This window comes from Kaistella jeonii (genome assembly GCF_000812865.1).
Lineage (GTDB): Bacteria > Bacteroidota > Bacteroidia > Flavobacteriales > Weeksellaceae > Kaistella > Kaistella jeonii.
Genome location: NZ_JSYL01000015.1, coordinates 1 through 56,940, shown reverse-complemented (window position 1 = coordinate 56,940; position 56,940 = coordinate 1). Strand labels below are relative to the sequence as shown.

Below are 56,940 nucleotides of genomic sequence, written 5' to 3'. Positions count from 1 at the left end.
CGAAAGATGGATTAGAGCTTTATCTGGGAATACAAAAATGGTTATTGAGATATCACAACAGAAGTCATCAAGGAATACAGCTTAAAAAACCACTGGAAAAGTATAAATCAGCAGCATAAAAAACAATTAAGAAACAGCTAATTGTGGTCTAGAGAAATGAGGGTAGAATATTGATTCCATCGTTTGCAATTGCGTAATTATATAATTGCTCTTTAATAGATAATAATTCTGGTATTACAGTATAGTATTTTTTAATCTTATCAACGTCAAATGGCATTTTTGCATATTTTTCACAAAATGTTTTCATAATAGCAAAAGGTATAAACTGATAGGTATTCGGCAATTGTTTCCGAACGCCATATAAAGTATATTTTGTACTGAAAGATAATTTATCCAATTTTGAAAAATTAGTTTGTAATTGTTTTTCAATAATGAATTGTTCCCTTCTGTACCATCCTTGGCTAATGTATTTTTCTTTTGTTTTTTCGAATTTTTTCAAAGCTTCGGAATTGCTTTCTCCAAATTCCGTAAACTCATCCAAATATCGTTTTTCATCAGTTGTTTCACTGTAGCCACCTCCAATATCGGAATGAACTCCCGGCATCGTAACTTTATAAGGGAATTGATCTTGTCTGATTTTACTTTTCTCCTGACAAGCCAAGAAAAAAAATGACAATAAATATGGAAATAGAATTTTCTTCAATTAATTAATTTTTACCCGCCCCAAATATTTTCAATCTTATATTTTGAAAGCGGAACAATTTCATCCTCACATTTTACGGATAGTTTAAAATCATTGTACATAAAAGTGGGAACAACTAAAATGTCCATCGGTTTACCGGGATGTTTGTTTTGGAGGTCATCAAATACGGAAAGCATTTCCTTATCATTAAAAGTTATTTCAGTTTTGAATTTTAAGAAAGTAAAATAAACATGTGATGGTATTGAGGCAGAAAGATATCCATTTTTATCTACATCCTCTTTATATAAAATGGTTGCTTCCCCATTAAAATATTGATGGGACTGGAAAGTAAATTTGTCTTTTTCATCATAGGGTTTAAAAAGAAATCGGTAATTATATTTCTTCCGATACGAGTCCCAAAGACCAAAGGGAAGACCTTTTTCTGTAATTTTTGTTTGAATGCTGTCGGGAACTGTAATTTTAAATAATGAATCAAAAAATTGCTGCTGATCATCTCCATCTGGATTATCATAGAAATCATTTACATTAACAAAAACTTCATTTGCCTGTAGCCGGCAGATTTCTATACGATGATGCATCTGAGATAGCCAGATAACAATAACTCCACCAGGTGCTGTTCCAATTGTAAAAGTATCATAAGTACTATGAAACATTTGATTATCCTGCTTTGCACCAGGAGATTCCATAAGAGTGAAACCTTTTCGAAAGGTTTCTAGAATTTTAGCTTTTGGTAATGCTGCCTGAACTCTGTAAAACTTCTTTTCAGCGTATGCTACATAAGTGAGATCTATAAATGACGGAATAACTGAGCCACTTTGACCACCTGCGCTTCCATCATTTTTCCATCCACCTTGGGTCATCCCCGTTTTAGGCACTCCACAAATCAGTTGCTTTTTTTCATCTGAAAGAAAGCCGATATGTACTTCTACGGGATATCCTTCCGGAGCACTTACAGTAACTTCATAAGGGAATTGATCTTGTCTAATTTTACTTTTCTCCTGACAAGCCAGAAAAAATATTGAAAATAAAAATGGAAATAGAATTTTCTTCAATTAATTAATTCTTACCCGCCCCAAATTCCTTTTACCTTAAAATTTGTTAGTGGTACAATTTCGTCCTCACACTTCACTGAGAGTTTAAAATCATTATACATAAAAGTGGGCACAACTAAAATATCCATGGGTTTACCCGGATGTTTACTTTGCAATTCATCAAAAACATTGAACATTTCTGTATCGTTGAATTCTATTTCTGTAAAATACTTTTTAAAGTAAAACTTGATATTATATGGAATACTTAAATTTTTATATTCTTTTTTAGCAATTTCTTCAGGTTGCAAAAATGTGGTAACTTCTCCATTATAATAATGGTCTGTTTCCGTAACAATTACATCATTATCATCATATGGCTGGAATGTAAAGCGATAATTATATTTTTTAAGATATTGATCCCATAAACCATAAGGAATCCCATTTTGTTCTATTTGAGTTTTAATACTGTCAGAAACTGAAATTCTAAATAATTCATCAAAGAAACCCTGTTGTGTTCTTTCGTGAGGATTATCATAAAAATCGTTTCTATCAACGAAAATTTCTTTAGCTTGTAAACGGCAAATTTCTGTCCGGCTACTTCCCCCTAAAAAAACTACCACTACACCGCCCGGAGCCAATGCAACTGTAAATTTGTCGTACGTTGAATGCACAAGATCTATTTTTTCACTTCCAGACATTACTTTTTCTACTAAAAATCCTTTTTGAAATGCAGCCCGAATTTTATCCGCTGGTAGATCTGCTTCTACACTATAGAATTTTTTCTCTGCGTAGGCAACATAAGTAAGATTAATATGGTATGGAATAGAAAAACCTCCTTGTGCTGCTGCAGCGCCATCAAATTGAAATCCACCTTTTGCCATACCGGCTTTGGGGATTCCGCAGATCATTTTTCTATCTTTATCTAAAAGCCAACCTTCATGTACTTCTACAGGATACTCTTCTGGTGCACTTACCGTCACCGAATAGGAGAAATTATCTTTTTTAATTATGTTTTTTTCCTGACAAGCCAGAAATAAAAATAATAGTAATGTGATGATAGTAGATCTTTTCATTAAAATATTCTTACCCGCCCCAAACGCCTTTCACCTTATATTTTGTCAGGGGGACAATTTCGTCTTCACACTTTACAGAGAGTTTAAAATCATTATACATAAAAGTGGGCACAACTAAAATATCCATCGGTTTCCCGGGATGTTTATTCTGAAGTTCATCAAAAACATTGAGCATTTCTGTATCGTTGAATTCTATTTCTGTGAAATACTTTTTAAAGTAAAACTTGATATTATAGGGGATACTTAAATTTTTATATTCTTTTTTGGCGATTTCTTCAGGTTGGAGAAAACCAGTTACTTCGCCATTGTAATAACGGTCTGTTTCTGTAACAATCACATCATTTTCATCATAAGGCTGAAATGTGAAGCGGTAATTGTATCTTTTAAGATATTGATCCCATAAACTATATGGAATACCATTTTGTTTGATCTGAGTTTGAATATTGTCCGCAATTGCAATTTTAAACCAAGAATTAAAAAATTGTTCCTCATTTTCATTATCAGCATTTTGGTAAAAATCATCTACTTTTACATAGGTTTCTTTTGCCTGTAACCGGCAAATTTCTATGCGGTCACTGCCGCCTAAAAAAACCACCACTACTCCTCCTGGAGCTAATGCCACCGTAAATTTATCGTAAGTTGAATGTATAAGATCTATTTTTTCAATTCCAGATGTTACTTTTTCTACTAAAAAACCTTTTCGAAATGCAGCCCGTATTTTATCCGCTGGTAGATCTGCTTCTACACTATAGAATTTTTTTTCTGCGTAGGCAACATAAGTTAGATTAATATGGTACGGAATGGAAGAACCTCCTTGTCCTGCTGCAGCGCCATCAAATTGAAATCCACCTTTTGCCATACCGGCTTTGGGCATTCCGCAGATCATTTTTTTATCTTTATCTAAAAGCCAACCTTCATGTACTTCGACAGGATATTCTTCTGGTGCAGAAACAGTGACGGAGTAGGGGAATTCTTCAGATTGATTATTCATATTATTTTCTTTACTATTACAGCTTATCTGCAGAAATAAGCAGAATAAAACTATTATATTTACTTTAATGTACATCTCTTTTTCTTTTTCCGTTAACAATGTTAGGTTTATCCTTACCTGAAAGAAATGTGCCCGCACCTTTTTTGGGATCGCCATAGGATGAATTCCAATGCAGATAATGATTTCGTAAAAATTTTATACTTTCATTTTTTTTATCCGCTTCTGCATTCATTCTTGCCTGACCATCTATTTGCCGTTGATTTCTTTCTGCGATATACACTGATGCCATAGGACTATTACTACCATAAATTATGGGCGGTTCTATATATTTTTTCGGTTCAGAAAAAATAATGCGTGAACCTCCATTAAAACTGTAATCCCATAGTTTTGTTTTAATTCCTTTTAAAAATTCTACGTTTCCGATAATCCCGTTTTTTGTAGAATTTTCTTTAAAGTTATATGCTTTTTGTACTGCCACTTTATTGATGGGTGCATTTTTTAAGGTACAAAACTGCGCCATAATGTGAAGTGGAATAAAACTGTACTGGTTACTAAGATGAGCGCGCTTGCCTTCCAAACGATAAAACTTACCTGCAATTCCCGCTAATAAAATACCTGTAGCATAAAAATGAGCAGAAAGTTCATTTTCTTTAAACCATCCCTGACTAATTAATTCACTTTTTAAAGAAGCAAATCCGCTTTCACTCCGCCCAACATCAATCCTTGGCGGATTATCTCCGTCGCCTTCCACATATGAACCTCCTACATCACAATGTACACCAGGAAAAGACAATTCTATACCGCCTTTTTTTCCGGAACCAGGTGAGGTTTTCGCTACGCTGGAAATATCTACCAGATCAAAATTGGCGCGGTGTTCGTCGCCGGCGGTAATATGTACTACATAATTTGCTTTATTTACATTATTTAAACCTAAATCTTTGGCGTCATTGCTTTGGAAAAGACCATGGTGCGGTACGGTATCATAGATTCCCACAAATCGGATCTCTATAGTGGTGGAGGGACTTAGCAAATTAGCTTCTTCTAAAAGTTGCCCCAAATAGCCGAATGCAGGCATTGATTTTGTGGCGTATTCTGTTCCTAAGGAATAGCCAAATTGATCTTTAACTCTAACACTTTCTTTATTATAATTGACTTTTGGCTTATAGGCACCGCAAGTAATAACATGTACAAAATGGCGCGCGGCAGCAGCACCGCGGCTGAATCCGAAAACATCGAATGTAATTTTTCCGGCACTGTCCTTTCCAATTTTTAATTTTTGATTTTTTATCATTGTTACGGTATCCCGAATACTTTTCCGAACCCTGTCTGTAATTCCTGCGCTTCCCATTCCAAACCCTGGACCTTCAGCCAAATCATCTCCCTTATAATCTTTTTCGCTAAGTTCAGTCCCCTGTGCTTTCGGAGCAGAATTTGTTCCGATGCCTTCAGTATATATTTTAAAAATTTTTGAACTTGGATTCTCGTCGTAATTTTTAAAAAGAATTGCAGGATTTGAAAGATCATTTTCATAACTGCTGTCTTTTAATTTTGGACTGCCATGGTCGTCATAAATGCCGGCTGCATTTACATTTGCTTTGAGTCCTGTAGTTTTAGTTTGTTGCTTGCCTTTTAATTTATAATATAATTCTGTATTATACATATTATTCAGCGTACCATCTATAAAAATTCCAAATGTAAAATTAACGGGATTTGTGGGAGTTTTTACTGTAGTTTCCACTTTAGCCACTACCACAGGCTTATTTGTAATTTGCGGTTTATCTAATGACTTGCTAAGTTCATTATGAACGGTAAGTTGAATTTTTTCTTCAGTTTGCGAGATATGATTTCTGTATTCTATTTTTACATAATATTCGTGTTCACTTTCATCGATCCAATCTTTATCATTTAATTTTGTTTGATATAAACTGAGATGATTAAAATAAAGGTATGCAAATCCATTTTCATTTACGGCACTGGTATCATAAGTTCCCATTGGTCTGTCTCCAGTGGTATCATCTTCAAATACAGAAACTTTTAAGGAATCTCCAACGGGAATATTAGTTGTTTTTACTGCAAGTTTAACTTTGTCTAAATATTTGACAGTTCTGTTTCCTATGGGTTTACCTTTAGAATCCTGCCATTGTAAAGAAATTACTTTCGGTTTTCCAGCAAGGATTGTTAGAAAGGTACTGTAAGCAATTTCTTTTTTATTTTGAATGGTAATTGCAATAATTTTTACAGTCTTTCCCGCAAGGTTTTGATGAAATTTAAAACTTCCTATGACATTCGTACTTAAAGTTTTTCCATTATACTCTATTTTCCACAATTTCACAGAGACCTTTCCTTTAATATTAGTTAAGGTATAGGAATATTGCGTATTTGCAAATGGACGTATATTACCAGTGATATTCATAGGGATTCTTTTAAAGTTTTACCAAATCATCTTCAGCCAATTCCTCTTCTTCCTCCCCCAAATCAACGAACGGCATCAACTCCGCCAACACCTCCTTATCCGCATTCTCCACATTTTGCTGAGAAACTTCTGAAATTTGGCCGTGGTTATCGATTTTAATGCAATCAGGTCCACCAATCGGGCAGGTTGCTTTGCTGTCTTCCAGCAGCGCTTTTCCATTATTGTCTTGCAAGGTAATTTTCTCGTAAAAACCAGTCCAGGTAGTGACGATTATTTGGCAGGGTTTATAACCACCTCCCGGAATCGGTTGCATTTTGCAGGGACCAAAAGTGTTTTTTTCGAAAGTAGCAGCTCCAATATCCATATTAGTCGCCATCAATTTGGTGCTTCCATCTTTATCATTGATGAAGCGCTTTGATTGCGTGAGCACTTTTAACTTGTCGGGAACAGTACCGAAATTGCAACTGCAAATGGCGCCTTGGCATACTAAATGTTTTTCACTCATTTTGTGTTTTTTAGAGATTCCTAAATTTACTAAGAATATTCCAATTCATACAATTGAAAAATAATCTTATATTCCACATTTTTTTCAAATGCGGAAATAAAACCAATTATCGAAAAGATTTCATGCGTTTCTTTGTGAAATTTGTAAACTAAATCTAATTTTCCCTTCTCTCTATCTTTATTAAAAATATTTTCCTCTTCGTATCCGGTGATGTTTAAAGCAATTTTATCACCTGTCGTATATTCTTTTTCTAAGTTGTATTTTGTCTTAAACGTGATGTCTTCCTTAAGATTTGCAAAATAAATTGATTTGAAATCTTCTTTCAGGACGTTTGAATAATTTTGATAGACGTTCAGAAAAAAAAGTTTGAAAAAAATATTTCTATTCAATAATTCCAGCTTTGTATCTAAATCAGAAAAAGCTACATCCAATTTCTGGAAAATTTTATCTGCGGTATCAGATTGGTAATATTCCCTTAATTTAGGTTCACAATCCTTTTTCCAATTGTCGGCAATTGTTTTACTATTTAAAATATGATCTAACCGTCCGCTTTGGTCTGTCGAAATCTGCATGGGGTACAAAGCCTGTTCTGCTTTCTCAAAAAGCTGCTCAACAGTCTGATCAATTTCCTGATCATTAACATAGGTTTTTTCTTTGGTAATCTCTACAAATTCCGAATTATGCTTTACATTAACCTGATAATGAATTTGCAGTTCTTTTGGTAAGTATTTAATGAGAACACCATATTTTTTAACCGTAACATTTTTTGGTAAATTGAGGGTGGTACTTTTCAGAAGTCTCACCTCTCGAACCTGAAAATTTTGGGCTGGTAAATAAACATACTCGACATGTTTTGGCAGAGAAATGGGTAATAATTCTGCAATGGAACAAAATCTATTATGAAAGGTCACCAATTCTAAACTGGTGAGATTATATTCAGAGGCTACCTGCTGAAGATTAAAAACACCTTCAATTTTTAGTTTGATAAATCCTAAATCATCTTTCTTCATTCCTACATTTTTAATTAAATAATTAATTTAACACTTATAAATTCTAATTTTAAATTCCAGCCATCAAATTAAATTTAAAAGAAAAAAATAAACATATAAAATGGGATACACTCCGAAGAAATATATCCCATATATTAAATTGTAAAATTTTACACTTATTCCTGCTGGTATTCAGATTCCCATTCGTTACCATCATCACCTTTGTGACCATCAAGTTTTATAACAAAACTTTTGGTCGGAAAGTAAGGAGTCATTCTAATATCTAACCAAACTCTGTCTTTATTTACTTTGTCCTGTTCAAAACGCACAATTTTAAATTTCTCGATTAATTTATCGGCACCTTTGATACCGTCGAGGAAAGTAACGATCTGTTTTCTAAGATCATCCTCATTTTTCGGCGTCCAGTTTTCAAAAGCTCTTCTATTTAAGAAATCTAAAAGCACTTTAGTCACATAGTCAAAAACACGCACTACAGAATAGGTCTGTAAACCGATATTATCACCTGTAAATAATGTTTTCGCAGAGAATGCCATGATTTTTCCGTACTCGCTTACCATAGGAACCAAGCCCATTTTTTCAAGTTGAGAAATTTCACTTTTTTTCAAATCAAATTTTACAGCATCTACTTCATTAATGTTACCGTGCTTCTTACCTGCTGCGACCTGCGACATCAAAGTTCTGTGAATTTTTCCGGCCAAAGAGGTTGAAGGTGGAAGATCTACATTTTCCTCTTCGCCAACTTCTTCTGCTCTGCCTCTTCCAACCAGCCAGTTTGTGGTCATGATGACATTACTCCTGTGCAGTTCGCCACCTGTAAGATTTGCAGAATGAAAAAGATCTACAACATCATCAGGTTTATCAAGATTAGCAAAATCGGTGACCATCATCACCTTATTCTCATTACATATTTTTGCCCACTTCTCCACTACTTTATTAGATCCTAAATATCCTGGTAAAGCCAGAATAGAATAACTGTCACGAAGATCTAAACGGTCATAATTTTGTTTAAATTCGTCCCCAATTGCTTCTATAAAAAGTGGATTATCTAGATCTGTCAGTTGATCCATGGAGGCATTTACGATGCTTACATTGTCAACTTTATCGAGTTCTGTATTTTTGTAAAACTGGGCAACCGTTCTGTAGTTGGTTTCCATTTCACGAACACTGTCTAAGGTGTTTTTAAGATTACTTTTCAGATTTTTTTCTGCAGATAATGCTTTATCTTTGCAAGCTTCTGCCATAACATCAGCAGAATCTCCACTTTCGAGGAGGGAAATCCATAAGTTCAGTTTTTGTAATAAATCTTTTCGCTCTGTTCCTTTATTATTGTCGTTAAGAAAAATTTCTTTCCGCGCTTTTCGGGTTGGATTCATATTGGCAACGCCATCTACAACTGTTTCAATAAAATTAAAACCACCAACTTTATTTAATTCATCCAGTGAACTTTGCTTGTGTTGCGGTTTCCCTTGCTGTTGACCTTGTTCTTTTTGACTTTCCTGTTGTTTACTATTTTCCATCTGTACTTAGTTATCGTTTTTCAATTCTCCTGCCACGTCTTTTAAAACATCTACCAGTGCGTTTCTGGTAGCATCATCTGTCAAAATCTTTTTCAAAATTTTGTTATTTTTTAGTTGTCTTAAAATCTTATTATATTGCTCCTGCTCAACACTCAATTTTTTTAGATATTCTGAATTTTGAGTTAAACTTTTTGGTGTAAAATCACCTACAGTATTAAATCTAAACTCTTCATCTACAATAGTTCCATCTTCAGTTTCATGCTGTACACCAACTGAAGGTTTAAAATGTCTGAAGACATCTTCTACCGTTTTTAAGCCCTTCACTATTTCTGGCGCAAAAGGCTCTTCTTCTGTAAGTTTACTTACGATCAAAGATCTATTTTCCTGAATATGTGTTATTGCTTCGTTAGCGTCAACTTTTACTTCGTTACCACCAACGCCATAATCAAACATTGCCATAATCTTATTTTTTTTAATGTTACTACTTAAAGTTTAAAGATAAATATTTTTTTTAAATAATGGCAAATTTTAATTTAAAATAAATAATATAAAATTCGGAAGTAGAATATTGTAAATTGTGAATATAATTTTCTTTAAAGACAAGATTTAATTATTTAAAGAAACCTGATTATTTTAGTCCCCGTTTTTAAGATCAGGGAGTAAATTGGGGATTGTTTAAAGTGTTTTAGGAATATATAGTGGTTCACACCGTAAGGTTTATTGTTTATTAAATTCACATAAATCTTTTGAAAAGCGTTCTATATAATTTTCCAGAATTATTGTTTTCACCCTTCAAGTCTCTTAATATTTCGTTTGACATTGATTCAATTTTAATTTCGTTGTCTCTCGTATTTTTAATCGAAAATGCTAAAAACAAAGTTTGTAAAATTTGATTTTAAAAAGCTTCCCGAATAGCTTTTAAAGCTTTTGTCATGTGTACTTCAATCGTTTTTGTAGAAATATTAAGTTTCTCCGCAATTTCTTTATACTTTAACCCTTCTACTTTGCTCAGGATAAAAACCTCGCGGCATTTTGGGGGAAGTTTATCAATTTCACGACGTATTTTTTCTAAAAGAATCTCATTGTCATTCTCATCACTTATTTCGTCGATGGCTTCTATTACGACATCTTCAATATTCGGAAATTTACTTTTTTTCCGTAAATACATTAAATATTCGTGGTAAGACATCTTATACAAATAAGATTTGAGAGAGGTTGTTAAAACTATTTTATCCCGCTGTTCCCAGACTTTAACCATGGTTTGCTGCACCACTTCTTCTGCAAGATCACTGTCTTGCGACATTCTGGTAATAAACTGGGTGAGTTTGGCAAAATATTCCTCGTAAACTACTTTAAAAGCAATTTCCGAATTATTCTTAATGGAATCAAATAACTTCTTATCATCGACTATACCAAACAAAATGAAAAATTTTTAAAATAAAATTAATAAATATGAAAAATGAGTAGGGGATTTATAAATGCTATGCATCATACTAATAAGCAAATGTAAAACTAATGAGCGAAAATTTAGAAATTATAAAGATTATTACTGATTATTTTTCAGGAGAGATCTCTGAAATTAATCAACAAATATTAGATGAATGGTTGAAAATCCCCGCCAACAAAAAAGAATTTAAAGTTTACGCAAAAGCTAATTATCTCTACACCATACAACCAAATTATAAAGAGTTAGTAAAACCGAAAGATATCGGTTTGTTTAATCGTAATTATATGATGATTGCTGCAGTGATGTTGCTTTTGATTTCGGTTGGCTTTATTTGGAAATTTAATACACAAAGCATTTCTACTCCAAGTGCAGACCATATTAGTGTTGCCATAAACGGTGATTACAAAACTTTCAATGCTTCCAAAAATGTTCAGTTTTTATCTGATGAAAAGGAAGTTCAGTTGGCAAAGTATGAGAATGGGACTTTAAGAATGCTCAATAATACGGGTTCGAGCAATTTGACCATTAATGTTCCGAACGGGAAAAACCTAAAAGTTCTGTTAATAGATGGAACTCAAATTTTACTGAATGCAGGAACTCAGATCGCTTTTGAGTCCGACTTCGTAAAAAGCAATTCCCGAAAAGTTAATTTAAAAGGACAGGCTTTCTTTGAAGTTGCGAAAGATGCGGCTCATCCTTTCTATGTAGAAACAGAGCAGTTTACAACGAAAGTTTTGGGTACAAAATTTAATATTTCCTCTTATAAAACTGAAAGCGAAGCTTTCGTAAATCTCGTGGAAGGAAAAATTGAAGTCAGCGGAAAATTAATTGCGGCGAAAAAAATCCTTGTTCCGGGACAAAAAATAAATTTCGGTCCAGAAGTTAAAACCTTAATGGTAGAAAAAGCAACGCCGAAACAGGATATGGATTGGCTGAATAAAGAGATTTCTTTCGAAGATAACACCACAGATGAAGTTTTGAGCAAAATAGAGCGGGTTTACGGACTTCAAATCATCCGCAATCAATTAGAAGCGAACGATTTTCACTTCTCCGGAACTTATAAAATAGAAAATCTTGATCAGATCACCAATACACTTCAAATCTTGCTGAACTGCAAAATTCAGAGAGACGGAAGTAAACTCATTCTTATTTCAAAAAATTAATAAAATAGATTCGTTTAAAATCATGAAGAAAACATACCACAGCAGGTTACGACTTCCGAACGTTCGTTTGGGTATTGCCGCCAGTTTTTTATTGTTTGGTCTTACGCAGGCACAAATTTCAACCTCAGAAGATTCCGTTACCATTGAAAACGCTTTTAAAACCATTGAAAAGAAAACAGGTTACAGCATTTTTTATAAAAAGGAACTTTTCAATGCAGACGCAAAAATTAATCTTGAGAATCAGGATGATAACATACAGGCTTATCTTTCTGAACTGACCAGAAAAACAGGATTAAAATTCACGGTAGTTGGAAAGCAGATCATCGTAAGTGAAATTACAGAAATGCAGGTTTCAGGGAAGATCTCTGAAACCGGTAATGTTGCTTCTGCGAATGCTCAGGTTTCAAATTTATTTACTTCGAGATCTACTGTTGCAGATGAGAACGGAAACTTTACTATTCCAGCAAAACTTGGAGACATTCTTTTGATTACAAGAGGTACGCTTTCAGAAAGAGTAAAAGTGAATGGTAATATTTTAGATTTTGTTTTGGAACCGCTTCTTTCGGAATCTGCGAATGAAACAGCGATAGAAGGCGTTCTGATCACGGGTTATCAAAGAGTTGATCCCAATAAAGCCGCTGCTTCTTACACCACGGTGAACATGCAAAATTTTCAGCGTCGTGGAAATCCAGATATTGTAAGTTCTTTGGAAGGTCTAACTCCCGCGCTTTTGGTTTATTCAGATCCTTCAAATCCTGGTTCTAAATTATTCAATTTAAGAGGAGTTGCAACCCTTTCTGGAAATACAAAACCTTTAATTGTGGTAGATGGTTTTCAGTATGATGGCGATATCAACAGTATTAATCCTTACGAAGTTGAAAGCATTACCTTATTAAAAGATGCTGCTTCAGCTTCAATTTACGGTGCTAAATCAAGCAATGGGGTGATTGTGATCACGACAAAAAAAGGAAAAAAAGGTGAGACGGTTTTCCGTTATACGACGAATTATTCTATCAGTGATAAAGTAGATTTAAATTATGCGATGAATCGTGTAAATTCTTCTCAGCTCGTAGATATACAAAGCATTTCTCCTAAATCGGTTATCGGATCCGGCGGTTTGCTTTACGATTATGAAAGCGAATTCAATGATCCTTACAATTATCTGGGGAACACTTTTTCAAATTCTACCAACGAAGTTTATCTTCTTTATGCAGATCTTCAACAGGGAAGAATTACGCAGGACCAGTTAGATTTGAGACTGAGCGTTCTTCGAAGCAGAGATAATACCAACGATTTGCGAAGATTATATCTTCAGACGCCGATGATTTCTCAGCACAACATTTCTGCTTCCGGTGGCGGTGATTCATTTAAGTACAGAACTTCTTTGAATTATACCAAAGAGTACGGAAATATTCAGGGGTCCGAAAACAATAAAGGTATTTTTGATTTCGTGATGGACGCTAAATTATCACCGAAATTATCATTAGACTTGCAAACTAATTTTACGCTGAGAAATGATAAATTGACACCGGTTGATTTTTACAGCGATAATCCGAATGATCTGAGTAATGTTTTCAGAATAAGTTCTTATCAGAAATTTTATGGACCAAATGGAGAAGCACTTCCTGTTTATAAACCATTAAACTATGATACAACCAATAGTTATGGTGGTAAAACTCCTTACGAAATCCTGCGATTAAAAGAATTGGGTCTTTATGACGAAACTTATTATCCGGTCAATGATTTCAATAAATATACGAACACTACAGACAGTTTTATTTCGCGGGTTCAGGGAATGTTTACTTACAAATTGACTTCTGACATAAATTTAAAATTTGGCGGCCAGTTTTCTAAAAGCAGCAGCACGAACGAAAGAATTGCAGACGGTGATTCAAACGAAATGTTTTCCCTGCTCAATAATACGACTCAGCTTCTTGAAACAACTGGAAACATCAAGAAAACCTTATTACCACTTGGTGGAAGAAAGATTGAGAATAAAACTGATGTAACCAACTATTTACTGCGACTTCAGGCAGATTATGATAAAAAATTCGGCGATCATTACATCAATGCAATTATTGGAGGTGAAGTTCAAAGAAATCATACTGTAGGAACAGTGAGCGACTTTTTTGGATACAACAGAAACAGCAATACTTTTGTACAGACCGACAAACTCTTTGCAAATTCCCTGTTGTTTGATGTTTATAATCCAGGGGGATTCTTAGAAAGAGTTAACTTTTTTGATCAGTTGGTTGATCTTGATGACCGTTTTGTTTCGATGTACACGAACGCCAATTATTCCTTCAAAAATAAATATGTTTTAACAGGAAGTGCGCGGATCGATCAGTCTAACTTTTTCGGAACAGATCCTCAGTACCGTTTCAAACCATTCTGGTCTGTTGCAGGAAAATGGAGAGCAGGAGCTGAAGAATTTTTGGGTGCTAATAAAAACACCATCGATTTGAGAGCTTCTTATGGAGTTAATGGAAATATTGCCAATAAATACGGTCCTTATGATGTGGGCAAAATTGTTCAGGGTTACGTCACCGATTATAATGCAGGACTTTCTATAGAGAATTACAAAGTTTCAGATTTGAGATGGGAACGCACGAATATTTTGAATTTAGGTACCGATCTTTCCTTCCTTAAAAAACGCGTGACTTTAGCGTTGGATTATTACAAAAAAGATTCTCATGATCTGCTTTCTATTATTGCAGCCGATCCTACTTTGGGAGCTCCGACTTTAATTAAAAACAGTGCTTCGATCATTAATAATGGTTATGAAGTTTCTCTTACTTCCCAGAATATTCAAAATGAAAAATTCAGCTGGAGCACGCAAGCGAATTTCCGTTACAATAAAGGGAAAGTTACTGAATCTTATTCTGACCAAAGTTCAGTAAGACAGATTTTAGGACAGGTTCAGAATATTGAAGGATTTGAACCAAACTCTATTTTAGTTTTAGATTACGCCGGAGTTGATAATCAAGGTTACGGTTTGATCAGAAAAAAAGACGGAAGTTTAGTTCAGTTGACTGATGATTCTTTCGGTGTTAAATTCTCTCAGGACGATCTTGTTTCTGGTGGAACTACTTTACCAAAATATACCGCATCGTTGAATAACACCATTAATTATGAAGGTTTTGGTTTATCATTCATGTTTGTTTATCAGGGAGGATTTTCTTTATTGAAAGACAGTTATAATGGAGAATCATTGTATGATGAGATCTCATTGGTGAACGCAGATGCTGCACATGCATGGCAAAATCCAGGTGATGAATTATCTACCAACATCCCAAGAATCAACAGTACGCAACCGTATTCTTTCGCAAAATATTCTACGAAAAACATTATCGACGGCGATTTTATCAGACTGCGTGATGTGATCTTAAGTTACACCATTCCTGCAGGGTTAAGTAAAAGCTTTGGCTTCAGTGAATTCACTTTGAATCTTAGAGCGAACAATCTTTTCCTTTGGACGAAAAATAAAGAAGGAATCGATCCGGAATCTCACGGTTTGGGTTACAGATATTACAAAACTCCAAAAACCTTCAGTTTAGGACTTAATGTTAGCTTTTAATAAAATTTAATTTAAAGAAAATGAAAAAATATATGTTACTGTTGGTAGGAAGTTTACTGCTCTTTTCCTGCCGCGATTATTTAGATGTGGTGCCAAAAGGCTATGTAATCCCAACAACAGTTGCCGATTATGGCTTATTACTTATCGGCGGAGATTCCGGTCCCAATGTTACGGGTAACGAACAGGTTCTTCACTACTCGAACGACAATTTTTATCTCTCTTCCACAGAAGTTGGAAACGTGAACAATCCTTTGAATACCAACTTTGCATTGTATTCATGGAGCGATTATCGTTACGCTGATCCTACCGTTGCCAATTCTGCGTGGAATGATGCCTACAGAAATATCTACACCTTCAATAAAATTATCGAAGAAGTAGACGGTGCCACTTTAGCAGCGGGAGATACCGAAGAATTGAGAAGAAAAATAAAAGCACAGGCTTATTATGGCAGAGCTTATGAATATTTATTCTTAGTTAATACTTTCTCAAAGCAATATACTGCAAGTTCTGCAGGTACCGATTTGGGAGTTCCTTTGGTTTTAAAAGCTGATGTTACCCAAAAATTACCTTCCCGTGGAACCGTAGCTTTCGTTTATACCCAGATCATTAACGATTTAAATATCGCAATTAAAAATTTACCTGATAATTCAGATATCAAATTGTTACCGACAGTTGCGGCAGGTTACGCGCTTTTGGCAAGAACAAATATTTATAAAAGTGATTATGAAAATGCAAAGAAGTATGCAGAAATGGCTTTGGCAAAAAATTCTACACTCGTCGATTATACGCAACCCAGTTTTTCAAATGACAATCTTTCTATCAAACTTAATGAGCAGTACGCAACTCACAGCATGAACCAGCCTGGAAATGGTTATTTGAGTGAGGATGCTGTATCTATATTTCCACAAGACGGTAGTGACATCCGATTAACCGAGCAGTTTATCGAAAATCCTGTCATCATCAATGGTGAAACGGTTATTAAATATATCATGGGAAGTTATGACTATAACTTTAAAGGAACGACTTCTGTTTCTGTTCCGGAAATGTACATTACGCTTGCAGAAGCCGAAGCACGTTTAGGAAACGCCGATACTGCAATAAATTTATTGAATTCTTTGCGCGACAAAAGAGTTTTGGATAATGTGCAACTCTCAACAGATGATTTTCCAACTGCGACTGCTTTGACTAAATTTTGTTTAGAAGAACGCCGTCGTGAAATGATCTACACCAACACGCGACTTTTTGATCTAAAACGGGAAAATCTAGAATCTGCATTTGCTAAAACCGCCATCCATAAAGTTCAGGGTAACAATAATATTACGATTACGGCAGAAGCCAATTCCAGAAAACTGATCATGCCAATTCCGGCGCAAGTTTTAAAGTTTAATCCTGATATGCCTCAAAACTAGAATTAAAAAATTATATAAATAAAAATAGGAGATCACCATTAACAAAAATCAAAAACGAAACATGTTGATTGGTGATTCCACAGGACAATAAAAAAAATAAGAAATTACATATGAAAAAATTAGTAGAAAGTTTTCTTCTCTCATTAGTCTTCGCCGCAACTGCGGTTTCGTGTTCCAAAGAAAAATCTGAGTATCAGGTGACGGTTAAATTACCCGCCGAATTTAAAGCAGATTCACTTTATCTTTTAGACTATAAAAATGAAAAAATAGTAGGTGTTACACCAGACAAAGACGGTAATTTCGTTTTTAAAGGAAAGGCTGCAGAAGCTGCACCAGCAGGTGTCAGTAATGATAAATTGCATCTTTACATTCCTTTCATTCTGGAAAATGATAATATCAATATCAATATTAAAGACCGTGATATGAATACTTACATCACAGGTGGAAAAATTCAGAGTATCGTTTATGGCTATGAGAAAGATCCCAATTATGCTAAATTAAATCTAGAAAGAAGAAAGGTTTCGAAAGAGCAGTTCACCAATCTTGACATGAATGATGAGGCTAAAGTGGAAGAAGCACGTAAAATCGTCAACAAAGTAGGTGATCAGGTGTATAAAATTAAAAACAATTATTTGAAAGAAGTTGTTGCGAAAGATAATCCACCAATGGCAAAAGCGATCGCTTCTACGATGATCAGCGACAAAGATTACACTGCAGAAAAAATCCTGGCAAGACTTGATAAGTACAAAAAAGAAGTTGGAAAAAGTGATTACATCACGTACTATGAAAAGATGATGAACGAATTCAAAACGATGGGCGACAATGCGAAAACGGTCACAGTTGGCAGCATGTACAAAAATGTATCCGGGAAAGACAGAAATGGCAACGAAATTAAATTAGCAGATATGGTTGCTAAAAATAAATATACCATTTTGGAATTCTGGGCAAGTTGGTGTGGACCGTGTAGAGGCGAAATTCCTAATTTAAAAAAGGCTTATGCTAAATACCACGGGAAAGGATTAGAAATCTTATCGGTTTCTTTAGATTCTAAAAACGACGCCTGGATCAAAGCTTTGGATGTTGAAAAAACGGTTTGGCCTAATGTAATTCTTGAAGGCGAATTTAGAAATCCACAAGTTGTAGATTACGGTATTACCGGTATTCCTGCAAGTTATTTAATAGATCAAAACGGAAAAATCGTAGCCTCGAACTATGAACTTCGTGAATTCGATTTAGATCGTACACTTTCTAAATTCATCAAATAAAAATCTAAAACTGCTGGCTGTTTAAAGAACTGGTTTCTTCATATTAAAATTTTTTTCCCATTTCTAAACCAGCAGTTTTTTCTAAAATTAAGTTCCTCCACATTATGAAAAAGTTTTTTTTCCTGTTTATAGGACTTTTCAGTTTGTTATTTACGGCGCAAGTCAAAGATCCTGTCAAAGTTGATTTTAAGATCAATGCTTTGGGAGACAATGTTTTCGAAGCCGTTTTTCACACGACCATCGATCAGAACTGGCATATTTATTCGAAAGATCTACCGCCAAACTCCGGGATTCCCACCGAAATTAAAGTTTCGGGAAGCGATGTTGAGCTCATTGGTGGCGTAGAAGAGATCGGTGAAAAGCATGATGAATATTCAAAAGCTTTTAAAGCACGAATTATTTATTACTCTGAAAAAGCTGACTTTAAACAAAAATTTAAGGTTAAAGATCCTTCGAAATTAGCCAAAGTAGAAGCTGAAATTTACTACCAAACGTGCGACGATAAAATTTGTTTAGCACCAAACACTTTAAGTTTCGAAAAATCAATCGAAAACGGAAAAGTTTTAGAGGACACAAAAACCGACTTGCAAACTTCGGTTGCTGATCAAGGCGACCAGTTAAAAGTGGCAAGCATCGATTTACAAAATCCTTTAACAGATTGTGGAATCGCGGCAGAAACACCGTCCGAAAATTACTGGTCTTATCTTTTACTCGGATTTATCGGTGGATTGATCGCGTTGTTAACACCGTGCGTTTTCCCAATGATCCCATTAACAGTTTCATTCTTTACGAAAGGAAATAAAGACAAATCAAAAGGGAAAAGAGATGCTTTTATCTACGGGTTTTTCATCCTGTTGATCTTCGTTTTGCTAAGTGTTCCTTTCCATATTATCGATGGAATTGCGGGGAATATATTTAATGAGATCTCGACTTCAGTTTGGCTGAACGTTGCGTTCTTCATCATTTTTATATTTTTTGCAGGGAGTTTCTTCGGCTATTACGAGATCACTTTACCAAGTTCAATTGCCAACAAATCTTCCAAAGCAGAAGAAGCAGGCGGAATGATCGGTATATTTTTTATGGCTTTAACTTTAGTGATCGTATCATTTTCCTGTACAGGTCCAATTTTAGGAAGTTTACTAGGAAGCGCCGTAACAGGTTCTGCAAATGTTCCCATGTTATTGACTTTCGCTTTAGCAGGATTTGGTTTTGCCTGGGCGATCGTTTTTGGACTTCTCGCATTATTTCCGCAGGCTTTACAAAGTTTACCAAAATCTGGTGGCTGGATGAATACCGTTAAAGTGGTTTTAGGTTTCATCGAACTTGGATTGGCTTTAAAGTTCCTTTCCAAAGCAGATCTTGTAACCAAAACATTCTTACTAAAAAGAGAATTGTTCATCGCTTTGTGGATTTTAATTACCATCGGTTTGGTTCTGTATTTATTCGGAATTATCAAATTTCCGCATGATGATAAAAAAGCCAAGATCTCCTGGACAAGAAAAGGTTTCGGAGTTTTAGGCGTAGCATTTATAGTCTATTTAATTCAGGGATTGATTCCTTCCGAAAGACCGCGACTTCAATTATTATCAGGGATTTTACCTCCAGTGAATGTGAGTTATTTCCATAAAGAATCCGACGGAATTTACGGAATGCATTCCGAACACGATTTCTTTACTGCTTTAGAGTTAGCGAAAAAAGAAAACAAACCAATCATGATTGACTTCACGGGTTACGGATGTGAAAACTGTCGTAAAATGGAAGAATTCGTTTGGAATGAACCGGATATTTTACCAACGCTTCAAAATGAATTTGTCCTTGTATCATTGTATGTTGATGATAAAGAAGCATTGCCAGAAGATCAACAAATAACGATTGATATGGGCGGCGGCAAAATGAAAAAAATTAAAACAATTGGCGATAAATGGAGTATGTTTCAGCAAGTCAACTTTAATAATAATTCTCAACCGCATTATGTTTTGGTTACGCCAGACGGAAAAATTATTAACAATCCAGTTTCAGGTTATATGCCAAAAGAAGATTTCAAAAACTTCCTGGAATGTGGTTTAGATTACTTTAAAAAAAATAAAAAATAAGCGATTATCCGTTCTTTGATCTTAAAGAAATTTCTTCCGCTTTTGCGTTAAAAAATCTTTAAGATTAAAACGGAGATTAAAAAGAAACTAAAAATAAAAAATAAATAGAAAGTTAAATGAAAAGAATTAAATGTTTATTTATTCTACTGTGTGCACTGGGAACTTCGGTACTCAGTAACGCGCAGGAACATGTTTGGAAAACGGAAACCGCAAACGGTTACACCTACAAATATGTCACAAATGATCCAATGCAGGCACGTTTTTACACCTTGAAAAACGGTTTGACGGTGATCTTAAGTCCAACCCCAAAAGAGCCAAGAATTCAGGCTTTCATCGCGGTAAAAGCCGGAAGTAAAACCGATCCTTCTACGAACACCGGTTTAGCGCATTACCTCGAACACATGATGTTCAAAGGAACCGACAAATTCGGATCGCTGGATTATGCGAAAGAAAAACCGGAGCTTGATAAGATCGATGCGCTGTATGAAGTCTTTAATAAAACAAAAGATGAGGCGAAAAGAAAAGCCGTTTATCATCAAATTGATTCCATTTCTGGCGTAGCGTCGAAATATTCGATCGCGAACGAATACGATAAAATGATGAGTTCGATGGGAGCGCAGGGGACAAATGCATTTACAAGTTTTGAAGAAACGGTTTATACGGATGATATCCCGACGAATTCCTTAGATAAGTATTTAGCAGTTCAGGCAGAACGTTTCAGAAATCCTGTTTTACGTATTTTCCATACGGAACTGGAAGCAGTTTACGAAGAGAAGAATAGAAACTTAGACAATGATGGAGCGCAGGCTTTCGAAACTTTATTGGCGAATCTTTTTGTGAATCACAATTACGGAAAACAAACCACCATCGGAACGGTTGAAGATTTGAAGAATCCTTCCTTAGTAGAGATCCGAAAATATTATAACAATTATTATGTACCCAATAATATGGGATTGATTCTTTCCGGAGATTTTAATCCGGATGAAATCATTAAAAAAATTGATCAGGATTTTTCTTATTTAAAAAATAAAGAAATTACGCCTTATCAATTTGTACAGGAAACGCCGATCACAAAGCCAATTATCAAAGAAGTAGTTGGTCCAAATGCGGAAAAAGTAATGATAGGTTACCGTTTGCCAAATAATAAGAACAAAGATATTCTGATCGCAGAATTGGTTGGTGATATTTTAAGCAACGGAAAAGCAGGTTTGCTGGATCTGAATCTGGTTAAAAAACAGAAATTGTTGTGGGCATCGGTTAGCGTTTTACCTTTGATCGACTATGGCGTTTTCACCGTTTCTGGCGCACCAACTTCCGGACAAACTTTAGAGGAAGTAAAAACTTTAATATTCCAGCAAATGGAACTTTTAAAGTCAGGAAATTTCGATCAGGAATTATTGACTTCAATCATCAATAACAGAAAGAAGGCCGAAATTATGCAGAGTGAGCGCTATGGTGAACGTGCAGATATTTTGATGGAGGCTTTTACTGATGAATTAGATTGGCAAACTCAGGTTGCAGCAACGGATGCTTTATCTAAAATCACCAAGCAACAGGTCGTAGATTTTGCAAATAAATATTTTGCCGATAATTACGTGGCAGTTTACAAGAGAAAAGGAGAATCTCCGGAAACTGCAAAAATTGTAAAGCCAGTGATCACGCCGGTAGAAACAAATACCGATAAGCAAAGTGCTTTCGTAAAAATGACCGACGAAATGCCTTCCAAAGAAGTGAAACCTGTCTTTTTGAATTATGATAAAGATATTCAGCGCGCAAAAATTTGTGGTGCAGAAGTTCTTTACGTTCAGAATAAAGACAATCAATTGTACAGACTTCGGTACCGCTATAAAATCGGAAAAAACAACGATCTGAAACAGGATCTTGCCGCGAAATATTTGCAGTTTTTAGGAACCAATAAAAAATCTTCCGAAGATATTTCTAAAGAATTTTATGAGATCGCAAGCAGCTTCAACATTATGACCGCCGAAGATTTTACCATGGTAACGATTGAAGGTTTGCAGGAAAATTTCGATAAAGCCGTGAAATTATATGAAGATCTTGTGGTAAATGCAGTTCCGAATGAAGAAGCGCTTATTGCATTGAAAGCCAGATTAACGAAATCCAGAACGGATATGAAGAATAACAAAGGCGCGATTCTTCAGGGATTAATAAGTTATTCGTCTTATGGAAAAGACAATAAATTCAATTATAATTTTTCTGATGAAGCGTTAAATAAAGTGACGGCGAAAGAATTGCTAGAAACCATCAAAAAGTTGAACAGCTACGACCAAACGATCATTTATTACGGTCCGGAACGTTTGACTGCCTTAATTTCAAAATTGAAAAAGTTTCATGCAATTCCAAAGAAGTTCGCAACACCACCAACTGCGAAAGTTTTCACGCAGATCATGACGGAAAAACCACAGGTTTTGTTTGCTGATTACGATATGGTTCAGGCAGAAACGCAATGGACAAGAAATTCTGGAATTTACGACGCGAAAAACCAACCATTAATTACAGTTTTCAATAATTATTTCGGTGGAGGAATGGGAACGATCGTTAACCAAACAATCCGCGAGAGTAAAGCTTTAGCTTATAGTACGTACGCATTGTATGTGAGTCCACGAAAAAAAGACGATCATTATTTTGTAACGGCTTATGTTGGTTCGCAGTCCGATAAATTCGCCGATGCGACAAAAGCGATGAATGAATTATTGACAGACTTGCCAAAATTTCCGGAGAATCTTTCCTTAGCAAAAGTTCAGGTTAAAAAAGATATTGAAAACGAAAGAATTATGCAGGACGATATCATCTTTGATTACTTGGCAGCGCGTGATCTGGGAACGAATAAAGATATTCGTGAGGATATTTATAATCAGGCAGGAAATCTGGAATTTAGCCAGCTGAATGATTTCTACAAAAAGAATATTTCCGGTAAACCTTACACTTATTCGGTTGTTGCTTCAGAAAAAAATCTGACGGAAGCCGATCTGAAAAAGCTCGGAGATTACAAAAAACTCCATCTGAAAGAAATTTTCGGTTATTAGTTTATTATAGTTGTTTGTGTTAGTCGTCTCTTCTTTTTAGAAGGGACGATTTTTTTTGTTTTTATTTCTAAATCTGTCGAGGTCATATTGTTCTATAAGTACGTTTTTTTATTTAAGGTAGAATTATAATCTATCATTTATGTAACTTTTGTAGCAAATATATAACACCATTTCCGTGATTATTGGTGACCTTTACGTGACTATTTTTTAAATAAACTGCATTAATCCGTTCATTTTTTTGAGCAATTAAAAGTGAATTTCTTTTTGTAGATGGTTTTAAAATTACAGAAACATCTGTTCAATATCTTAATAAAAATCAAGATGAGCACTCCAATTTATCCTTTGAAATTTGATCCTATTTATCAATATCGTTTATGGGGTGGCAGAAAACTGGCACATTTACTCTCGAAACCACTTCCTGAAAATGAACCAATTGGTGAAGCTTGGTTATTGAGCGACCGCGATGATCACGCAAGCAAAGTTTCCGAGGGAGAATTGAAAGGAACAACTTTAACAGAATTGATGAAAAAATTTGCCGTTGAAATAATGGGTAAAATTGAGAATCATTCCGATCGTTTCCCGCTTTTATTGAAATTTCTGGATTGCAAGGAAGTATTATCGGTTCAGGTTCATCCTTCCGATGATCAAAAACAATATATACCAAAAGGCGATTCAGGGAAAACCGAAGCCTGGGTTGTTTTGGAGACCAGTAAAGACAGCCGAATCTACGCAGGTCTAAAAAAAGGAACTACGAAAGAAAACCTTATAGAATCTATAAAAAACAAATCGGTACCCAACAGACTTCACAGTTTTGTACCCAAAAAAGATGATGCTATCTTTATACATTCCGGGACGGTTCATACACTTGGCGGAACGGTAGTTTTCGAAGTTCAGGAAAATAGTGATGTTACTTTTCGTCTTTACGACTGGGATAGAAATGATCCTAAAACTGGGAAACCTCGCGAGCTTCAGGTAGAAAATGCCATCGCCTGTATCGATTTTAATCAGGTTGATATAAAACCAGTAGTTCCTATGCAAAGTCCAGAATTTAAAAATGCTGAAATACTTTTCGATAATGAACATTTTAAACTTTGGCGCATTAAAAGCAAATCTGAATTTACAGTAGGTTTTAAAGATGAACCCACTATTTTGGTTTGCGCGGAAGGAAAAGGTTCAATAAAATATAACAACCAAGATTACTTAATTGGTAAAGGTGAAGTGATGTTATTGCCTGCAATTATTGGTCAACTTAACCTTCAACCCGAAGAAGAAATCATGTTGCTGCAGATCACAATTCCAGATAAAAAATAATTTTAAAGCAGATGAAAAAACTCGTTATATTTGATTTAGATGGAACTTTAGCAAAGAGTAAATCTGCTATTGATAAAGAAATGTCCGAACTTTTAAATAATTTACTCAATGTCGCAAAAGTTGCGATTATTTCTGGTGGAGACTGGCCTCAGTTTGAGAAACAGGTATTGAATCAATTACCTAAAAAAGCATTACTAAAAAAGCTTTCGATTCTTCCTACTTGCGGAACTAAATTTTACGAATATAAGAAAGACTGGAAGGAGTTATACGAAGAAAATTTTACAGAAGAGGAAAGAAAAAAAATTCTCGATCATCTGAAAACTGCGATTGAAGGAGCTCATCTCGATATTAAAAAAATTTGGGGAGATCAGATAGAAGATAGAGGAAGTCAGATCACCTTTTCTGCTTTAGGCCAAAATGCACCGCTTGAAGAGAAAAAAGTTTGGGATTCTGATTTTGTAAAACGCAAAAAAATTGTGGAGCCCCTCAAAAAAACCTTAAAAGAATTTTCTATCGGAATGGGAGGAACAACATCTATTGACATCGTGAAACCCGGAATTGATAAAGCTTACGGAATAAGAAAATTAGAGGAAATTCTGAGTATAGAAATCCCTGAAATACTCTTTATTGGTGATGCATTATTTGAGGGTGGCAATGATCATCCCGCCCGAAAAACCGGTGTAGATTGCATCCAGGTAAGAGACGACGAAGAGACAAAAAGAATAATAGAAACAATCATTGCCTGTTCAGTTTCTAAACCAAAAAATAAAATAGAATGATACCCTTCCAACTGCAGAGAATTTGTACCATCATGAAACCCGAAGAAGGAAATGAGCTGGAAGTTGAAGGCGTTCTGAACCCCGCAGTAACTCGCGGTCCAGATGGTAAACTATATCTCTTCCCGCGTTTGGTCGCTAAGGATAATTATTCGCGAATTGGTATCGCAAGAGTAAATTTTAATAAAGATGGAGATCCGGTCGATGTAGAAAGATTAGGAATTGCGCTCGAACCTGAAATGGATTATGAGAAGCGACCAAATGGTGGTGGAGGTTGTGAAGATCCGAGAATTACCTACGTAGAACCCGTCGAACACTACATTATGACTTACACGGCTTATGGACCAGATGGACCACGAATTGCGATGGCAAGGTCAAAAGATCTTTTTACCTGGGAACGCATGGGTTTGATCAATTACACGCATTATAAGCCAGTCGATTTTAATAATGTAGACGATAAAGACGCCAGTTTTTTTCCAACAGAACTTCCCAGTCCGCACCATCATCAATCGATTGCGATGCTGCACCGACCACTTTTTGCCGAAAGTATTCCTGATGAAACCGTTAAACTTGCTGACAATAGAAAAATAGACAAGCAAAAAGAAAGTATCTGGATTTCATATTTTAACCTCAGAGAAGGAAAAGATACTTCTTTAAAAGATGCAAAATTCACCTCTCATCATTGCCTCGCTCAGCCAATTTATCCCTGGGAAAATTTAAAAATTGGTGGTGGTGCTCCTCCAGTTTTGACCAAACATGGTTGGTTGATGGTTTATCATGGCGTGCAAAATGATAAAGATTCGACAAAAGATAATCCGAAATTTTGCTATTCGGCAGGGGTGATGATACTATCGAAAAAAAGACCCCAAAAAATACTGTATCGTTCTGCTGAACCTATTTTAGTTCCAGATTTAGCAGCAGAAAAAATCGGTATCGTTGGAAATGTGGTTTTCCCCACAGGAACGGATCGTCGTGATGATATTGGACAACCAAACAGAATTGATGTATATTATGGAATGGCAGATGACAGAATAGGCGTAGCGAAAATGGAAATCCCGGAGAATTTGCCCGAAAATTGAATGGAGATTCCATAAATCTTCACTAAATTTAATTTTCAAGTATAATAAATTCCAGCAATCCGAAAAAACTTTATTAAGTTGTTAAAATTCCGGTTAGCATTTTCATAATATTACTTATATTAAAACCTTATTCTCTGACAAGGTGAGAACTTTAAATATAATCAAAAATGGAGAAATTTAAATCAATTTCCTTACCCGATATTTCAGAAGCCAAATTACCGATGGCTTATCCTTCACAGAAAAATAAATTACCCAATGCTGGGATTGTTTTAGCTGCCGATGTTGGCGGAACGAAAACGGAACTCGCACTTTTCCAAATTCAAAAAGGAAAATTGGTTTCCATTAAAAATCAACGTTATCCGACAAGTGATCACAATTCTTTTGTAAAGGCGATCCGTCATTTTCACGAAGATAAATCTTCTACTATTAATTGCGCATGTTTAGGTGTGGCCGGAACGGTTGATGGTGATAAAGTTCGCGGTGTAAACTTTGCCTGGGAAATCGACGCGAAAAAATTAGAATTAGATTTAAATATAAAACGAATATCGCTTATCAATGACTTGCAAGCCAATGCTTATGGATTGTCTGCTCTTGAAGATTCGGACTTTGAAATGCTGACTAAAGGTGAAAAAGAAAAAGGCAATGCAGCGATTATTTCTCCCGGAACAGGTCTTGGTGAAGCGGGAATGTATTGGGATGGTGATTATTTTCATCCTTATGCGACGGAAGGTGGTCACTGCAATTTCAGTCCAGGCAATGAACTGGATGTGGAATTATGGAAATTTTTAAAAACAAAATTTGACCATATCAGTTGGGAAAGAGTTGTTTCTGGACAGGGAATTCATAATATTTATCAATTTTTACGAATTTATAGAGACATAAAAGAACCCGGATGGCTTACCATACAATTTCTAAATGAAGATCCATCCGTCGCAATATCGACTGCTGCCAAAGAAAATAAAGATGCTGTTTGTGTTGAAACGCTTCAACTTTTTGTAAGGTATCTCGCAATAGAATCTGCTCAACTTTCATTAAAAGCTAAAGCAACGGGAGGAATTTATATTGGTGGAGGAATTGCACCAAAAATCCTTGACTTAATCGATAAAAAAGAATTTTACAAAAATTTTATCAATGTCGGTCGCATGGAACATTTGCTAAAAAGCATTCCTGTGAAAATAGTACTCAACGATAAAACTGCTTTGATTGGTGCAGCGTATTATGCAGCGATGGGAATCATCTAAAATATTCGAAACCTTTAATCTTTTCTTCAAAAATTCGATAAGATTTTTACGCCCTCCATTTTTTATAAGCATTAATCAATCCGTTCGTAGAAGCATCATGCGATTCTACATTATTATTATTTTCAAGTTGTGGAAGTACTTTTTGGGCTAATTGTTTGCCGAGTTCTACACCCCACTGGTCAAAACTGTAAATATTCCAGATTACTCCCTGTACAAATATCTTATGTTCGTAAAGTGCGGTCAATGATCCTAAAGTAAATGGCGTAATCTCTTTAAGCAAGAAAGAATTGGTCGGTTTATTTCCGGTGAAAACTTTAAACGGAATTAATTTCTCAATACTCGCTTTATCCATTTTACTATCCTTCAATTCATCGGCAACTTCGTCAGTAGTTTTTCCATTCATTAATGCTTCTGTTTGCGCGAAAAAGTTAGATAATAAAATCGGATGATGTTCCCCAATTGGATTATGGCTGATCGCAGGTGCAATAAAATCACACGGAATTAAATGCGTTCCCTGGTGAACGAGCTGATAAAATGCGTGTTGACCATTTGTTCCAGGTTCGCCCCAAACGACAGGACCTGTTGCATAGTTAACGTCATGTCCATTTCGGTCGGTATGTTTACCGTTGCTCTCCATATTTCCCTGTTGAAAGTAGGCAGGAAAGCGGTGCATATATTGATCGTAAGGGAAAATAGCTTCTGTTTCTGAACCAAAAAAATTAGTGTACCATAAACCAACCAAAGCCATCGTCACAGGAATATTTTCTTTAAAATCTGTATTTTTAAAATGATGATCGGTTGATTCTGCACCTTTCAATAATTGTTCAAAATTATCGTAACCAATGGTGAGTGCGATAGAAAGTCCGATGCTGCTCCAAAGACTGTAGCGACCTCCTACCCAATCCCAAAAAACAAACATATTTTCGGGGTCAATTCCAAATTCTTTCACGCCTTTTTCATTGGTTGAAAGTGCCACAAAATGTTTCGCCACAAATTTCTCATCTTTTGCAGAGTTCAAAAACCAATCACGTGCAGTTTGAGCGTTGGTCATTGTTTCCTGCGTGGTAAATGTTTTTGAAGCAATGGTGAAAAGCGTTTCTTCCGGATTCAAATCTTTTAGCGTTTCCACTATTTGAGTTCCATCGACATTTGAAATAAAATGTGCCTGAATTCCATCTATCCAATAAGGTTTCAATGCTTCAGTTACCATCACTGGACCAAGATCACTACCACCGATCCCGATGTTTACGATATCTTTTATTTTTTTTCCACTGTAACCTTTCCATTCTCCACTGTGAATTTTTTTACAGAAAACTTTCATTTTCTGACGGGTTTCCCGAACTTCCAGCATAATATCTTCACCATCAATGACTATGGGTTTATCCGAGAAATTTCGCAATGCAGTGTGCATAACTGCGCGATCTTCAGTTCCATTAATCTTTTCACCATTAAACATTGCTTCCATTGCAATTTTTACCTTACAATCATTCGCCAGTTGCAAAAGTTTTTCAAGCGTTTCCTCAATAATAATATTTTTAGAATAATCAAAAAGAATATCGTCAAATTGAATAGACATCTTCTCAAACCGTTTAGAATCCTGAGCAAATAAGTCTTTCATCTGAACGGTTTTCATTTTGGTTTGATGAGCAATTAGTGCTTTCCAAGCGGGTGTTTCTGTAGGATTTATTTTAGGGAACATATCAGCGTTTTTTAGAATTGTGTTTTTAATATTTATATTTTTTCAAATATCAATTTCAATTAACAGAAATTATTTCATTTTAATGATTATTTTTCCTTTTGCATGCCCTGACTTTTGATAAAGCAAAGCATTAATGGATTCAGAAAAAGGAAATATCTTATCAATGATGGGTTTTACAATTTTTTCTTCTGCCAGTTTTTTAATCATCTCTAGCTGTTTATTATTGGGCTGCATAGAAATTAGTTTATAGTAGGCAGCTTTCTCCTTGATCTTTCCCGTCAGTTTTATTCTTTTGAAGTATAAATAAATTCGGGCAACTATATTAAGTCCCATCTCTTCTGCAGTTTCGTCATCAACCGGACCAATTAATGAAATTACTTTGCCGCCTACTTTTATTACTTAAAATGCATCTACGGTATATTTTCCACCAAGTGTATCGTAAACAAAATCGATGTCTTTTACAATGTCCAGATAATTTTCAGTTTTATAATCGATGACCCGATCCGCACCCAATTCTTTTACCCAAGAAATATTCGGAGTACTAGTTGTAGTATAAACAAAAGCTCCTATGCTTTTGGCATACTGAATTGCAAATGAACCAATACCGCCGGAACCAGCATGTATCAAAATTTTATCTCCAGATTTTAAATTTCCTCTTTCAAAAGCCTGAATCGTTGTAAGACCAACCATCGGTAAAGCTGCAACTTCCTCAAAATTTAAATTCTTTGGTTTAAGACAAACCATATTTTCGTCAACCGCAATAAACTCAGCAAAAGAACCACGCGATTTTTGCGGAACACTGGAAAATACCTCATCTCCAACTTTAAGACCAAAAACATTTTTTCCTTTTTCGCGTACGACACCTGCGAGATCGTAACCAATACCTGTGGGGAAATTTAATTTAATGACTTGTTTTAAAAGTCCTTCAATTATTTTATAATCAATGGGATTTGTGCTTGCAACGAAGACTTCGATTAAAACCTGGTTGTCGTTTATGGTAGGTTTTTCAATTTCATTGAAAGCTAAATTACTTTCGATGTCGCCGTACCCTTTTATTTGCAGTGCTTTCATTAGAATTAATTTTATTAAAGTTAAATCGCATCTTGAGTTAAATTATCTTTTTTTTACAAATAAATGCTCAGCAAAATAATTATTTGTGCTTCAATAAAGAAGCAGCTTTTTCGTCTAAAAACCACTGCACTTTATTTTCGTCCTCTGTAATTAAACGAGCAGGATATTCAGTTACAGAACCCGAACTATCTTCCAAAATATGAAAAACTGCCTTTGCTTTTGCTTCTCCGAAAACTAGAAACGCAATATGTCGCGATTGATTAATTAAAGGTGCTGTCATCGTAATTCTATATTGATCGACTTCGTCAACAAAAACCGATTTAATCGTTGCTTCAGTTTCATTCAACACCGAAGTATTTGGAAAAAGTGAAGCAGTATGTGAATTGTCTCCAAGACCTAAAAGATTTAAATCAAATTCCACCAGTTTTCCTTGAAAATGAGAAGTTATTGAATTCCAGTATTTCTGCGCAGATTCTTCCGGCGAACCCGAGGTATCAACTTCAAAAATATTGGAATTTTTAATTTTTAAAGGTTCAAATAAGGCTTCTTTAACCATGAGAGAATTCCGTTGAGAATCATCTGCAGGAACAAATCTTTCGTCACCAAAGAAAAAATAAATTTTTTCCCAATCGATTTTATTTCTATAGGATTCAGAGGCTAACAACTCATATAATTTTTTTGGTGAACTACCACCGGAAAGCACAAAATTAAATTGTCCGCGAGCTTGAATTGATTCTTTAGAAACTTCGCTAATTCTGTCAGCCAAATCTTTTATTAAATCGTCAACATTTTTATATATTTTCAACTTCATCATTACTCTTTTAAATTTTTGTCGGGTAAATTGATCCAGTGAAAACCATCTTTTGCGATCAATGCTTCTGCATTTTCCGGACCCCAGGAATTGGCTGGATAATTAGGGAAATCGGGCATTTTATTATTTTCCCAGTAATCAAGAACCGGCATCACTACTTCCCACGCAGCTTCTACCTGATCCGCTCGCATAAATAAAGTTTGATCTCCAGAAATGACATCCAATAAAAGCGTTTCGTAAGCTTCTGGAGAATCAATTTTGGTTTTTCCTAAATAATCAAAAACCATATCTACGGTATTTAAAGTCATTTCTAAACCTGGCGTTTTACTTTCCAATTGAAACTTAATCGACATATCGGGCTGAATACTGATAATGAGTCGGTTTTGCTTTGGAAGATTTTCCGCTTTGTTCGTAAACATATTATGAGGAACTTCCCGAAACTGAATGATGATATGAGAAGCCGATTTATATAATCTTTTCCCAGTTCTTAAATAGAAAGGAACTCCTTGCCAACGCCAGTTATCAACATAAAATTTCATAGCAGCGTACGTTTCAGTATTGGAACCTGGATCAACATCAATTTCATCGCGGTAACCCGGAACTTCTTTTCCTTCAACCCAACCAGGACCGTACTGACCGCGAACTGCGACTTTATCGATCATTCCAGGAATAATTTTGCGCATTGCTTTCAAAACTTCTACTTTTTTATCACGCACCAAATCTGCGTCAAAGTTCACAGGAGGTTCCATCGCAATGATACATAATAATTGAAGCAAGTGATTTTGAATCATATCCCGTAAAATTCCGGCATGGTCAAAATAACTTCCTCGGTCTTCTACACCAATTTGTTCCGTAACAGAAATCTGGACATGTTCAATATGCGTTCGGTTCCACAAAGGTTCCATAATGGTATTGGCAAAACGGAATGCCATCACATTCTGTACGACTTCTTTTCCGAGATAATGGTCTATTCTATAGATTTGCTTTTCATCAAAAATGGTGAGCAATTTCGCATTCAAAGTTTTTGCAGAATCCAGGTCCCGACCAAATGGTTTCTCAATGATGATCCGTGTAGTGTCTTTATTATTTTCTAATTTACTTTTTGAAACATTCTCTGCTATGGTACAAAATAAATCGGGCGAGACGGCACAGTAATACAAAATAGCAGGATCTTGTTTCCACTCTGCTTTCAGTTTACTGATGCTTGCTTCAAAATCATTATATGACGCAACGTCTTTAATATTCGCTGCCTGATAAGTAATATTTGCGGAAAATTTTGCCCAGTCTTCTTTCTTTGCTTTACCGGTTCGGGAAAATTCATTAATTCCAACTAATAAGGAACTTCGATATTTTTCATCGGTAAATTTCGTTCTTGAAGTTCCTATGATGGCAAATTTTTCAGGAAGCCGATTTTCAAGGAATAAGTTGTACAATGCGGGAATAATTTTCCTTTTCGTTAAATCTCCATTACCACCGAAAATAATTAAAACAGTGGGAGTCGTTTCTATAACGGATGTTTTAGTCATAATTTTAATTTTTTAAATATTTGGTTTGATGAGAAGGATTAAATTTTAATTACCTCCATCTTCCCAGTCCGTATGAAAAACACCTTCTTTTCCTCTCAGTTCGTAAGTGTGTGATCCGAAAAAATCCCGTTGTGCCTGAATCAAATTTGCCGGCATTTCCTCATTTCGAAAATTATCAAAATAACTTAATGCTACCGCAAACGCTGGAACAGCAATACCGTGAAGAGCCGCATCTGAAACAACAGTTCGAATTCCAGAAATACTTTTAAGGAGATTTTTGTGAACAGAATCGTCTAAAAATAAATGTTTCAATTTTGAATCTTTTTTATAGGCTGCATAAATATCTTCTAAAAATTCTGAACGGATAATACAGCCACCACGCCAAATTTTTGCAATTAAATCTAAATTAAGATCATATTTAAATTCTTCATTCGCACTATAAAGTAAATGCATTCCTTGCGCATAAGCTGAAACCATAGCGAAATAAAACGCCTCTTCCAATTGGGCGATATATTCACCTTTTTTATCTGTAAATTTTATTTCTTTTGGATCAGGATACATCTGCGAAGCTTTGGTACGCAAATCTTTATATTTGGAAAGATCACGCATGGAAACTGCAATATCGATGATCGGAACTGGAACCGTAAGATCCATCGCTGCTTGCGAAGTCCATTTACCAGTACCTTTTGCTTTTGCTTCATCTTTAATATCGTTGAAGAAAAGATGATCTTCTCCTTTCTTTTTATAGGCGAAAATATCACGGGTAATTTCTATCAGGTAAGATTTTAAGCGACCATCATTCCACTTTTTGAAGACTTCGTAGATCTCTTTATCATCCATTTGAAGTCCTTTTTTCATGACTTCGTAGGTTTCAGAAATTAATTGCATCAGTGCATATTCAATTCCATTATGAACCATCTTCACAAAATGTCCGGCGGAACGCTCACCCATATATGCAACGGTAGGTTCACCATTAACATGAGCAGCAATTTTCTCCAGAACAGGTTTTATCGTTTCATAGGCATTTTTATCTCCTCCCGGCATCATACTTGGACCTTTTCTCGCGCCTTCTTCACCGCCGGAAACTCCCATCCCAACGAAGTGATATCCTTTTTTTTCTAAATCTGCAAAGCGCCGTTCTGTATCTGTAAAATGTGAATTTCCTCCATCGATAATAATATCACCTTTGTCGAGGACTTCGAGCAGTTCACCAATTACCGCATCAACAATTTTACCTGCCGGAACAAGCATCATTACTGTTTTCGGACTTTTTAAATTTTCTACAAAGGCCTTTAAATCTGAATAAGCATGAATATCATTTCGACTTAAATTATTAAGCGTATCGACTTTTTTAGGATCATTATCGTACCCAGAACAGTTATATCCATGATCGGCAATATTCTGTAAAAGGTTGGAACCCATTGTTCCCAGTCCGATCATTCCAAATGAACTTTGATTTTTATTTTCTTGTATCATGATATTATTTTCGTATAAAATTTTCTAGAATACTTTTAGTCGTTTCAAAATTTTGATGTTGAATACTATTCATTCCCAGTTTTTTAGCTGCATGAACTAGCATTGGTCTGTCGTCAAAATAAACACATTCGTCGGGTTTAACCTGTGTAATTTCCATAGCCCTTTTGTAAATTCTTGGATCGGGTTTTCGCATTTTTAAATAACAGGATGAGAGAAATCCGTCAAACAGATCATGTAATTTAAAAGTCTTAATTCGATAATCATTAAGCTCCTCATTTTCATTACTTAGCGCAAATACAGCTAGATCAGTTTGCTTTTTCCAGGATTTTGACCACTCAAGCATTTCCGGTAATTCTACAGATTCTTCAAACATAAACTGTTTAAAATCCTCTTTCGAAAAATCTCTTGGTTGATTAAAAAGAACGGTATCTAAATACTCATCAAGGGAAATACTACCAATTTCAAAAACATTGTAAATGAAATTATGCAGAATATTCATTTCGGTAAAATCAAAATCAAAAACTTTCGCTGCCTTTTCACGTGATTCGTGATCCCAACCATTAGTTAGCAAAACACCGCCGATGTCGATGAAGACTACTTTAATTTTCGCTATATCAAAATCAATCATTAGTTATAGTTTACGTTTTTGACTGTCTATACTTTTGATCAGTTTTTCATAAGCCTGGTTGAATTTTTCAATTCCTTCATCTTCGAGTTTCTGGGTGATTTTGTCGATATCAATTCCTTTATTCTGAAGCTCAACCATTGCTTTATTTGCAGAATCAATGTCTTGTGTTAAAGTATCTGCAACTTTTCCGTGATCCCGAAATGCATCAATTGTTTCGATGGGTAAGGTGTTGATGGTGTCTTTTCCGATAATACTTTCCACATACAAAACATCACTGAATGAGGGATCTTTTGTTCCAGTACTTGCATAAAGAACCCGCTGTTTTTGTGCGCCTTTTTCTTCTAATTTTTTGAAACGATCACTTGCAATCATTTCAAGATAAATTTGATAGGCTTTTTTCGCCGAAGCAATCGCTATCTTTCCTTTTAGATTTTGGGATCCTTTTTCCTCAAGCATTGGATCGACCATTACATCAATTCTGCTTAGAAAAAAGCTTGCTACAGAAGAAATTTCTTTGATTGAATTGCCTTCTTTGAGCCGATCTTCAAGTCCGCCCATGAAAGCTTCTGTTATTTCGTGATAGCGAGGAAGACCGAAAAGCAATGTCACATTAATATTAATTCCTTCTCGTAAACATTCTCGAATTGCAGTCAATCCTTCTTTTGTTCCCGGAATTTTTATCATTACATTTTTTCGATCGACTCTTTTCCAAAGTTCGCGCGCCTGTTGAATCGTTCCGTCTGTATCTCGTGCTAAATAAGGTGAAACTTCCAAACTTACGAAACCGTCTTTACCGCCAGTTTTATCAAATACTGGCTTAAAAATATCTGCAGCTCTCTGAATATCTGCGATCGCCAAATCGAAAAAAATAGCGGCATTATCACTTTCTGCTTGTGAGAGTTTGGCTATATCATGATCGTAATCAGAACTTCCGGTAATGGCTTTTTCAAAAATCGAGGGATTTGATGTAAGACCACGGAGGTCGTCATTATCAATTAAACTTTGCAATTTGCCTGAGTTCATAATTTCGCGATCGAGCAAATCGAGCCAAATACTTTGACCGTGACTTCTTATGTTATTTAGTGGGTTCATTTTGTTTGTTTTTAAAATTTATATTTGAATGTCTATTTACTGTCAGAATAAAATTTTAACGCAACGACGCATAAAAACTTTACTTAAAGTACTCTTTGTTAAGATGCAAATGCATTTCACTTAGCAAAGGGTTGAAATAAATTTCTTATATTATCAATTGTTTTCTAATTTTTGAATTTTCTTGAGTCGCCGCAGATGTCTTTCTGCTCCAATAAATTGAGCATTTAAAAAAGCTAAGACGAGTTCTTCAGCACTCGCATATCCAGTTACGCGACCACCGAGACAGATTAAATTCATATTATCATCTTCAACACCTTGATGCGCTGAAAAATAATCTGCAATCAAAGCGGCTCTTACTCCCATAACTTTATTTGCAGCGATACACGCACCTACTCCACTTCCACAGATCGCGATGCCACGGAAAACTTCTCCATTAGCAACCGCTTTTGCGAGCGGAATGACATAGTCAGGAAAATCATCAGCGCCGTCTAATTCCTTGGCGCCAAAATCCACAGGTTGAAATTGGTTTTTAATCAAAAAATTTATTATTCTCTCTTTGAGTTCGAAACCGCCGTGGTCTGCACAAATTCCTATTTTTTTTATTGATTCTGGGGACATTGCTTTTTTATTTAATTCGGTATGAATTCTTTTTATGGGAAGTTACTTGATAATATTAATCTTTTTTAGAAAGCAAATTTTGTGCTCTCTTGATTACGTTTTCTACGGTGAAACCATATTCCTTCATTACCTCTTCGCCCGGTGCAGATTCACCGAATCTATCGATACCGATGACATCACCATCATCAGTCGTGTATTTCATCCAGCCAACTGTTGAACCGGCTTCTACAGCCAATCTTTTCCTAATCTTTTTTGGGAAAACTTTTTCCTTATATGCCGCACTTTGTTGATCAAATAAATTCCAACTTGGCATGCTAACAACTCTCGCTTGAATATTATTTTTCTTCAATTTTTCCTGAGCAGCCAAAATCAATTGAACTTCAGATCCTGTTGCAATCAGTATAATATCTGGTTCACCCCCGGAATCTGAGAGGATGTAAGCTCCTTTCTCAAGATTTGTGGCTTTACCATATTTTTCCTGATCGATAACTGCAATTCCCTGTCTGGTGAGAACGATACAAACCGGTCCATCTTTGTGTTCGATGGCAACCCGCCAAGCTTGAGCCGTTTCGTTTGCATCTGCCGGTCGAATTACGGTCATATTTGGAACTGAACGCAATCCAATTAATTGTTCAACTGGTTGATGCGTAGTTCCATCTTCGCCCAATGCAATACTGTCGTGGGTAAAAACCATAATGGGACGGATTTTCATAATGGAAGCCAATCGAAGTGGTGGTCGCATATAATCTGAAAAAATCAAAAACGTAGCTCCGTAAGGAATTAGGTATTTACTTAATACCATTCCGTTTAATACTGCTCCCATCGCATGTTCCCGAATTCCAAAGTGGAAGTTGCGACCGTCTCGGTGTTTTACAGAAAATGATTTATAATCATCAAGATTGGTATCTGTAGATGGGGCAAGATCCGCTGAACCGCCAATCAATTGTGGAAAATAATCTGCAATGGCATTCAAGGTTTTACCGGACGCTTTTCTCGTCGCTAATTCAGTACCAGCTTCAAATACAGGAAGTTTTTTCTGCCAATCGTCGGGAAGTTTTCCAGCAGTGATGTCCTCATATTCTTTGGCAAGTTCGGGATGTCTTTTTTTGTAATTTTTATATAGTAAGTTCCAATCATCTTCATTTTGAGCAGATCTTTCGCCTGCTTTTCTGTAAAAATCTAAAACCTCATTTGGAATGATGAAATTTTCATCGGGATCGAATCCGAAATTTTCTTTAACCAATTTCACCTCATCTTCTCCAAGAGCTGAACCATGTGCAGCCGCAGTATTGTGTTTGTTCGGACTTCCATAACCTATTATACTTCTCACTTTAATTAAAGAAGGACGACCCTTTTCTTCCTGAGCGCTTTTTATTGCGCTTGAAAGAGCTTCCAAATCGTTGATATCTGATAAGTTCTGAACATGCCATCCGTAAGCTTCAAATCTTTTGGAAACATCTTCTTCAAAAGCCAAATCGGTATTTCCTTCGATCGTAATGTGGTTATTATCGTAGAAATAAATCATATTTCCTAAACCTAAATGACCAGCAAGAGAAGCTGCTTCTGCGGAAACACCTTCCATTAAATCGCCATCACTACAAATTGCATAAATTTTATAATCAAAAATATTAAAATCCGGTTGGTTGTAGCGTGCCGCCATATATTGTTGCGCAATTGCCATTCCCACTCCATTCGCAAATCCTTGTCCTAAAGGTCCTGTCGTAACTTCGATTCCTGGCGTGAGACCATATTCTGGGTGACCTGCAGTAATGCTGTGAAGTTGTCTGAAATTTTCAATATCTTTTAGCGTAATTTTATATCCGGTCAGATACAAATAACTGTATTGCAACATACAGGCGTGACCACAGGAAAGGACGAATCGGTCGCGATTTACCCACTCCGGATTTTTGGGATTGTAATGCATTATTTCTGACCATAAAACATGACCTAAAGGCGCAAGAGCCATTGGTGTTCCAGGGTGTCCTGAATTTGCTTTTTGTACAGCATCTGCAGATAAAACTCTTACGGTGTCAATACTTTTCTGAATTAAATTTTTAGTTTCCATATTTCTATACTTCTTCTTTAATTTTTACTTTTATTGCATTTTTTTTGGTTCTGTAGAATTTAAAATCACGTCAATAAACCTTTCATAGATGAAGCAATTTATAGTCCATTTAATAAAGTTTACTATGTTGTTGCAGAAACTACCAATGAGAAGATGTGAAAACATCCAGACAAACAATGCAAATACAACTTGCAATTTGTAATGTGGCAGATTCATCTACTGTGAGCTCAATTTTTAATTTTTAAAAATGATGGTATTAAAGGTAGTATCTATTTTGCGGAATGATTTACAAAACCCAACTGATAAATTACATTATTCCCACGTGAGTACAGTTGTTACGTTTTTAATGTTGGTAACGCCGTTAAAACATCCTGTACATCTGTTTGATAAAACTCCCGTTTTTTTGAGAGTATTTTATTGAGAAATCTCATCAAGAACGGACCTAATAAAGTGTACCAAATCATCAAAATCAATACGCTGCGAATAATTAGATAAAGCGAATTTTGCCAGGCTTTAGAAGCATTATTAAAAAAATAATTGGTATAACAACATTCCTAAAAAGGCTTGAAATGCAACCGCAAAACACTCTGTAATAGGCGTATAAGGACTAACTCCAGCTTTAATTACTAAAACGATTATCAATGCTTTAGAATTTTTAGGAAGATTTTCTGGGAAGATAAAGCGATTAATGTAATGAGTAACTCTGAAATTCCACCCACAAAAAAAACTGTAAATGGCAGTTTAAAAGCATGCACTATACCACCCAATGCACATTCGTTTAAAGCCCACAAAGCGGTCAAATGCTCAATAGTAATCTTATCGTTTATTCCATTTGATTTCAGAAATTTTTTCTCATTAAGCATTTGATGAAGTTTATTGAGTTTTGCTTAATTCTTTAATTATTTATAGAAATTTACGAGATTATTAAATATCATCTTATACAAATAACAATTTTGCTACACTTTTTTTTCGTCCAAAGCCTTCATCATTTCACTGCTCATGCCTTCACTGGAAATTCCGTAACCACCGATTAATACTCCTTTTAAATTATGTTTTTCAGATGAAATGGCGAATACAATTGCCTCATCGCCCGGATCTGAAATACCTTCAAAACGGTAATGCTTATCTACAATAAATTCCCCCGGAAATATTTTTTTTTGATCGTGCAAACATTCCAGATGATCTTGTTTCAAATTAAATTCAACGGTGTAACCTCTATTCTTCAGTAAATTGGTCACTTCCGAAAGCGTGGTCATTATACTCTTTGCCATAATCGAATGTTTTTATTATTAGTTATTTTTTTCTAAAATTTTCTCTAATGAATACTCATCAATAATAGCAGCTAACTGTCTGCCATTAAATCAAAATATTCGTCATCTTCATTTTTTCCGCCAAAGCCTTTTCCTAAATCTTTTGCTGAGGTTACAAATTCAATTCGCTCGATCCATTTTACCATTTTATAACCCAACTGATTTTCAACACGCAATCTCAGTGGTGCTCCATGTTCCAGCGATAGAGGTTCATAATTCATTTCCCAGGCGAGTATAGAATCAGGTTTCATGCAATTGTCAATGGTGTGCGTGTCGTAATAAATTCCACCATATAAACCTTCACCAAAAGAGCAAAAAGCAACCGTAGTTACAGAAGCATCTGGCTTTACGAGTTCAATGATTTTACTCAAAGGTAATCCGCCCCATTCTGCGATTCCCGACCAACCCTGAATACAGTGATGCATGGTAATATTCTGTTCTTTACCCATTTCTTTTAGTTCTTCGACTGATAACTCGACAGGATTTTCTACCAAACCACCGATCTTCAGTTTATAATCTGCGAAGTTATTATCGACCATTTCTTTCCATTTGGGAGAATCGGGTAATTTACCATTCAACCAAAAGTAGGAAGTTATATCTTTTTTTTTATAGTCGGCTTGAGCTTTAAAACGATTTATGGTGTATTTCCAAATTTTACCATTCGTAGATGCTTGCAATTTTTGAAGAGAGCGTTGTTTATTCCAGGAAAGCCAGTGCGCCAAAAAAGCAAAAGCAATCGTAAATAAAATAATGGCAATTCCTAAAAAAAGTCCAGTTTTACTTTCAGTATCATTACTTCCCATCACAATATGATTCATGTTTCTCACCAAACCAGTCGCTGCTACCAAACTTACATGGATGATGATAAAAGCAACAAAAGCAAACATTACTAAAAAATGAATAGAACGGGCACTTTGTCGGTTTCCAAACAACCTCGGATACCAATGAAAACGATTGTCTATTGCAGGCGACATTGCTAATCCAGTGAGCATTGCAAGTGGTGCCAAAATAAAAATCACACCGAAGTAAGCGAGTTGCTGAACGGCATTATAATGATAAAATCCATCAGGTTCTACCGGAAAATTAAAGGTGGCGTAATGCACAAAAACATTCCACGCGTCTGGAATTATTTGCCAAGACTGAGGCACTAAACGTTGCCATTGATTGGTATAAAACAAAAGGAAAACAAAAAAACAACCATTTAAAACAAAAAAAGGAACGGTAAGAAAATGCCAAACTCGGGCGATTCCCACGGTATGTTTGTAACCCGGCAAACCGATAATCGGACTTAAATAACGTGCATCTTCTTTGGCGGTCCAAAATTTATTTTTAGGTATTTTCAATGGAGTAAATCTGATCCATTGTTCTTCGGGTTTGCTATTATTATTCCAGTACAAACGCGGATGATCGAATAATATAGAAAGTCCGCTCCTGATAATTAGCATTAAAAAAAAGAAGTTAATCCAATGCGCCAAACTGATCCATATTGGAAAACCTGAAGGTTCATCTGATTTTACCCATAAAAATGACTTTGAAGGATCGATGGGTAAACCGAATACCAAATATTGAATCCATGCCGCACCAACTGTACCAACAAGAAGAATAAGCAGTATAATTTTCATGTACGGCTTTAAACCTAAGTAAGCGCGCCGATCTTCAGGATAATGAACTGCTTTTTCGGCCTGTGTGAAATTGGGTATCATCTTTTATTTAACCTGACTTTTCTTTTTAAAGATAATATTAATTATCATGGTTTTAACTTAAATCGTTTGTAAACAAGATTTTTTCTCCTTCTTTATGGTTCTATAATGACCTTTAATGCTTTTTCTTTTGCAGCATTGCCAAACACTTTATATGCAATTAATATATCATCTAATTGAAAATGATGGGTGATTAATTTTTTTGGATTGAGTTTACCGGATGTAACGGTTTTTAGCAACATGGAGGTTGTATTTGTATTGACCAAACCCATCGTGATCGTAATATTTTGTATCCATAGATCCTGAATCTGCAAATTAACAGGTTTTCCATGCACGCCAATATTAGCGAGATTTCCGCCGGGTCTAACAATCTTTTGACAAATATCAAAAGTCGCAGGAATACCAACTGCTTCTATGGCTACATCTACTCCATCTTTTGTTTCAGCCATGATTCTTTTTATGGCATCTTCACTACCCGAATTAATGGTATGTGTAGCGCCAAATTTTTTAGACATTTTTAGACGATTATCATCAACATCGATCATATAAATTTTTGCAGGGGAATAAAATTGAGCAGTAAGCAAAGCAGCCATCCCAATTGGTCCGGCTCCAACAATTGCAATGGTGTCGCCTGGTTTAACATTTCCGGCGATTACACCGATTTCAAATCCTGTTGGTAAAATATCGCTGAGCATTACCAAGGCTTCTTCATCAACATTTGGTGGAATTAAATAAAGACTGTTATTGGCATGAGGAATTCGAACGTACTCAGCCTGTGTACCATTGATCAAATGACCTAAAATCCAGCCGCCATCTTCGCAATGGGAATACAATTGCTTTTTGCAATATTCGCAGGTGCCATCTGAAGTAATGCAGGAAATAATTACGTGGTCACCTTTCTTAAAATTAGTAACGGAAGTTCCCACTTCTTCTACAATACCAATACCTTCGTGACCCAAAGTAGTACCCGATTTTACCGTGGGCGTTTTGCCATGCAAAATACCCAGATCTGTCCCACAAATCGTAGTCTTGATAATTTTGACTAAAGCATCTGTTTGCTTTTCTATGACAGGTTTTGGAACCTGTTTTAATTCTATTTTCCCTGGTCCATTATAAACCAGTGCTTTCATCATTCCAGAAGTAATACTCGTTCTTTTATTTTCTTTTTTACCTTTTGGTTTTTTGCCTGAAACTTTCGTTTTCTTTTCAATTTTAGATGCCATCATGTATTTTTAATTTTAGAGAAATTAAATTGTAACTAATCAAAATTTTTATTAAAGTTATTCCAATAATTTTTTATGCTCCAAATACTGTTCTTTGGTAATTTCTCCCGAAGCAAAACGTCTTTTTAAAATGTCAAGAGGTGAATCTTTTCTTCCTCTATTTCCGGGAATATACCAAGGAGTAAAGAAAATCCAGATTATAAATACCATCCAAACTATCCACCATAGTAAGTGCATTCCTCCAAAATTATAACCGTCATACATGTGCATCATTTTTTTATTTTTTTAAGAAGTTAATATTTTATTTAATAATTTATCCGATTGGATTATTTAAGGTTTTAATAAACAAAAATGTTTTAATTGAAACTTTGGTCGTTGATTGAAACAATGACTATTCTTCAGTCATTGAATTATATTTTCCCAAACGAGCAGTCGAAGCCATTTTTGCATATTTACATAGCAACTTTTGCGCTTCTTCCATGTTTGATTGTTCTCCTTTCCAAGCATCCAATGCGGGTTGTTGTATGGCTCTCGCAAAAGAAAAGGCAACGATCCAGGGAAGACGATCTTTAAAATTTTTATTGATGGCATTCAGATGTTCGGCAGCAACTTTCGGCGATTGTCCACCAGATAAAAATGCAATCGCAGGAACAGATGCAGGAACAGATGCGCGCAAACAATTAACAGTTGCTTCGGCGACTTCATCAATACTGTTTTGAATAGGACAATCTTTTCCGGCAATTACCATATTTGGTTTTAATATAATTCCTTCCAAATCGATCTTAAATTGATACAGTTCATAAAAAAGTGCTTTCAAAACCCGCTCTGTTACCTCATAACATTGTTGTAGCGTGTGATTTCCATCCATCAAAACCTCAGGTTCTACAATAGGAACAATATCTGCTTCCTGACACAAAGCTGCATATCTTGCCAAGGCATGAACATTTGCTTCAATACAAGCATTCGTTGGAATCCCATCACCAATCGTAATTACAGCGCGCCATTTTGCGAAACAAGCGCCCATTGTTTTATACTCTGTCAAACGTTCGCGCAAACCATCTAATCCTTCCGTTACTTTTTCATTCGGAAAACCAGCTAAAGATTTGGCACCCATATCTACTTTTATCCCGGAAATTATGCCGGCTTTGATTAAAACCTTTGCCATCGGTTCACCATCATCGGTTTTTTGCCGGATCGTTTCATCAAATAAAATCGCTCCGCCAATGCTTTCATTTAAACCAGGTGTAGTGACAATCAGTTCCCGATACTTACGGTACATTTCGGTGGTTTGTGGGATTCCAGCTGCTTCAAAACGTTTTATACAGGTTGGAGTACTTTCATCCATCGCAAGAATACCTTTTCCGTTGGCAAAGATTTGTTGAATGGTATCTTTTAATATTTGTGTATTCATGTCCTTTATATTTTAATAAATGGTGTTCGAAAATTTAAATCATTCTTTGGAAAAATAATCTTTCACAAAAGCGTGCTCTTGATTCTCCGTCATTTTATCTGACTTTTTTATTTCAAATTTTATTTTTGAAAAGAGATGATTCTTCTTTAAAATATTCAATAGTTCAGTTTTGGCATCGGTTGGACCAAAAAGGAGTATCTCATCATAATTTCTGATGACCTCACCTATTTCTTTATAATATTCAGAATCGTCGTGTTTCTCTTTATTGTGCATGATTCTTTCACTCCTTTCCAAAGATTCTTCTCTTTCTGCATCAGTAAATTTTGAAGTCACAATTTTTGTTACCATAGGTTCTGTATATTCTATCAAATGGGCATTTGCATGATCCATCCAAATACCTAATTTTTTTGCAGTTTCCATTGTAGTTGAATTTATATATGATTTAAAATTTTATTTTTTTGTATCCTCCACGTTCCATTTCCAATTAAGGATTTCTGGTAAATCTTTGCCATGTTCGGCAACATAATGTTTGTGTTCAATCAATTTATCTTTTAATTGCTGTTTCAGATAATCTCCTTTGCTACCTAAGTTTGGCAACCGATCAATCACATCAATCACCAAGTGAAAACGATCGATATCATTTTGAACTCTTAAATCAAAAGGAGTTGTTATGGTTCCTTCTTCTTTATAACCTCTTACATGTAAATTCTGATTGGTTCGTCGATAAGTAAGACGATGAACAAGCCATGGATAGCCATGAAAATTGAATATAATATGTTTATCTTTAGTAAAAATGGAATCATAATCATGATCATTTAATCCATGTGGATGTTCGGAACTCGATTGTAATTTCATAAGATCAACCACATTTACTACCCTAATTTTAAGTTCAGGAAGATGCTCTCTTAATATGGAAACTGCTGCCAATAATTCTAATGTTGGAGTATCACCACAACAAGCCATTACGACATCCGGTTCACTTCCCTGATCGTTACTTGCCCACTGCCAAATTCCTATTCCTTCAGTACAATGAATTACGGCTTCATCTATTGTAAGCCATTGCGGAAGTGGATGTTTACCTGCAACAACTACATTTACATAATGTCGACTACGAAGACAATGATCAAAAACAGATAGTAAGCAATTAGCATCTGGTGGTAGATAAACCCTAACAATATCTGCTTTTTTACTAATGACATGACCTAAAAACCCAGGATCTTGGTGTGTAAAACCATTATGATCCTGCTGCCAAACATGTGAAGCCAGCAAATAATTTAATGAAGAAATTTTTGTGCGCCAAGGTAATTCCAGTGTTACTTTCAACCATTTAGCATGCTGACTAAACATGGAATCGACAATACGAATGAACGCTTCATAACTGTTGAACAATCCATGTCTTCCCGTTAACAAATATCCTTCTAGAAAACCTTCACATTGGTGCTCACTCAACATAGAATCAACTACTTCTCCGGAAGGTGCAAGAAATTCATCATACTTTTCTGTTTTTGCATCCCACTGACGATTGGTTGTTTCAAAAATAGCTCCTAATAGATTCGACATGGTTTCATCTGGACCGAATACCCGAAAATTATGCTGATCACGGTTAAGAGTAATAACGTCTCTGAGAAACTTCGCAAGTACCATTGTATCTTGTCCCATCACTGCTCCTGGTGAAGGAATATGAACTGCGTGTTTGTGGAAATCTGGCAAATGAAGGTCTTTCAAAAGATTCCCTCCATTCGTATGCGGATTTGAACCCATTCTACGATTTCCTTTTGGTGCCAGTTCTAATAATTCTGCATTCAATTTTCCATTTTCATCAAATAATTCTTCTGGTTTATAGCTTTTCATCCAGTTTTCTAAAAGTTGAACATGATCCGGATGTTCTGCGTCAATTATAATCGGAACTTGATGAGCACGAAAAGTTCCTTCAATTTGAAGTCCATCTACTACTTTAGGTCCTGTCCAACCCTTGGGTGATTTAAGAACAATCATGGGCCAACGTGGACGAGTATTATCATTCATTTCTCTTGCATGTTTCTGAATATTTTGAATTTCCTCTATCACTTTTTCTAATGTAGAAGCCATTAATTCGTGCATGGTTTCAGGATCATCGCCTTCTACAAAATATGGCTTCCAACCATTTCCTTTAAAAAAATATTCCAGTTCATCATCTTCAATTCGTGCTAAAATAGTTGGGTTGCTAATTTTGTAACCATTTAAATGAAGGATCGGCAAAACCGCACCATCTGTGATAGGATTCAGTAATTTATTTGATTGCCAGGAAGTTGCTAAAGGGCCGGTCTCAGCTTCTCCATCACCAACAACGCAAGCCACGATCAAGTCAGGGTTATCGAAAGCCGCACCAAAAGCGTGACTTAATGAATATCCCAATTCACCACCTTCATGAATAGAACCAGGAGTTGTAGGTGCAACGTGACTTGATATTCCTCCAGGAAAAGAGAACTGTTTAAATAATTTTTTCAAGCCGGCTTCATCTTGGGAAACGTTTGGGTAAACTTCACTCCAAGTTCCTTCCAAATAAACATTGCCAACAATTGCAGGACCGCCATGACCGGGACCGGCAACGTAAAACATATCGAGATCATATTTTTTTATAACGCGGTTGAGATGTACATAAATAAAATTCTGTCCCGGAGTTGTCCCCCAATGTCCGAGTAACATAGGTTTTACATGTTCCAGTTTCAACGGCTCTCTTAAAAGTGGATTGTCGTACAAATAAATTTGTCCGACCGATAAATAATTGGCAGCTCGCCAATAGGCATTTATTCTTTGTAATAATTCAGGCGATAAGGTTTTGGTTACTGTATCTATAATTTTTGTTTCCATTATATTATTCTTTATCTAATTTAATAAATTATTAACCAGTTTTGCAATCATCAACTCCTCATTAGTATGAATCACATATACTGTTACTTTACTTTTATCTGTAGAAATGATTGTTCTGTTATTCATGTTGCTTATTTCATCTAATTCGATTCCCAAGAATTCAAGACCGTCACATATTTTACATCTCACTTCGGGGGAATATTCTCCGATACCGCCTGAAAATACCAATATATCAAGACCTTCAAGTGCTGCTGAAAATGCACCTATCCATTTTTTTGTTTGGTAGCAAAATATATCGATTGCTTCAGAAGCTCGGTTATCATTGTCTTCAATATTCATGAGTTCCCGCATATCACCGCTTGTTTCGGATATTCCCAAAAGACCTGATTCCTGATTGATGAGATGATTAAATTCTTTTGGATTAAGATTTTCATGTTGCATTAAATACCAAGCAACTCCTGGATCCAAATCGCCAGTTCTTGTGCTCATCGGCAATCCAGATGTAGGTGTAAAACCCATACTGGTATCAATACTTTCTCCATCTTTTACCGCAGCTAAACTTGCTCCACTACCGAGATGCGCCAAAATTATTTTGCTTTTTGCAGTTTCTTCATCGGTTAAACGTTTAAGTTCTTGCATCAAATAACTATACGAAAGTCCGTGAAAACCATATCGCTGAATTCCTTTTTCAAAATACCGGCGCGGAATAGATAATAGCTTTGCAACAACTGGCATTGAGGTGTGAAAAGAAGTATCAAAACATGCAATTTGTTTAATAGCGGGAAAGCGTTTTTTAAATACTTCGATCAGTTTAATTTCTTCGGGTAAATGTTCTGGGTCAAACGCACTGATTTTTTTTAATTCTTTTAAAAGTTCATCTGTGACCAATTCTGGTTCTGTATGTTGCATTCCGTGAACAATTCGATGGCCGATCGCTGAAATTGAAGTAAAATACTGCTCTTTCTCTAACCAATCCAACAAATAATTTGCAGCTTGTTCATGATTTTTAGTTTCAATCTGCAAACTGTTTTTTTGTTGGTCATCAGTAGTAGTAAAATTGAGTTGAGACTTAGCAGTTCCGATATTTTCTATCGCGCCAGAAAGCACTTGTTTAAGAGATTCGTTAATTTCATACAAAGAAAATTTGATGCTGGACGAACCGCCGTTAATAGTTAATATCATTGTATACTATTTATTTTAATGGTGTATAAAATCGTTAATACAACACTATTTTTTATTTCATCATATCAATATCCTTATTTTCGCTTAAGGGTTTAGAATAATCATTATCAACCTCCGTTTCATATTTCTTTTCATCTTTTTGGTTTCGAATAATAAGAAACACAACTAATGCAATTGCGAAAATGCCAAATATTAGTAAAATTAACCAGTTCATTGATTTTGAATTTTAATTGAATTAATTATCTGTGGAGGAAAATGTTTTATTTAAAGCAAAATTTTTCTTATTTATGACTTCAAATTGAAAGAAGTCTATATAATATTAATAAATATTTGCATCATTTTAAATGTCAAGAACCCTTCGAAACCCTAGTTGAATAACACTTTATTTCCGAAATTGACTTATTAAAAATCTAAATAAAAATGATTAATCCTGATACAATAAAGATAGGTTTCAAATTATAAGAAGACTTATACAATGGGATTTATAACTTACATTATTCCCACTTACAAAATCTTACAACAAAAAGGTAAGAGACCAAAAGGATTTAATTTAAAAAATGACAATCAATTTTCCTGATAAAAGTATTAGAATAATTCTAACATCCAAAAAATTTATTACAAAGAAAAATCGTCTTCTGATAATTTATTACGAATCTTTGCTCAATGCTTCAAAGCCGGAAACTACATCAAACAATTCTTCATCGATAGAACTTTGGCGCAGTTGGTGGTATTTCTTATTGAGATCATCTAATAAATCTGCTATATTTTTTTCCGCTCGCTGCATCGCATCCAAACGACTCGCATTTTCACTAGCCAAAGATTCAACGCAAGCTTTAAAAAGAGACGTAAAAAGATAGCCGTTGATCAAAGCGACCAATGTATCCTGAGTATTTCCAGCGATTTGCGGATGCAGTTTAGTAGGCCAATGAACTTCCTGCAAGGTATTTTTCCACGTCGAATCTAGGGGTAAAAACCGTTGCATAACAGAAATATAACCTGAAGTGGGTTTTGGTTGATTGTGGAAAATATAAAAAGTAGAAATTTCTTTTTTCTGCTGACTTTCTCTACTTTGTTTTAAAATTTCAGTGACCAAAGGAGTTACTGCGGTAAGGTCATTCGGCACCGGAAATAATTTTGAAGTTTGAAAACCTTCATCAGATAAAAGCAACTGAACCCTTTCACCAACTACCCACAATACCTTTTTCCCTGGCATTTTCTGTAGGGACGTAACGACGAAACTTGCCATATCATCATTAAATTGAGCGACAAGTCCTTGATCGGAGCCAAATACAATAGCGCAAATTGTTTCCTCAGATTTTGTTTTGTACTCATTTGGATCCTTAATATCTTTAATATCTTCTGCCTCAAAATAGGCGACGATACCTAATGCGATCGTGTGATAATAATCTGCAAGGGAATTTACGGCCATTTCATACTGAACAATATTCGAACCTGCCATTGCTTTCATAGCACTTACAACCGATTTTAAATCTTTTGCGCCTTGCGTTTTATTACGTAAATTCTCTAAAGTGTCCATTAAGTTTTATTTTGATCCTTCTCAGGTTTGTCTTGAAATGGTACAAGTAAATCTGCAGCGATTTTTAAAATAGTCTTTATTTCATCATCCTTAAGCTTCTTATTTGAAGTAATGCTGTTCTTTATTTCATCGGGAATAGTTGAAATATTTGTAAGAAGGATATTTTCAGCATCTTTAATTTTTTCAATCGTAATAGTATCAAAAAGTCCTTCCTTTAAAGAAAGAAGAATAAAAATCTGTTCAGAAGCAGTTAGCTGTTGAAGTTCTTCCTGTTTTAAACATTCGCGGATGCGTTTTCCATGTTCGATAGTTTTGCGGGTATTTTCATCCAGCCGAGTTCCAAAGCGGGCAAAACTTTCCAGCTCTTCAAATTGAGCATACTCCAATTTCAACTTAGAAATAGTTTGATACGCAGCCAACTGGGCTTTATCACCAACACGCGAAACAGATTTGCCAACATCTACTGCAGGTAAAACGCCTAACTCAAAAAGTTTTGGCGAGAGATAAATTTGTCCGTCTGTAATTGAAATTAAATTAGTAGGAATATAAGCTGAAATATTTTGCTCTTCGGTCTCAATAATAGGCAAAGCTGTGATAGAACCTCCTTTTAATTCGTCACTTAAATGGGTTGCTCTTTCTAAAAGTCGGGAGTGAATATAAAAAATATCCCCGGGAAATGCTTCCCGACCAGGTGGTCGTCGCAACAATAAAGACAATTCGCGGTAAGCACGCGCATGTTGAATGAGATCATCAAAAACAATGAGTACATCTTTGCCTTCTTCCATAAAATATTCTGCAATGCTCATCGCAGCATAAGGTGCAATATATTCGACACCAGGCGAATCATTCCCTTCAGCGACCACGACAATCGTATATTTCATGGCGCCTTTTGCTTCAAGATTGGCGATCACTTTCGCCACTGCAGAAGTTCGTTGTCCGATCGCGCAATAAATGCAGACCACATTTTTATCAAACTGATTCAGAATGGCATCGATGGCAATTGCCGTTTTACCCGTTTGGCGATCTCCCACTATTAATTCCCTCTGACCTCGACCAATAGGAATCAATGCATCAATCACTTTTATTCCGGTTTGTAATGGAACTGAAACCTCACTGCGATCCATAATTGCTGGCGCAGAACGTTCGATGGGCAAACGTTTGTCAGATTGAATTCGACCTTTACCATCGAGAGGTTGACCTAAAGGGTCAATTACTCTTCCAATAAATGCATTCCCAACTGGAATATCCATTACTCTGCCGGTTCGCTGCACCTCATCACCCGCTTTAAACAGGGAATCTTTGCCCAAAAGAATAACACCGACTTCATCTTCATCTAAATTATAAGCAATTCCAAAAAGTCCATTTTGAAATTGCAGCAATTCTTCAAAACCCACGTTTGGAAGCCCGGAAACTTTAGCAATACCTGTCGCAACACTAGTTACTAAACCAATTTCACGAATTTTCATCGAAAAACTGAAGTTTTCAATTGCCTGATCTATCTGGCTTAAAGACTTCGTAAGGGTAGACTTATTTTCAAGTTTCGTCATGGTCTTTTTCCTTTTGAGGGATTTCCTTTTGCTTAGTTTCTGAAGAAATATTTTTTTGTAATTCATTAAGATATTCTGAAAAACTCCACTCTATTTTGTATCCGTCGGTTGAAAGTTCGATTCCGCTTATTAATTCGGGCGCTGTCTTAAATTTTAGGTTTGTTTTTGTGTTTAATAATTCATTGACGGCGTCGGTTATATCACTTTGCAGTTTTTCCGGGAGATCAAACGCGCTCCTCACCAAAATTGCATTTGCATTCACTTTAAAAGCATCGATAAACTTTTTCTTTTCCTCTTTTGTGGCAGCGTTCAGATGCTTTATAAAAGCATCAACAGATTGGGCTTCCAAACTAACGGAAGCGAGTTCTGTAAGTGCTTTACGGGTTATAGAAAAGATCTGCTTCTGAGTATTTTGTGCAATATCCTTTTTATCTTGGTCTTGCTTTTCTTTAAATTCTTTTTCCATAGAAGTACCCAAAGCGTTCGCATCTGCTTTTGCGGCAGTTATCAATTTTTCCTTTTCTACATTGGCATCTGCAACCGCTTTATCTATCAACTCTTTCTTATTGGTATCAAAATCATCGTTTTTCTTTTTGAAATCATCTTGTTCTTTCTGGGCATCAGTCTTTTTAGCCGCAGCATCCTTCAATTCAGCACTAATTTTTTTCTCCCTTTCGTTCACGGCATAAAGTATGGGTTTATACAGAAACTTCTTGAGCAACCATACTAAGATCAGGAAATTAATAACCTGTGCGATGACTGTGAACCAATCGATTTTCATCCTATTATTTAGCTATAATGTGAGTCCAGAAAGGATTTGCGAAAATGAGTATCATCGACACTACAAAGCAGTAGATCGCAGTAGATTCAATCATAGCTAAACCTACAAAAAGAGTTCTTGTTATCGTAGGTGCCGCATCGGGTTGTTGCGCAATTGAACTTAGTGCAGAAGCAACTGCTTTTCCTTCACCTAAAGCGGGCATCATGCAACCAATACTTGTAGTAATTCCAGCTGTAATAATTGATGCCATCGCAATTAAAGTTATACTATCCATTATTTTAAATTTTTATTTAGTGATTTTTATTTTAGTTTTAGTGTTTTCATTTGCGTTTCGAACTGCAGCAGCAATATAAACGGTTGCTAAAATGCTGAAAATATACGCTTGGACAGTACCAGTAAGTAAACCCAAAGCCTTCATTAATACCGGAAAAATAAAAGGCGAAATGGTCAGCAAAATGGCTATAATCATTCCGCCACTCATGATGTTTCCAAATAACCTTACCGCTAAAGCCAACGTGCGTGAGACTTCACCTATAATATTGAAGGGAAGCATAATCCAAGTTGGCTGTAAAAAGGATTTGAGATAGCCGAAAATTCCATGTTTGCTAATTCCATAAAACGGAACTGCTAAAAATACACATAAAGCCAAAGCAGTTGTAGTAGAAAGTGAGGCTGTTGGCGGCGTATAACCTGGAAAAATGATACAGATATTGGAAAAGCCAATAAATAAAAATAAAGTACCAATAAATCCGATGTATTCTTCAGGTTTATTTAAGCCCACTTCCTTTATTTGCTCATTAATGCCGGTTACTATCATTTCTAAAAAACATTGCCAACGGGAAATATGAATATCAGTTTTTAATTTTCTGGTCAATAATACGGCGGAAATAATGAGCAAAAGCATAATTCCCCAAGTGGTGACAAGCGTAAGATTGATGGTAATAAAACCATTTTGCCAGAAAATTGTTTGGTCAGGACTGAGTTCCATTTATTTTTATTTTATCTAGATTCACATTTTTTGCGTCTATTTTCTTAGTAATGAAAAGAACGAGAAATCTTGCTGTGATAAAACCTAAAAGACACAATAAAAGGCGTTGCCAATTTCCAACGCCGACAAAATAAAAACCAAGCATAGTTATAGCGATGCGCACGAAAAGACTGCTCGAAATTAGCAGTGCAGGTAATTTTGCGTTTATTGATTTCTTTACAGTAAACCAAAGTCCGCCGAAGAATATGACTCCCAATATAATTCCTTCTAAAAAAACCAATATCATTGTTAATATGTCATTCATCATCTTTATTTTTATGAATTTCTTTATCCTCATTCTGCACCCAATATCCTGCTATAATCACGCCTAAAACGAGACCTACAAGCAGTAAAGACAAGGTCCAGGAAAAAGTTTGTGGATAAGATTTATCTAACCAAACACCTATCGCCGCTCCAGCCAAAGTCGGAACTGCAACTGACCAACCGACCATTCCCATCATCCCTAAGCCAAACCAGACGCCGTTTTTATCGCGTATTGCTTTTAACTTGAGTTGTTCTTTTTTAGAGATCTCTTCGCTAAAAAAATTTTCTTTTTTATCAGAACTTGTCGACATCACTTTATTGATTACGAAATTTATCAAAACTGAAAATAAAACCGCCTTCCAACTTTGCGATGACGGAGTTTAAGCCAATTTCAGTTTCATTTTGACTTCTAAATTCGTTTTTAACAAGTTCGCCAAGTTTACCCAAATCTGTTCCGCCAAAAGCATTTCGCACTGAAACTAAAACATCTGCACCTGCTTTTACCATAACACCTTCATCTACTGCCACATAAATTTCTTTTTCGTCTTTAATTTTATACGTTAAAATACCGGGAACTAAAGCAGCAACATAATCTAATCTTTGTGGTAACAATCCATAAGAACCTTCGCTAGTTTCCATTATTACACTACTAACATCTTGGATGTCTGCAAATATTTTGTAAGGAAGAAGTATTTTAAGGTTCATTGCTACTATTTTTCTATACGTTTACTACTGGTTTTTTAACAGCAACTTTATTTTCAGATTTTTCTGCTGTTTCTTTATCTGTTTTAGGCTTTTCCTCTTGGTTTTCGTCTTTTTTTTCTACCTTCTGGATTTCATCAATGGAACCAATCATATAAAAAGCACTTTCGGGATAATCTTTAAATTCATCAGCCAAAATACGTTCACAACCATCTAAAGCATCTTCCAGACTTACTTGCTTTCCTTTAATGCCACTAAATTGTTCAGTAGCAAAAAAAGGTTGGGTTAGAAAACGCTCCAATTTTCTGGCACGATTCACTACATTTCGATCCTTCACCGATAATTGCTCCAATCCCAACATAGAAATGATATCTTTTAATTCTTCATATTGTGCTAATGTTTGCCTTATTTGCTGTGCTAAATTATAATGCTTATCACCAATAATTTCCGCACTGGTCATTTTTGAATTAGATTGCAAAAAATCAATTGACGGATATAAACCTTCGCTTGCTTTTTTCCTTGAAAGCGCAATAGAAGCCGACAGATGCGAGAAAGTATGCACCGCAGCAGGATCTGTTAAATCATCTGCAGGAACATAAACTGCCTGAATGGAAGTAATTGCTCCTGAATTCGTATAAGCAATCCGTTCTTCCAATTCTGATAATTCTGTACCCATTGTTGGTTGATAACCCAGTCGAGAAGGCATTTGTCCCATTAAGCCCGAAACTTCCATTCCGGCTTGTATAAATCTGAAAATATTATCAATTAATAACAAAACATCACGGTGTTCCTCGTCACGAAAATATTCTGCCATCGTCAATGCAGCATGTCCAACACGAAATCTTGCTCCAGGTGGTTCATTCATTTGTCCGAATAACATGACCATATCTTTAAGCAGATCTGCATCTTTCATTGTGTTGTAGAGTTCATTTCCTTCGCGGCAACGTTCGCCAATTCCACAAAACATACTTACACCTTTGTCATGTCCTACCATATTATGAATGATTTCGGTAAGCAAGACCGTTTTACCAACTCCCGCACCGCCAAATAATCCCGCTTTTCCGCCCCGTTCCAAAGGAATCAAAACATCTATGGCTTTAATACCCGTAATAAACACTTCAGATTTTATTGACCGTTCTGACAGCGGTGGTGGCAATTGATGGATGGATTTCCAGATGACATCTTTTGGTGGTTCCAGATGATCAATAGGATTTCCGAAGACATCAAACATACGTCCCATAATATTTTTGCCTACCGGAACTGAAAGTTGTTTTCCTGTAGATAACACAGCCATACCTCGCGCTAAACCTTGGGTGGGATTCAGTGAAACGCCACGTAAATGATGCTCATCAAGTTGGGTATAAACCTCAATTTTTATTTCATTATCCTTCCCTGTGAGCAATAAAGTATTTATCGCAGGTAAATCGTTTTGAAAAAAGATATCTACGACACTACCACGTATCCTGGTCACTTTCCCGATGTTGAGATTTTTTTCCACAATAAAAGGAATATTTGATTTTTAATTTAGGGTCTGATTGGTGAGAATTATTTTAGAAGTTTTCTAATATTAATGTAAAGTTGATTCATAATAGTTCCACAACCATTGTACTATACAGAGTTAAGTTTACATATATCACACTTAAATGATAAAAATTAAATTTTAATAATCACATGAGGGAATAATTTTTTCAAGATGTACTCTTATTTTAAAAAGGTTTGATTCTTGAATTAAAATGGATATTTCCAAAGACTGTTAGATTTTAATTATTTTATATTATCTTTATATATACTTATATGAATGGCATTTTAATACTAATTTTGTTTTGTAGGCTTTAAGAATAACTAATTTTAAGAATCCAATGTTCATATATATAAAATTCATGGTGAGTTTGCGATGTAAAATGATAGTGAAGCAGGAGTTGCAAAACATCGGTTTACATTACGTAAATGTGGATCTTGGGACGATAGAAATCTTAGAAAATATAGGTGATCATCAAAGAGAGCAACTAAGCAAAAACCTAAAAACATTTGGATTAGAACTTCTTGATGACAAACGAAAAATTCTTATCGAAAAAATAAAGGCCGTAATCATTGAAATGATTCATTATACCGATGAATTACCCAAAGTAAATTATTCCGATTACATCAGCGAGAAATTGGGTTACGACTATACTTATCTGGCAAATACATTTTCTGAAGTTAAAGGAATTACCATTCAGCAATATATTATTATCAACAAAATTGAACGCGTAAAAGAACTCTTGCTATATGATGAGTTAAACCTTACGGAAATTTCATACCAATTACACTATAGCAGCGTTGCACATTTATCGAATCAGTTTAAAAAAATTACAGGACTTACTCCTTCTTTTTTTAAAAAACTTAAAAAGAAACGGTTTGAAAATATTGAAGATTTATAATTGACCTTCTAAAAATAAAGATTTTCTTAATCAAGTCTTATTTCTAACATTGACTTTTTTTGTGGTTTCAGTTACAATCAATGTGGGAATACTGCAACTCTTCCTATTCGATATAGCGCATATTTTTTAAATCTCTGCACCTTTCAGTAGAAAATTTATCGCGCGATTCAGACATCATCTTATTCTACCCTCATTTCTCTAGACCACAATTAGCTGTTTCTTAATTGTTTTTTATGCTGCTGATTTATACTTTTCCAGTGGTTTTTTAAGCTGTATTCCTTGATGACTTCTGTTGTGATATCTCAATAACCATTTTTGTATTCCCAGATAAAGCTCTAATCCATCTTTC

General features: G+C 35.5%; 49 protein-coding genes. 11 read left to right on the top strand and 38 right to left on the bottom strand.

Annotated features, from left to right (window positions below; genetic code table 11):
* Nucleotides 1-148: 148 nt before the first annotated feature.
* The 10 genes from OA86_RS14115 to OA86_RS14070 all read right to left on the bottom strand — a co-directional run bounded on the left by OA86_RS14115 (nt 149) and on the right by OA86_RS14070 (nt 10,663).
* Nucleotides 149-703 (bottom strand): hypothetical protein, encoded by a 555-nt coding sequence (locus OA86_RS14115; RefSeq protein WP_126340501.1) that lies wholly within the window; start codon nt 701-703, stop codon nt 149-151.
* Nucleotides 704-714: 11 nt separating this feature from the next.
* The gene (locus tag OA86_RS14110) at nt 715-1,755 is read right to left on the bottom strand and encodes a DUF2931 family protein (RefSeq protein WP_039354561.1); all 1,041 of its coding nucleotides are present in this window, start codon (nt 1,753-1,755) and stop codon (nt 715-717) included.
* 11 nt (nt 1,756-1,766) lie between these two features.
* Nucleotides 1,767-2,807 carry a DUF2931 family protein gene (locus OA86_RS14105; protein WP_039354558.1) on the bottom strand — a complete coding sequence of 347 codons (1,041 nt, stop codon included), beginning with the start codon at nt 2,805-2,807 and terminating at the stop codon, nt 1,767-1,769.
* 10 nt (nt 2,808-2,817) lie between these two features.
* Complete coding sequence (locus OA86_RS14100; RefSeq protein WP_039354555.1) at nt 2,818-3,798, bottom strand: DUF2931 family protein; 981 nt, start codon at nt 3,796-3,798, stop codon at nt 2,818-2,820.
* A 64-nt stretch (nt 3,799-3,862) separates the two neighbouring features.
* Nucleotides 3,863-6,211, bottom strand: coding sequence for a T6SS phospholipase effector Tle1-like catalytic domain-containing protein (locus tag OA86_RS14095; protein WP_039354551.1), 2,349 nt, complete (start codon nt 6,209-6,211; stop codon nt 3,863-3,865).
* A 10-nt stretch (nt 6,212-6,221) separates the two neighbouring features.
* Nucleotides 6,222-6,716, bottom strand: coding sequence for a DUF4280 domain-containing protein (locus OA86_RS14090; RefSeq protein ID WP_039354548.1), 495 nt, complete (start codon nt 6,714-6,716; stop codon nt 6,222-6,224).
* Nucleotides 6,717-6,745: 29 nt separating this feature from the next.
* Nucleotides 6,746-7,726, bottom strand: a complete 981-nt coding sequence (locus OA86_RS14085; RefSeq protein ID WP_039354545.1) for a hypothetical protein — start codon at nt 7,724-7,726, stop codon at nt 6,746-6,748.
* Nucleotides 7,727-7,881: 155 nt separating this feature from the next.
* On the bottom strand, nt 7,882-9,243 hold the full coding sequence (locus tag OA86_RS14080) for a DUF5458 family protein (RefSeq protein WP_039354542.1): 1,362 nt from the start codon (nt 9,241-9,243) through the stop codon (nt 7,882-7,884).
* Nucleotides 9,244-9,249: 6 nt separating this feature from the next.
* Nucleotides 9,250-9,702, bottom strand: a complete 453-nt coding sequence (locus OA86_RS14075) for a type VI secretion system contractile sheath small subunit (RefSeq protein ID WP_039354540.1) — start codon at nt 9,700-9,702, stop codon at nt 9,250-9,252.
* Between the two features lie 436 nt (nt 9,703-10,138).
* The gene (locus OA86_RS14070; RefSeq protein WP_169743957.1) at nt 10,139-10,663 is read right to left on the bottom strand and encodes an RNA polymerase sigma factor; all 525 of its coding nucleotides are present in this window, start codon (nt 10,661-10,663) and stop codon (nt 10,139-10,141) included.
* A 95-nt stretch (nt 10,664-10,758) separates the two neighbouring features.
* Between OA86_RS14070 and OA86_RS14065 the strand changes: the two genes are divergently transcribed.
* The 10 genes from OA86_RS14065 (at nt 10,759) to glk (ending at nt 27,651) form a co-directional block, all read left to right on the top strand.
* The gene (locus OA86_RS14065; RefSeq protein WP_039354537.1) at nt 10,759-11,853 is read left to right on the top strand and encodes a FecR family protein; all 1,095 of its coding nucleotides are present in this window, start codon (nt 10,759-10,761) and stop codon (nt 11,851-11,853) included.
* A gap of 22 nt (nt 11,854-11,875) precedes the next feature.
* Nucleotides 11,876-15,430, top strand: a complete 3,555-nt coding sequence (locus tag OA86_RS14060) for a SusC/RagA family TonB-linked outer membrane protein (protein ID WP_039354534.1) — start codon at nt 11,876-11,878, stop codon at nt 15,428-15,430.
* Between the two features lie 20 nt (nt 15,431-15,450).
* Entirely contained in the window at nt 15,451-16,839 is a 1,389-nt protein-coding gene (locus OA86_RS14055) for a RagB/SusD family nutrient uptake outer membrane protein (protein WP_039354531.1), read from the top strand.
* A gap of 110 nt (nt 16,840-16,949) precedes the next feature.
* Nucleotides 16,950-18,104, top strand: a complete 1,155-nt coding sequence (locus OA86_RS15430) for a TlpA disulfide reductase family protein (protein WP_126340499.1) — start codon at nt 16,950-16,952, stop codon at nt 18,102-18,104.
* A 104-nt stretch (nt 18,105-18,208) separates the two neighbouring features.
* On the top strand, nt 18,209-20,197 hold the full coding sequence (locus OA86_RS14045; RefSeq protein WP_039354528.1) for a protein-disulfide reductase DsbD family protein: 1,989 nt from the start codon (nt 18,209-18,211) through the stop codon (nt 20,195-20,197).
* 116 nt (nt 20,198-20,313) lie between these two features.
* Entirely contained in the window at nt 20,314-23,244 is a 2,931-nt protein-coding gene (locus OA86_RS14040; RefSeq protein WP_039354525.1) for a M16 family metallopeptidase, read from the top strand.
* Between the two features lie 321 nt (nt 23,245-23,565).
* Entirely contained in the window at nt 23,566-24,555 is a 990-nt protein-coding gene (locus OA86_RS14035; protein WP_039354585.1) for a type I phosphomannose isomerase catalytic subunit, read from the top strand.
* Nucleotides 24,556-24,566: 11 nt separating this feature from the next.
* Entirely contained in the window at nt 24,567-25,334 is a 768-nt protein-coding gene (locus OA86_RS14030; RefSeq protein ID WP_039354522.1) for an HAD-IIB family hydrolase, read from the top strand.
* A complete protein-coding gene (locus OA86_RS14025) occupies nt 25,331-26,410 on the top strand; it encodes a glycoside hydrolase family 130 protein (RefSeq protein WP_039354519.1) in 1,080 nt (359 codons plus the stop codon). Before OA86_RS14030 ends, OA86_RS14025 begins: the two co-directional genes overlap by 4 nt.
* Nucleotides 26,411-26,577: 167 nt before the next feature.
* Complete coding sequence (gene glk / locus OA86_RS14020) at nt 26,578-27,651, top strand: glucokinase (RefSeq protein ID WP_039354516.1); 1,074 nt, start codon at nt 26,578-26,580, stop codon at nt 27,649-27,651.
* A 46-nt stretch (nt 27,652-27,697) separates the two neighbouring features.
* On the opposite strand, the gene pgi is transcribed toward glk, so the two are convergent.
* The 28 genes from pgi to atpD form a co-directional block, all read right to left on the bottom strand.
* Nucleotides 27,698-29,350, bottom strand: a complete 1,653-nt coding sequence (gene pgi, locus OA86_RS14015; RefSeq protein WP_039354512.1) for a glucose-6-phosphate isomerase — start codon at nt 29,348-29,350, stop codon at nt 27,698-27,700.
* Nucleotides 29,351-29,419: 69 nt separating this feature from the next.
* Nucleotides 29,420-29,746, bottom strand: coding sequence for a zinc-binding dehydrogenase (locus OA86_RS16120; RefSeq protein ID WP_311316325.1), 327 nt, complete (start codon nt 29,744-29,746; stop codon nt 29,420-29,422).
* A 3-nt stretch (nt 29,747-29,749) separates the two neighbouring features.
* Nucleotides 29,750-30,421, bottom strand: a complete 672-nt coding sequence (locus OA86_RS14010; RefSeq protein WP_311316324.1) for an NADP-dependent oxidoreductase — start codon at nt 30,419-30,421, stop codon at nt 29,750-29,752.
* 79 nt (nt 30,422-30,500) lie between these two features.
* Complete coding sequence (pgl, locus tag OA86_RS14005; protein ID WP_198410768.1) at nt 30,501-31,235, bottom strand: 6-phosphogluconolactonase; 735 nt, start codon at nt 31,233-31,235, stop codon at nt 30,501-30,503.
* Entirely contained in the window at nt 31,235-32,758 is a 1,524-nt protein-coding gene (zwf, locus tag OA86_RS14000) for a glucose-6-phosphate dehydrogenase (protein WP_039354509.1), read from the bottom strand. Before zwf ends, pgl begins: the two co-directional genes overlap by 1 nt.
* 45 nt (nt 32,759-32,803) lie before the next feature.
* Complete coding sequence (gene gnd / locus OA86_RS13995; RefSeq protein WP_039354506.1) at nt 32,804-34,234, bottom strand: NADP-dependent phosphogluconate dehydrogenase; 1,431 nt, start codon at nt 34,232-34,234, stop codon at nt 32,804-32,806.
* A gap of 4 nt (nt 34,235-34,238) precedes the next feature.
* On the bottom strand, nt 34,239-34,862 hold the full coding sequence (locus OA86_RS13990; RefSeq protein ID WP_039354503.1) for an HAD family hydrolase: 624 nt from the start codon (nt 34,860-34,862) through the stop codon (nt 34,239-34,241).
* A 3-nt stretch (nt 34,863-34,865) separates the two neighbouring features.
* A complete protein-coding gene (gene tal, locus OA86_RS13985; protein ID WP_039354500.1) occupies nt 34,866-35,954 on the bottom strand; it encodes a transaldolase in 1,089 nt (362 codons plus the stop codon).
* A gap of 153 nt (nt 35,955-36,107) precedes the next feature.
* The gene (locus OA86_RS13980; RefSeq protein ID WP_039354497.1) at nt 36,108-36,572 is read right to left on the bottom strand and encodes an RpiB/LacA/LacB family sugar-phosphate isomerase; all 465 of its coding nucleotides are present in this window, start codon (nt 36,570-36,572) and stop codon (nt 36,108-36,110) included.
* Between the two features lie 55 nt (nt 36,573-36,627).
* Nucleotides 36,628-38,637, bottom strand: a complete 2,010-nt coding sequence (gene tkt, locus OA86_RS13975; protein WP_039354495.1) for a transketolase — start codon at nt 38,635-38,637, stop codon at nt 36,628-36,630.
* Nucleotides 38,638-39,593: 956 nt separating this feature from the next.
* Nucleotides 39,594-39,908 carry a phosphoribosylpyrophosphate synthetase gene (locus tag OA86_RS13965; protein WP_198410767.1) on the bottom strand — a complete coding sequence of 105 codons (315 nt, stop codon included), beginning with the start codon at nt 39,906-39,908 and terminating at the stop codon, nt 39,594-39,596.
* A gap of 71 nt (nt 39,909-39,979) precedes the next feature.
* Complete coding sequence (locus tag OA86_RS13960) at nt 39,980-41,650, bottom strand: molybdopterin-dependent oxidoreductase (RefSeq protein WP_039354491.1); 1,671 nt, start codon at nt 41,648-41,650, stop codon at nt 39,980-39,982.
* Between the two features lie 92 nt (nt 41,651-41,742).
* Nucleotides 41,743-42,873, bottom strand: a complete 1,131-nt coding sequence (locus OA86_RS13955; RefSeq protein WP_246008047.1) for a zinc-dependent alcohol dehydrogenase family protein — start codon at nt 42,871-42,873, stop codon at nt 41,743-41,745.
* Between the two features lie 54 nt (nt 42,874-42,927).
* A complete protein-coding gene (locus tag OA86_RS13950) occupies nt 42,928-43,143 on the bottom strand; it encodes an SHOCT domain-containing protein (RefSeq protein WP_311316323.1) in 216 nt (71 codons plus the stop codon).
* Between the two features lie 118 nt (nt 43,144-43,261).
* Complete coding sequence (locus tag OA86_RS13945; RefSeq protein WP_039354489.1) at nt 43,262-44,281, bottom strand: class I fructose-bisphosphate aldolase; 1,020 nt, start codon at nt 44,279-44,281, stop codon at nt 43,262-43,264.
* Between the two features lie 39 nt (nt 44,282-44,320).
* The gene (locus OA86_RS13940; RefSeq protein ID WP_039354487.1) at nt 44,321-44,701 is read right to left on the bottom strand and encodes a hypothetical protein; all 381 of its coding nucleotides are present in this window, start codon (nt 44,699-44,701) and stop codon (nt 44,321-44,323) included.
* 30 nt (nt 44,702-44,731) lie between these two features.
* Entirely contained in the window at nt 44,732-47,131 is a 2,400-nt protein-coding gene (locus OA86_RS13935) for a phosphoketolase family protein (protein ID WP_039354485.1), read from the bottom strand.
* A gap of 15 nt (nt 47,132-47,146) precedes the next feature.
* A complete protein-coding gene (locus OA86_RS13930; protein ID WP_039354483.1) occupies nt 47,147-48,313 on the bottom strand; it encodes an acetate/propionate family kinase in 1,167 nt (388 codons plus the stop codon).
* A 52-nt stretch (nt 48,314-48,365) separates the two neighbouring features.
* Entirely contained in the window at nt 48,366-48,527 is a 162-nt protein-coding gene (locus OA86_RS15725; RefSeq protein ID WP_156127380.1) for a hypothetical protein, read from the bottom strand.
* A gap of 432 nt (nt 48,528-48,959) precedes the next feature.
* A complete protein-coding gene (locus tag OA86_RS13925) occupies nt 48,960-49,850 on the bottom strand; it encodes a F0F1 ATP synthase subunit gamma (protein ID WP_039354481.1) in 891 nt (296 codons plus the stop codon).
* On the bottom strand, nt 49,850-51,397 hold the full coding sequence (locus tag OA86_RS13920; RefSeq protein WP_039354572.1) for an alternate F1F0 ATPase, F1 subunit alpha: 1,548 nt from the start codon (nt 51,395-51,397) through the stop codon (nt 49,850-49,852). Before OA86_RS13920 ends, OA86_RS13925 begins: the two co-directional genes overlap by 1 nt.
* The gene (locus OA86_RS13915; RefSeq protein ID WP_039354479.1) at nt 51,384-52,178 is read right to left on the bottom strand and encodes a F0F1 ATP synthase subunit B family protein; all 795 of its coding nucleotides are present in this window, start codon (nt 52,176-52,178) and stop codon (nt 51,384-51,386) included. Before OA86_RS13915 ends, OA86_RS13920 begins: the two co-directional genes overlap by 14 nt.
* A 4-nt stretch (nt 52,179-52,182) precedes the next feature.
* Nucleotides 52,183-52,452 (bottom strand): F0F1 ATP synthase subunit C, encoded by a 270-nt coding sequence (locus OA86_RS13910; RefSeq protein ID WP_039354477.1) that lies wholly within the window; start codon nt 52,450-52,452, stop codon nt 52,183-52,185.
* Nucleotides 52,453-52,464: 12 nt separating this feature from the next.
* Nucleotides 52,465-53,166, bottom strand: a complete 702-nt coding sequence (locus OA86_RS13905) for a F0F1 ATP synthase subunit A (protein ID WP_039354475.1) — start codon at nt 53,164-53,166, stop codon at nt 52,465-52,467.
* Nucleotides 53,150-53,473: an ATP synthase subunit I gene (locus OA86_RS13900; RefSeq protein WP_198410766.1), complete on the bottom strand. Its 324-nt coding sequence runs from the start codon at nt 53,471-53,473 to the stop codon at nt 53,150-53,152. Before OA86_RS13900 ends, OA86_RS13905 begins: the two co-directional genes overlap by 17 nt.
* A complete protein-coding gene (locus OA86_RS13895) occupies nt 53,463-53,780 on the bottom strand; it encodes an AtpZ/AtpI family protein (RefSeq protein ID WP_039354567.1) in 318 nt (105 codons plus the stop codon). Before OA86_RS13895 ends, OA86_RS13900 begins: the two co-directional genes overlap by 11 nt.
* A 4-nt stretch (nt 53,781-53,784) precedes the next feature.
* Nucleotides 53,785-54,174 (bottom strand): F0F1 ATP synthase subunit epsilon, encoded by a 390-nt coding sequence (locus OA86_RS13890; RefSeq protein WP_039354473.1) that lies wholly within the window; start codon nt 54,172-54,174, stop codon nt 53,785-53,787.
* 13 nt (nt 54,175-54,187) lie between these two features.
* Nucleotides 54,188-55,669, bottom strand: a complete 1,482-nt coding sequence (atpD, locus tag OA86_RS13885; protein WP_311316322.1) for a F0F1 ATP synthase subunit beta — start codon at nt 55,667-55,669, stop codon at nt 54,188-54,190.
* Nucleotides 55,670-56,030: 361 nt separating this feature from the next.
* On the opposite strand from atpD, the gene OA86_RS13880 reads away from it, so the two are divergent.
* Nucleotides 56,031-56,591, top strand: a complete 561-nt coding sequence (locus OA86_RS13880; RefSeq protein WP_198410765.1) for a helix-turn-helix domain-containing protein — start codon at nt 56,031-56,033, stop codon at nt 56,589-56,591.
* The last annotated feature ends 349 nt before the right edge of the window (nt 56,592-56,940 follow it).

Excerpts from the sequence above, each read along its gene's own strand:
- OA86_RS14105 (WP_039354558.1), bottom strand. The coding sequence starts at position 2,807 with ATGAAAAGATCTACTATCATCACATTACTATTATTTTTATTTCTGGCT.
- OA86_RS14100 (WP_039354555.1), bottom strand. The coding sequence starts at position 3,798 with ATGAATAATCAATCTGAAGAATTCCCCTACTCCGTCACTGTTTCTGCA.
- OA86_RS14095 (WP_039354551.1), bottom strand. The coding sequence starts at position 6,211 with ATGAATATCACTGGTAATATACGTCCATTTGCAAATACGCAATATTCC.
- OA86_RS14090 (WP_039354548.1), bottom strand. The coding sequence starts at position 6,716 with ATGAGTGAAAAACATTTAGTATGCCAAGGCGCCATTTGCAGTTGCAAT.
- OA86_RS14085 (WP_039354545.1), bottom strand. The coding sequence starts at position 7,726 with ATGAAGAAAGATGATTTAGGATTTATCAAACTAAAAATTGAAGGTGTT.
- OA86_RS14080 (WP_039354542.1), bottom strand. The coding sequence starts at position 9,243 with ATGGAAAATAGTAAACAACAGGAAAGTCAAAAAGAACAAGGTCAACAG.
- OA86_RS14075 (WP_039354540.1), bottom strand. The coding sequence starts at position 9,702 with ATGGCAATGTTTGATTATGGCGTTGGTGGTAACGAAGTAAAAGTTGAC.
- OA86_RS14065 (WP_039354537.1), top strand. The coding sequence starts at position 10,759 with ATGAGCGAAAATTTAGAAATTATAAAGATTATTACTGATTATTTTTCA.
- OA86_RS14060 (WP_039354534.1), top strand. The coding sequence starts at position 11,876 with ATGAAGAAAACATACCACAGCAGGTTACGACTTCCGAACGTTCGTTTG.
- OA86_RS14055 (WP_039354531.1), top strand. The coding sequence starts at position 15,451 with ATGAAAAAATATATGTTACTGTTGGTAGGAAGTTTACTGCTCTTTTCC.
- OA86_RS15430 (WP_126340499.1), top strand. The coding sequence starts at position 16,950 with ATGAAAAAATTAGTAGAAAGTTTTCTTCTCTCATTAGTCTTCGCCGCA.
- OA86_RS14045 (WP_039354528.1), top strand. The coding sequence starts at position 18,209 with ATGAAAAAGTTTTTTTTCCTGTTTATAGGACTTTTCAGTTTGTTATTT.
- OA86_RS14040 (WP_039354525.1), top strand. The coding sequence starts at position 20,314 with ATGAAAAGAATTAAATGTTTATTTATTCTACTGTGTGCACTGGGAACT.
- OA86_RS14035 (WP_039354585.1), top strand. The coding sequence starts at position 23,566 with ATGAGCACTCCAATTTATCCTTTGAAATTTGATCCTATTTATCAATAT.
- OA86_RS14030 (WP_039354522.1), top strand. The coding sequence starts at position 24,567 with ATGAAAAAACTCGTTATATTTGATTTAGATGGAACTTTAGCAAAGAGT.
- OA86_RS14025 (WP_039354519.1), top strand. The coding sequence starts at position 25,331 with ATGATACCCTTCCAACTGCAGAGAATTTGTACCATCATGAAACCCGAA.
- glk (WP_039354516.1), top strand. The coding sequence starts at position 26,578 with ATGGAGAAATTTAAATCAATTTCCTTACCCGATATTTCAGAAGCCAAA.
- pgi (WP_039354512.1), bottom strand. The coding sequence starts at position 29,350 with ATGTTCCCTAAAATAAATCCTACAGAAACACCCGCTTGGAAAGCACTA.
- OA86_RS14010 (WP_311316324.1), bottom strand. The coding sequence starts at position 30,421 with ATGAAAGCACTGCAAATAAAAGGGTACGGCGACATCGAAAGTAATTTA.
- pgl (WP_198410768.1), bottom strand. The coding sequence starts at position 31,235 with ATGATGAAGTTGAAAATATATAAAAATGTTGACGATTTAATAAAAGAT.
- zwf (WP_039354509.1), bottom strand. The coding sequence starts at position 32,758 with ATGACTAAAACATCCGTTATAGAAACGACTCCCACTGTTTTAATTATT.
- gnd (WP_039354506.1), bottom strand. The coding sequence starts at position 34,234 with ATGATACAAGAAAATAAAAATCAAAGTTCATTTGGAATGATCGGACTG.
- OA86_RS13990 (WP_039354503.1), bottom strand. The coding sequence starts at position 34,862 with ATGATTGATTTTGATATAGCGAAAATTAAAGTAGTCTTCATCGACATC.
- tal (WP_039354500.1), bottom strand. The coding sequence starts at position 35,954 with ATGAACCCACTAAATAACATAAGAAGTCACGGTCAAAGTATTTGGCTC.
- OA86_RS13980 (WP_039354497.1), bottom strand. The coding sequence starts at position 36,572 with ATGTCCCCAGAATCAATAAAAAAAATAGGAATTTGTGCAGACCACGGC.
- tkt (WP_039354495.1), bottom strand. The coding sequence starts at position 38,637 with ATGGAAACTAAAAATTTAATTCAGAAAAGTATTGACACCGTAAGAGTT.
- OA86_RS13965 (WP_198410767.1), bottom strand. The coding sequence starts at position 39,908 with ATGGCAAAGAGTATAATGACCACGCTTTCGGAAGTGACCAATTTACTG.
- OA86_RS13960 (WP_039354491.1), bottom strand. The coding sequence starts at position 41,650 with ATGATACCCAATTTCACACAGGCCGAAAAAGCAGTTCATTATCCTGAA.
- OA86_RS13955 (WP_246008047.1), bottom strand. The coding sequence starts at position 42,873 with ATGATGGCATCTAAAATTGAAAAGAAAACGAAAGTTTCAGGCAAAAAA.
- OA86_RS13950 (WP_311316323.1), bottom strand. The coding sequence starts at position 43,143 with ATGATGCACATGTATGACGGTTATAATTTTGGAGGAATGCACTTACTA.
- OA86_RS13945 (WP_039354489.1), bottom strand. The coding sequence starts at position 44,281 with ATGAATACACAAATATTAAAAGATACCATTCAACAAATCTTTGCCAAC.
- OA86_RS13940 (WP_039354487.1), bottom strand. The coding sequence starts at position 44,701 with ATGGAAACTGCAAAAAAATTAGGTATTTGGATGGATCATGCAAATGCC.
- OA86_RS13935 (WP_039354485.1), bottom strand. The coding sequence starts at position 47,131 with ATGGAAACAAAAATTATAGATACAGTAACCAAAACCTTATCGCCTGAA.
- OA86_RS13930 (WP_039354483.1), bottom strand. The coding sequence starts at position 48,313 with ATGATATTAACTATTAACGGCGGTTCGTCCAGCATCAAATTTTCTTTG.
- OA86_RS15725 (WP_156127380.1), bottom strand. The coding sequence starts at position 48,527 with ATGAACTGGTTAATTTTACTAATATTTGGCATTTTCGCAATTGCATTA.
- OA86_RS13925 (WP_039354481.1), bottom strand. The coding sequence starts at position 49,850 with ATGGACACTTTAGAGAATTTACGTAATAAAACGCAAGGCGCAAAAGAT.
- OA86_RS13920 (WP_039354572.1), bottom strand. The coding sequence starts at position 51,397 with ATGACGAAACTTGAAAATAAGTCTACCCTTACGAAGTCTTTAAGCCAG.
- OA86_RS13915 (WP_039354479.1), bottom strand. The coding sequence starts at position 52,178 with ATGAAAATCGATTGGTTCACAGTCATCGCACAGGTTATTAATTTCCTG.
- OA86_RS13910 (WP_039354477.1), bottom strand. The coding sequence starts at position 52,452 with ATGGATAGTATAACTTTAATTGCGATGGCATCAATTATTACAGCTGGA.
- OA86_RS13905 (WP_039354475.1), bottom strand. The coding sequence starts at position 53,166 with ATGGAACTCAGTCCTGACCAAACAATTTTCTGGCAAAATGGTTTTATT.
- OA86_RS13900 (WP_198410766.1), bottom strand. The coding sequence starts at position 53,473 with ATGATGAATGACATATTAACAATGATATTGGTTTTTTTAGAAGGAATT.
- OA86_RS13895 (WP_039354567.1), bottom strand. The coding sequence starts at position 53,780 with ATGTCGACAAGTTCTGATAAAAAAGAAAATTTTTTTAGCGAAGAGATC.
- OA86_RS13890 (WP_039354473.1), bottom strand. The coding sequence starts at position 54,174 with ATGAACCTTAAAATACTTCTTCCTTACAAAATATTTGCAGACATCCAA.
- OA86_RS13880 (WP_198410765.1), top strand. The coding sequence starts at position 56,031 with ATGTTCATATATATAAAATTCATGGTGAGTTTGCGATGTAAAATGATA.